We start from the raw sequence: 54,895 nt of genomic DNA, 5'->3' as shown, positions 1-54,895 counted from the left end.
TCAGGCTCATAACCTGAAGGTCAGAGGTTCAAATCCTCTCCCCGCAACCAAATAAAAAGGGATCCGCCTCAAGGCGGGTCCCTTTTTGTTTTGCTTCGGGGATTACGGATATTGAACCCGCAAACAGGCCAAGCCTGTTTGCCAGGTTCTTTGCGAAGGCCAACGGCCGGAGCTGAGCGACCAAAGGGAGCGCTAATCCTCTCCCCGCAACCAAATAAAAAGGGATCCGCCTCAAGGCGGGTCCCTTTTTATTTGATCACGTGAAGCGCCTTGGAACCTCTGATGTTCCTGCGTTCTGAGCCTGTGCTCATAACTTGAAGGCTGAAGCTGTGAAGAAATCGCTCCAGTGGAGCGATTTTACGCTGAAGGTTGAGCACGACCGACAGGTCGCGCGCAGACTGCGGGAGGCCTCAAGATCAATATTATCGGCCTGAAACAATCCTAAGTCAGCATTCGGGTATGTTAACCGCGATGCCGCCTGTCGATGTTTCTTTGTATTTCAGGTTCATGTCCCGTCCGGTTTCCAACATGACCTTTACGCAGTTATCGAGCGGCATGAAATGTGTGCCATCACCGCGCAGTGCCAAGCTGGCGGCGGATACGGCCTTGATCGCCCCCAGAGCATTTCGTTCGATACAGGGAACCTGAACCAAACCGCCCGCAGGATCGCAGGTCAGTCCAAGATGATGTTCAAGGGCGATTTCGGCAGCATTTTCCACTTGTTCGTTGCTGCCGCCCAATGCTGCACAAAGCCCGGCAGCAGCCATGGCCGAGGCAGAGCCGACTTCGCCCTGACAGCCCACTTCTGCGCCGGAAATAGATGCATTGTGCTTGATAATGCCGCCAATGGCAGCGGCAACCAGAAGCATATCGCGTGCGCCTTCTTCATGCGCACCGTAACAATGGTCGCGATAGTAACGAAGGACGGCTGGGACAACACCAGCAGCGCCATTGGTGGGCGATGTGACCACCCGACCACCAGCGGCATTTTCCTCGTTTACCGCCATGGCATAGACACTGAGCCAGTCATTGGACACATGTGGTTGCGCCATGTTGTTCCCGCGTTCATCACACAGTGCTGCATGGATTGCCTTTGCACGCCGGTTGACCTTAAGCCCACCGGGCAGAACACCATCAAGATGCAGACCACGATTGATACAATCATTCATCGCCTGCCAGATGGTGTTGAGTTTTTCATCAAGGGCGTTGCCATGAATAACGCGCTCATTGGCACGTTTCATTTCGGCAATGGTTTTTCTTGAGGCCTGTCCCATGGCCAGCATCTCTTTGGCCGAGCCAAATGGGTAAGGGAAATCATGCGACTGTTTTTTCGCATTTAGCGACTGCGAAGCCCCTTCGCGTTCTGCCAGAAGCTCCGCCTCACTCATGACAAAGCCGCCACCGACCGAATAATAGGTTTCGCGATGGCAAAGCTGTTCGTCGTTATCAAACGCGCTGAAGGTCAATGCATTGGCATGTAGTTCAAGCGGCGGGCCATAGTCAAAAATGAGGTCTTTGGTTGGGTCGAACCTAAGGGTCCCAACGCCTTTTGGTGAGATGGTTTTTGTCTCATGGACCTCGGCTTCAAGCTTTGCGGCCTGATCGGGATCCAGCGTATCGGGCAAAAGGCCAATCAGTCCAAGTACGACAGCACGATCCGTTGCGTGACCTTTGCCCGTAAAGGCCAATGATCCGTGCAGAGAGACAGATACAGATGCCAACCGGGTCGTTCCAGGGGCATACAATGCAGGGTCTCTTAGGTCGTCAAGAAACCGGGAAGCTGCCGTCATCGGCCCCATCGTATGAGACGATGACGGGCCGATGCCGATCTTGAAAATGTCAAAAACTGACAAAAACACCTGAATTACTGACCGTAGATCGGATGGGCAGCACACAATTCGTGGACTTCAGCCAAAACCGCGGCTTCGACTGTGGCATCACCTTCGGGATTGTCTGAAAGAGCTTCGATTACCTTAAGGACCAATTAGCCAACCTTGCGGAATTCGGCTTCGCCAAAGCCACGCGTGGTGCCGGCCGACGTGCCAAGGCGAATGCCCGATGTTACAAACGGTTTTTCCGGATCAAACGGGATGGCGTTCTTGTTACAAGTTAATCCTGCGCGTTCGAGCGCCGCTTCGGCCACCTTGCCGGTCACCCCTTTGGGGCGCAGATCGACCAGCACCATGTGACAATCGGTTCCGCCTGAAACAATACCAAGGCCGCCTTCAATCAGAACATTAGACAGAGAACGGGCGTTTGCGATCACCTGTGCGGCATATTCTTTGAAGCTTGGCTGCAGGGCTTCGCCGAATGCAACCGCCTTGGCGGCAATCACATGCATGAGCGGACCACCCTGGTTGCCCGGGAAGACAGCTGAGTTGAACTTCTTTGCAAGGGCTTCGTCATTGGTGAGAATAATGCCACCGCGCGGGCCACGAAGGGTTTTATGGGTGGTTGAGGTCGTAACATGCGCATGCGGCACCGGGTTCGGGTAATGTCCGGCACAGATCAGACCGGCATAATGGGCCATATCGACCATAAGATATGCGCCAACCTCATCGGCAATTTCGCGGAAAGCTTTGAAATCGATTTCACGGGGATAGGCCGATGCCCCGGCGATGATGAGTTTTGGTTTGGTTTCAAGTGCGACCCGACGCACATCTTCCATATCGATCAGATGGGTGTCTTCGCGCACTTCATAAGAAACAACATCAAACCACTTGCCAGACATCGTGACGTGTGAGCCATGGGTAAGGTGGCCGCCATGTGCGAGTGACATGCCCATGATCCGGTCGCCGGGTTCCAGCAAGGCCAGGAATACAGCCTGATTGGCCTGTGCGCCGGAATGGGGCTGCACATTGGCAAATTCGGCACCGAACAGCTGCTTGATCCGGTCAATGGCGATACGTTCAACCACATCGACATGCTCACATCCGCCATAGTAACGGCGACCCGGATAGCCTTCGGCATATTTGTTGGTCAGAACAGATCCTTGGGCTGCGAGAACGTCCTTGGAGACGATATTCTCCGATGCAATCAATTCGATCTGATTTTGCTGACGCGAGAGTTCATGATTGATGGCATCGGCAATGACGGTATCGGCAATGGTCGAAAGAACGTTTTGATCAGTCATGGATCTGTCCCATTTCAAGGTTCGGCGATGAAGGACGATGCCCGAAAGGGCGCTTATTCTGCGGCGAGTTCGGCGCAGCCCGTTTCAAGAAGCGAAATGACATGCGGTGCAAATGATCGCCAAAGATCAAGGCGATATTCGTCGGAACCATCGCGCCAAAGCACGGCGGATACGCCATCAAAAATGGTGCGGCGGGCTTCGCCGACCGGCAGAAGGTCAAGATCGCGCGGGCAGCCGATTGTCATCAGGTCGGTGGCTTTTGCCCCAGTGATCTGAATGGCGATTTCACGGTCTGAAACTTCCGTCAGGCTGTGTGGTGCTTTGGTGTAGATTGCTTCACAGGCATCAGTGATTTTTACCGCCTGATCTTCAGGGGCCAGAACAGTCCATTCGTCGGGACCCAGGCAGAGCACTTCAATCTTGTTTTTACGTGTGCACTGACCGATTTTAGTCGGAAGGGCAACGCCCAGCGCCTTGGAAAGAGCAGTCTGTTCACCGGTGCCCGCACGCAACGAAAAGCGCGCGACGGAGGGCAGAAGTTCAACGCTGACAGCGGAACTTGTGGCCAGTGTTCGGGCCATATTTAGATCGACATGTGCAGTCATTGCAGTCTTCTCCGTTCATATGACGGTATTCAAAATGACAAGGTTACAGCTTTAGACGTTACAGCTTCAGACGGGCACCTTCGGGGTCGTAAAATGTCGTGCCCGTGATCGTTGCCTTGATCGTTCGGTCGGGCATCGGGATATAGACCGTATCGCCGGTTTTTCCGTGGCCGCCTTCAACCAGGGCAAGTGCGATTGGACGGCCGGCTGCATCGCTGTGATAGGACGATGTCACGTGACCCACCATTTTCATCGGAATGGGCTGGTTTGGATCAAGTACGATCTGCGCCCCTTCTTCGAGTTTGGATGTGCCGTCCTCGGTCAGAAGGCCAACCAGTTGTTTGCGGCCTTCGGCGGTAAGGTCCGGACGGTTGAGCGCACGCATACCGACAAAATCAGGTTTGTTTTTGCCAATCGCCCAGCCGGCACCCGCATCATAGGGCGTTACCGTGCCGTCGGTATCCTGACCAACAATGATGAAGCCCTTTTCTGCACGCAGCACATGCATGGTTTCCGTGCCATAGGTGCAGATGTCATATTTCTGGCCTGCATCGAATAGTTTTTCCCAAAGCGCACGGCCATGACGGGCTGGGACGTTGATTTCAAAGCCAAGTTCGCCGGTAAAGCTGACGCGGAACAGGCGGGCCGGGAAACCGGCAAAGGTGCATTCGGCAATCGACATGTGCGGGAATGCGGCGTCAGAGATATCAAGTCCTTCGACAAAGGGTTCAATCAGGTTGCGCGCATTCGGACCGTTAAGTGCGATGGTCGACCATTGTTCGGTGGTCGAGGTCAGCCAGACTTTAAGGTCTGGCCATTCGGTCTGGAGGTAGTCCTCCATCATATTGAGAACGCGCGCCGCACCACCGGTGGTGGTGGTGATGTGGAAGCGGTCATCGCTGAGCCGTCCAATCACACCGTCATCGCGGATAAAGCCATCATCGCCGAGCAACAGGCCATAGCGGGTCCGACCCGGTGCCAGTTTGGTCCAGGGATTGGTGTACATGCGGTTCATGAATTCAACCGCATCGGGGCCAACAACCTCGATCTTGCCAAGGGTGGATGCGTCAAACATGCCAAGGGATTTGCGCGTTTCGCGGCATTCGCGGTGCACAGCGGTGTCCATGTCTTCGCCGTCTTTGGGGAGGTACCACGCACGACGCCACAAGCTGACGGGTTCAAACACCGCACCGTTTTCTTCGGCCCAGCTATCAATCGGAGTTTTGCGGGTTACTTCGAAATGCTCACCCTTGTGATAGCCGGCAAAGGCGCCAAAACTGGTTGGGGTGTAAGGTGGCCGGAAGGTGGTCAGACCGACTTCGGGCTGCTTTTTGCCAAGGGCATCGGCGGCAATGTTCAGGCCGTTGATGTTTGACATCTTGCCCTGATCGGTTGCCATGCCGTTTGTCGTGTAGCGTTTGACGTGTTCAATTGATCGCATGCCTTCACGGACTGCTAGGCGCAAATCCTTGGCGGTCACGTCGTTCTGATAATCGACAAAGGCCCGCGCCTTACCCGGATCAAGGTCGGTCGGCAATTCGGTGTGGCTTTCGCCCGTGCCGGGACGGTCATTTACGACAGTTACTGTTTGGGCCTTTGACGATTTTCCAAGCGCCTTGGCCGCAGCCGCGCCCATGACAGCACCATCATTAAGCGCAGCCGCAATGCCCCAAAGGCCGCGACCGGCACCTGCAATCTGGCATTCCTCGGTAATGCGGTCCGGAAGGAAGGTCTGACTTTCGTCATCCCATTTCAGCGACCCCTTGGTGTGGGAAAACAGATGGAGTGTCGGCGTCCAGCCACCACAAATCAGCAGGCTGTCGCAACTGATGTTCCGAGCTGAGAGAACCTTGCCATTTTCAACCTTATTTACACGGACCGACTTGATCCGCAGTCGCCCAGATGTTCCTGTCGCAGTATGTCCGGGAAGAACCGTGATTCCGCGCGCTGCGGCTTCTTTGATCAGGTCCGCGTTCGGGGTCGGGCGGGTGTCGACGATGGCTTCGATCTGTGTACCTGCCGATGCAAGATCAAAGGCCGCATACCATGCACTGTCGTGACTGGTCACAATCACGGCCTTATTGCCAACGCGCACGCCATATCGGTTCAGATAGGTCTGTGCGGATCCGGCGAGCATCACGCCCGGACGATCATTGCCATCAAACACCAGCGGTTTTTCAAGCGCACCCTGTGCGAGAATGACCTGCTTGGCCCGCACACGCCACATGCGTTCACGCGGGGCGCCTTCGGCAGGTTTTTCTTGATGATCGGTCAGCTTTTGACACAGGCCGATCATGTTTTGATGGTAATAGCCAATTGCGGTCGTGCGGGTCATGATCTGTACGCCGAGGTCTTTAAGCGCACTGATTTCAGCGTCAAGCCAATCCCATGCCGGTTTGTCCGCAATAGACGCCTGCGGTTCGCTCAGAAGCGTTCCACCCGGTTCGGAATTTTCATCAACCAGTGTGACGCGCAGTCCGGCTGTGGCTGCCGCACGTGCCGATGCAAGGCCAGCCGGACCCGCACCAATGATCAGGACATCGGTATGCAGATAGCGTGACGCATAATTGTCCGGGTCGGGTTCGCTTGGTGAGACGCCAAGACCAGCCGCCGCACGAATGAAAGGTTCGTAATATTTGTCCCAGAAGGAACGCGGCCACATAAAGGTTTTGTAATAGAACCCAGCGGAAAACAGCATATAGGCACGGTCATTGATCGCACCGACATCGAACTTCAGGCTGGGGTATTTGTTCTGGCTGTTGGTTTCAAGACCGTTCCAGATTTCCTGCACGGTAGCGCGCGTGTTCGGCTCGAACCGACCCTTGCCACGGCGGGTGCCGATCAGGGCATTTGGTTCTTCGGAACCTGCTGCCATCGGGCCACGTGGACGGTGATATTTAAACGAACGCCCCATCAGCTGAACGCCATTGGCAATCAGGGCGGAGGCAACAGTATCGCCTTCAAGGCCCTGATAGGTCATGCCGTCAAAAGTAAAAGAAACCGGTCGGTTGTGAAGGACCCGGCCACGGCCCGGAACGCGGAAGGTGGTCATTTTGAAGGCTCCTTCATTGACGCATCTGCAAGCAGGACGGCAAGGTCCGGTCGTGGGGCGTCGGCTTTGTAGGTCGTCAGAAAACGATCCGAGACGGTATCGCGCACTGCGTTAAAGAACCGGCCACAGCCATGGGCATGACGCCAGCGTTCAAAATGCGGGCCTTTGACGTTGGTGCGAATGAACAGGAAGTCGCGCCATTCATCATCGGTTTTATCCGCCGGGTTTTCCGGGCGGGCGATATGGGCCTCACCGCCATAGGTAAATTCCAGTTCCGGCAGTGTTTCATCGCAATAAGGGCAATGTACGAGAAGCATGTTCGTTCTCCTCAGTGTGCGACGGCGGCAGCAGCCGCCTCGTCAATCAGACGGCCAGTCCGGAACCGGTCCAGCGTGAAGGGGGCATTGATGTCATGCGGGGTGCCTTTGGCAATCGTCCATGCAAGGGTATGGGCAGCACCCGGTGTGGCCTTAAAGCCACCCGTGCCCCAGCCGCAGTTGACATACAATCCGGGCACTGGCGTTGTGCCAAGGATCGGGGAACGATCCGGCGTTACGTCAACAATGCCGCCCCATTTGCGCAGCATCCGCATACGGTTAAAGATCGGGAAAATCTCGCAGATCGCTGCAACCGTATGTTCAATCAGCGGCAGGCCACCACGTTGCGAATAACTGGTGTATTGGTCTGTGCCAGACCCAATCACAAGCTCGCCCTTGTCAGATTGACTGATATAGGCATGCACGGTGTTGGACATGACAACGCACGGGAAAATCGGTTTGATCGGTTCGGACACCAGTGCCTGTAGCGGATAGCTTTCAAGCGGCATACGAACACCGGCAGAATCCATCACAACGCTGGTGTGGCCGGCAGCTGATACCGCGACTTTTTTCGCGCGGATAAAGCCCTTGGCGGTTTCAACGCCCTCAACCGAACCATCGGGACCACGGCGGATCGCGGTGACCGGGCAGTTTTGAATGATATCAACACCACGTTGGGATGCACTTCGGGCATAGCCCCAGGCAACCGCATCATGACGTGCGGTTCCGGCACGCATCTGAAGCGCACCGCCCATGACGGGGTAGCGTGCATTCGGCGAAATGTTCAGCGGAGGGCAGAATTCTTTGGCTTCTTGTGGTGTCAGCCAGCGGTTATCAACACCGTTAAGGCGGTTCGAATGAATGTGACGCTGGAACGATTGCACATCATGAACATTGTGCGCCAGCATCAAAACACCACGGCGCGAGAACATAACGTTATAGTTCAGGTCCTGGCTAAGCCCTTCCCACAGATCAACTGCGTGGTCATAAAGCTTTGCACTTTCATCATAGAGATAGTTCGACCGGATGATCGTGGTGTTGCGCCCGGTGTTGCCGCCACCAAGCCAACCCTTGTCGATCACCGCAACATTGGTGATGCCATGTTCCTTGGCCAGATAGTGCGCGGCACCAAGTCCATGGCCGCCAGCACCAACGATGACGACGTCATATTCTGACTTGGGTTGACTGTCGGGCCATTGCGCCTGCCAGTTCTTTTGTCCTGTCAGGGCATTCTTTAGCAGCGACAAAGCAGAAAAATGCGTCATGGTGAGGCGGCTCCACTGGGTGTCATCAATTTTACTAATTAGAAGCTATTTTTCGAAATCGTGATTGGATATTTGCGTCATATCCGTTGTAAGTATTTGCCATCTTTCGCGGAGAAAACAGATGACGCAGCCGAAAGCGCCGAAACTTAGGGTCGGATTTATCTTGGCCCCCCATTTCACCATTTCGGCCTTTGCCAGTTTTCTAGACGTCTTGCGTCTGGCGGCAGACGACGGAGATCAGTCGCGTCAGATCAATTGCGAATGGCATATTCTATCGCATAACGGCCAACCGGTACGATCAAGTTCTGCGGTTGAAGTGCGCCCTGATGCACCTTTGGCCCGTCCACAAGATTATGACTATATCGTTGTTGTCGGCGGGTTGTTGAAAGAACAGGTCAGAATCGGTCCGGAATATATCCGCTTTCTTCGAGATGCAGCCAATCGAGGCGTGCCGCTTGTCGCGCTGTGCACGGCTGTTTTCTTGATGCATGAGGCGGGGCTGCTTGATGGCTATAAATGCTGTGTCAGCTGGTTCCATCATGACGATTTTCTTGAAACGTTTGAAGGCATGGTACCGATTTCCGACCAGATATTTGTCGTTGATCGGGATCGACTGACCTGTTCGGGGGGCACCAGTTCAGCCCATCTTGCGGCATTTTTGGTTGAACGCCATGTCGGGCGTGCTGCGGCCCAAAAAAGCCTGCACATCATGATCATTGATGAACTTCAGGTTGCCGAAAAACCACAGCCGGGTTTGCCACTTGAACTATCGACCCGTGACCCGCTGGTCAGTCGGGCGTTATTGCGTATTCAACAACGCCTTGATGCACCAGAACCCGCCGAGAATCTTGCGAAGGCACTCGGTGTCAGTAAACGCAAACTCGAACGCCATTTTCACAAGGCCCTTAATATTACGCCGTCCATCGCCGCCATGCGCATTCGCATAGCACAGGCAAAAATGATGATTGAACGTACGGACAGAACAATTGTCGATATTGCCAATTCGACAGGGTTTTGTGACGCATCGCATTTCAGTCGCGTGTTTTCAAAGCAAGAAGGGATGGCTCCGGCGGCCTATCGGCAGGCGAGCAGGTTGGGCCCAGCCGACGTTTGATTTTCGTTTCTGAGGATCCCTTTAAGCCAGACCATCATAAGCCAAACTCATCAGCAGACAGAAACACCATAAAAAAGGCGCAGCCTTGAGAACGACTGCGCCTTTTGGGGGATAGGTCTTCCCGCTAGCTGCGCGGTTTGAGGTTTTCCGGATCGTAGAGCGGCGTGTAGCCAATCCCCACGACTTCGACCGGATAGATCTCGTCGAAATAGGAGACGTTCAGTTTGCGACCTTCCTGACAATAGTCCCATGGCAGATAGGCAAGGGCGATGTTTTTGCCAATGCTGGGACCAAAGGCGATGGAGGTCGTGTAGGAACGACGACCAAGTTCATCTATCAGGGTTTCGCCGGTTTCGGGTTCCATGACCGGAAGATTACCCACCGGATAACGTGCTACACCTTGTGCGTCGACATTGTCGGTCATGACAAGGGTACACAGCATTGCTGGTTGATGTTCGCGTTCACGATATTCGACGTGCTTTGCCTTGCCGCAGAAATCGGCTTCCTTGACCTTCGGGCGGGCAAGGGCTGCTTCGAGAAGGTTGTACTGGGTGTGCAGATCGGCGTTTTGCAGGCGAAGTGACTTTTCCAACCGGCGCGAGTTGGCATAGGTTTCAACACCAACTGCCATCACACCGATCCCGCGCAACGCATCCCAGACGGCAAGGCCGTCTTCATAGTGCATATGCAGTTCCCATCCTTGCTCCCCGACATAGGAAATTCGGAAGGCAGTTACGGTTTTACCGGCAATCTGGATTTGACGGATTGCTGCAAACGGGAAGGCGTCGATGTTTAATTCATCCGGGTTTTCAACGACTTTCTGCAAGTTTTCGCGTGCGTTCGGTCCCCAGATACCAATGGTTGTGAATTTCTCGGTGACATCGGTAATGGTGACATCAAGACCCTTATCCATTGCAACACGACGCATATGGATAAGGTCGCGTGGACCGGCATCCGCACCGTTCACCAGACGGCAGCGATCTTCCATACGAAACATGGTAAAGTCCGCACGAACGTTGCCTTCCTCGTCGAGCATATGGGTATAGATACCCTTGCCGATATTGGCATCCCCGCCAACTTTTGCCGCGCAGAGCCATTCCATGAGTTCAACATGGTCGGGGCCTTCGATTTCGGTCATATGGAAATGCGACAGGTTAATGATGCCGCAATCATCACTCATGGCGAGCTGTTCGGCATTGGAAACGCGCCAGAAGTGGCGGGTATCCCACTCGTTTTCACGCACCGGAACACGGTCGGCATATTTTTCAAGCAGATGTTCGTTCGACGCATAACCATGCGCGCGTTCCCAACCGCCAAGCTCCATGAAGTATCCACCCAGCTCGACTTCGCGCTCATAGAACGGGGAGCGACGAATGCCGCGTGCATTGGCAAACGGCTCACGCGGGTGGACTGGCGGGTTGTAGATCTTTTTCGCCGTCTCATAGCAACGGTCATAGATGTATTTTTCGTCGAGCTGGAATTCATTGTAGCGGGCAAAATCAATTGCATGATGATCGACATGGGTGCGGCCATGGGTCATCCAGTCGGCAATGAGTTTGCCCATGCCCGGTCCGTCTTTGATCCAGATCCCAACAGCATACCACAATCCGCGCAGTTTCTGACTTTCCCCCATCGCAGGGCCACCATCGGCCGATGATTGCAACAGGCCGTTAAACGAATGGCTTTCGTTAAAGCCAAGCTCGGTCAGGATTGGGGTAAGTTCCATGGCGCGTTCAAGCGGTTCGATCACATCTTCGAGTTCGAGATCGCGCTGCGACGGAGACAGGCGTGCCTGGTCTTTTTCAAGAATGTCGCGCGGATGCACAAGACGCGGGTTTTCTTCGTAGTAATATCCCCACTCGATCTGACCGCCTTCAGTACTTTTGGGGTCGCCCGTATCGCGCATATAGGCCGAGTTCCCCTGATCACGTAGAAGCGGCATGCCGATTTCAACGCCAGTGTTTTCAAACGCGTTATAAGGCCCAAAGAACGTCAACGGATGATCGACCGGCATCACAGGCAAATCTTCGCCAGCCATTTCCGCAATCAAACGGCCCCAAAGACCAGCACAGACAACAACATGATTGGCATGGATCGTGCCACGTTCGGTCTTAACACCGACGATGCGGCCATTTTCGGTGATTAGATCAAGGGCCGATGTGTTGGCAAACATTTGAAGTTTGCCGGTGGCAGCAGCCTGATCAATAAGTTTGCCCGCAACAGTTTGGGAGCGTGGTGTCACAAGACCAGCATCGGGGTCCCACAACGCACCCTGAATTTGGTCTTCTTCAAGCAGCGGGAATTTTTCCTTGGCCTCGGCAGCACTGATGATTTTGACATTGGTGCCAAACGCCTTGCTGGAATCAACGCGGCGTTTGAGTTCTGCCATGCGTTCGTCATCACCAACACGCGCAACTTCGATGCCGCCGATGCGCGCGTAATGGCCCATCTTTTCATAGAAATCCATGGAGTACATGGTTGTCCAGCACGTCAAAAGATCGTGGCTTGTCGCAAAGCAGAAGTCAGATGCGTGCGCCGTGGAGCCAACGTCAGTTGGTATGCCGGACTTATCGATACCTACAATATCGTCCCACCCGTTCTCGATCAGGTGATGGGTGACCGAAGCCCCCACGATACCGCCGAGGCCGACGATGACGACGTTAGCCTTTTGTGGAAATGCGGCCATTTTTTTCATTCCTTGTTTTCGAGACGATTATCATTGGTCGGCATGGGACAATATGTCGGGACCGATTTGACCCGGCCCCGACACTCATTTGGCCTATAAGGTGAAGACCACAGTGCGATGATTGTTCAGCATCACCCGACCTTCAAGATGATATTTTACAGCACGGGCGAGAACGCGGGCTTCAATGTCGCGACCCGTGGCGACAAAATCATCCGCAGACATCGCGTGGTTTACCCGTTCTGTTTCCTGTTCAATGATCGGGCCTTCATCAAGATCAGGGGTGACATAGTGTGCCGTGGCACCAATCAGTTTCACCCCACGGTCATAGGCCTGATGATAGGGTTTTGCGCCCTTGAACGACGGCAGGAACGAGTGGTGAATATTGATGATCATGCCATAAAACTGGCTTGAAAGCTCGTTGGTCAGAACCTGCATATAGCGGGCAAGGACGACCAGTTCAGAATTGGTCTGTTTGATCAGGTCGGCCAGTTTGGCTTCCTGTTCAGTCTTGTTGTCTTTGTTCACCGGCATGTAGTGGAACGGAATGCCTTCCTGCTCGGCAACTTTGCGGGCGTCTTCGTGGTTGGAGACAATTGCAGCAACTTCCGCATCAAGCCATCCCACCTTGATTTGATAGAGCAGGTGCAGCATGGCATGGTCGAATTTCGACACCATGATGATAATTTTCGGACGCCGCGAAACGACATCGACTTTCAGCTTCATGTTGAAGCGGTCAACCGACGGATTAAGTGTTAGAACAATTGAATCCTTGTCGATTCCTGCCGGTACACTGATCCCCACACGAAGGAAGAACTGGTTCGTATGACGATCCCAGAACTGATTTGATTCGATGATATTTGCACCGCGCGATGCCAGTGCAGACGTTACCGTTGCAACGATGCCCGGCTGGTCGTCACAGGCAATGCGCAGGATGTAAGAATTTTCGCTCACTGGATCAGTTCCGTTTCAATTGGGTTAAGGTGCGTCTCAGAGCTGACCTTCCAGCTCCGGCAGGACATCAAACAGATCTCCGACAATACCGTAATCTGCGACCTGAAAAATCGGTGCATCTTCGTCGGTGTTGATGGCGACGATGACCTTTGAATCTTTCATGCCCGCCAGATGCTGGATCGCACCGGAAATACCACACGCGATATAAAGATCGGGGGCCACAACCTTGCCGGTCTGACCGACCTGCAAGTCGTTTGGAGCATACCCGGCATCAACAGCCGCGCGTGATGCACCAACGGCCGCACCAAGTTTATCTGCCAATGGGGTAATGACGGCCTTGAACTTTTCTTCGGAGCCAAGTGCGCGGCCACCCGAAACGATGATCTTGGCTGATCCCAGTTCAGGGCGATCATTTTGCGACAGGATATTTTCGATGAAGGATGATTTTCCGGCATCCGTCGCACCGACATCAATGCTTTTGATCGGGGCTGTGGTGCTGCCGTCTTGCGTTGCACCAAAGCTTGACGTCCGGATGGTCATGACCTTTGTCGCATCAGTCGTTTGAACGACTTCAACCGCATTTCCCGCATAGATTGGGCGTTTGAACGTATCGGCATCGACGACGTCCATTACCTCGGAAATCTGCATCACATCAAGTAGGGCCGCGACGCGCGGCAGAATGTTTTTGCCGTTTGCGGTTGCGGGCGCAACGATGGTGTCGTAGTCGCCGCTTAGCGAGACAATGAGGGTTGCTGCGTTTTCTGCCAGTTGGTTTTCCAGCGCATCACTCTCAGCAACCAGTACAGTACGCACGCCTGAAAGCTTGGCACTTGCTTCGGCGACCACACGAACATTTTTGCCCGCAACCAGAATATCGATGTCACCACCGATCTTTGCCGCAGCACTCAGCGCCTTTGCGGTCTGCTCGGAGAGTGTGACGTTGTCATGCTCGGCAAAAAGAAGAATAGCCATAATTTCAATCTCCGCTTGGTTCAGATGACGCCAGCTTCGTTCTTAAGTTTTTCGGTCAATTCCGCAACGTTGGCGACCTTGACGCCAGCCTGACGGACAGCGGGTTCTTCAACCCGGATGACGCGCAGACGCGATGCGACGGTAACGCCGAAATCATCGGGCGTCTTCGTATCAAGCGGCTTTTTCTTGGCCTTCATGATGTTTGGAAGCGACGCGTAGCGCGGCTCGTTCAGGCGCAGGTCAGCCGTCACAATCGCGGGCAGACTGATGTTAATGGCCTGAAGCCCACCATCGACCTCGCGGGTGACTTTCGCGCTGCCGCTGTTAAGCTCAAGCTTGGAAGCAAAGGTTGCCTGCGACCAGCCCAGCAGTGCTGAAAGCATCTGACCGGTCTGATTGGCATCATCATCAATGGCCTGTTTGCCAAGGATCACAAGTTCGGGTTGTTCGTCCTTTACGACGCCAGCAAGAATTTTTGCGACGCTAAGCGGTTCGACAGGCCCATCGACGGTAATCAGGATGGCGCGGTCTGCGCCCATGGCAAGGGCGGTGCGCAGGGTTTCCTGCGCTTGTACCGGGCCGATGGAAACGGCAACAACTTCGTCTGCCTGACCATTTTCCTTTAAACGAACTGCCTCCTCGACGGCAATCTCGTCAAACGGGTTCATCGACATTTTGACATTGGCAAGGTCGACGCCGGAACCATCCGCTTTAACGCGAATTTTCACGTTGTAGTCGACAACCCGCTTTACTGGTACGAGTACCTTCATCATTTTCCTCTCTATCGAAGCCCCGGACAGAATATCTGTCTTAGGACGACCAGCGCATCAGCCGCGGTCTTTGGTGCGTATCAAAGATTGGAAGCATTACATGCTGTGACACTTCCGAAGGTAACATCGGTTTTGGGTGTGTTTTCCCGGAAGTAGGGTAAGATCAACACGTTGGAGATCGACTATCAGGGGCGCGAATGTTCTGTGTGCTAGTTTGCACTAAAAAGAACGCCGTCCTTTAGGCTGATATGCCGAGTCCATAGAGTTTCTCTTGGTTCCCCAATCTGGTCGTCGAGATCGCAGTTGATAATCTGGCGACTTTTTGCGCCACAAAATAGAATGTTTGCGTCAAAGTGAGATTATCGCTACGACAAAAGCAGAAACCTTGTCTGTATCGGAGGAGCCGGTGCTTACGAATACGAAATTTGGTAACCAAAACACACCGCGTCTGACTGTCGGATTTATTCTGGCGAACAGGTTCACGCTTTGCGCTTTTGCAAACTTTGTTGATGTGCTGCGACTGGCCGCAGACGAGGGGGATCGTAGTAGACCGATCCTGTGCAACTGGACGGTTCTGTCTGAACGGATGGACCCGATAACGTCCAGCAGCGGTATCACGGTACAGCCCAAAGAGCGCCTCGGCGACCCACGACGGTTTAACTATATCGTTGTCGTTGGGGGCTTGATGGACGAAGCGCCCAACCTTAGTCCTGCCTATCAGAAATTTTTGCATGAAGCGGCCGCTGCCGGTGTGCCACTTGTCGGCGTTTGTACCGGTGCGTTTCTGCTTCACGAAGCGGGGTTGCTTGATGGGTATCGCTGTTGCATAAGCTGGTTCCATCACTCCGAAGTTGTTGATCAATTTGAAGGGCTTGATCCGGTTACAGAACAGATTTTTGTCGTTGACCGGGATCGTCTCACCTGCTCGGGCGGCGTGAGTTCGGCCCATCTGGCAGCTTATCTTGTTGATAAGCATGTCGGGCGTGCACAGGCCAACAAAAGCCTTCACATCATGATCATTGATGATGCGCTTCAGGCTGAAAAACCGCAGCCGGGCATTCCACTTGACCTCAAGACACAAGATACGATTGTGCAGCGTGCCTTGTTGATCATGCAGCAGAACATCGATATGCCGATTTCCGTGCAGGAGATTGCGCGCCGAATGGGCAACAGCAAGCGTCAGGTCGAGCGACATTTTCGCATCAGCCTCGACACATCCCCGCAGGTTGCCTTTCTTAACATCCGCCTTGATCTGGCCCACCACCTGATCGAGAAGAGCCAGAAGTCCGTCGCGCAAATCGCTGTTGATTGCGGGTTCTGCGACTCGTCACACCTTAGTCGGATGTTCCGCCGCCGCTATGGCTGCACGCCGCAAGCATTGCGACGGCCCGTAAGTTTGGATTCGGAATTAGCCGTCGACGAACTGCAGCCAGAAGGCACGGTCAAGGAATAGCTCGCAAATGGGCCGCACCACTGGTGGCGGCTTCTTTATCCTGAACCGTGATGAGCGGCGTATGCGTGTCGGGACTGGATTTTACAGTTCGACCTCAACATCGGAAAGCGGTGTTGAGCAACAGATCAGGATTTTGCCTTGATCGATTTCGCGCTGACGAATGCCGCCGCCATGTTGCATATCGACCTCGCCTGAGTTCAGCTTTGATTTACACGTTCCGCAAATGCCACGCTGACACGATGACAATGGCAACAGTCCCGCTTCACGTGCGGCTGAAAGGATTGTCATACCCGGACTGCATTCGACGACATGACCGGTTTTGCTGAAGCTTACGCGGAAGGTCTGGCCACTGATTTCCGGTGCGACAGAGCTGTGCTCTTCGAACGTACCTGCCGTTTCAGCCCCGAAGTCAAAGCTTTCCTCATAGTACTTTTCCATGTCGAACCCGGCTTCGCGCAACATGTCGCGCACACCATCCATGAAGCGGCCCGGCCCACAGCAGAAAATCTTCCGGTCCTTGAAGTCAGGTGACATCAACGACAGCATCTGCAAGCTCAGGCGTCCGCTAAAGCCCGTCCAGCTGTGGCTGGCCGATGTGCTGTCGCAGGTTAGTGATACTTTCAGTCCCGGGTTCTGCGACGCCAGAAGTGAAAGTTCGTCGCGGAAAATCAGGTCGGATGGCGTACGTGCGGCATGGACGAAATGCAAATCTGTCGGTTCGGACAAATCACATGCCGTTCGGGTCATCGACATCATCGGTGTGATGCCGCTTCCTGCGGAAATGAACAGCAGTTTTTCTTCAGATGTCGCGTCGGTGGTAAATTCACCCCCCGGGCCCGAGACATTTACTTCCTTGCCCGGCACCATGTAATCATGAAGCCAGTTTGAGCCGGGGCCACCTGGAACACGTTTGACCGTGATTTCGAGCCGGTATGGCCGTGCCGCCGATGCAGAGATCGTATAGCAGCGCGTCACCATGCCTTCGACCGGAAGTTCGAACGTCATGAATTGTCCCGGTGAATACCGAAAGTCGCGCGGTTCGCGTCCGGAAAAGACGAACGTTTTGACGTCATGGGTTTCCTGGCGCACCTGTCGACAGACAAGAACGTCGTCATGCTCAGGATCCCAAAGCGGAACGCGGGTTGCTTCGGTCAGCATTTCTTCGCTGGGCTTATCGCCACCTTGTCCGGTCGTGGTCGTTTTGTTCGCGCTCATTCTGCGGCAATCCCGGCTTTTTGGGTGTTGGCAAAGTGGTCATCCAGACGCTTGATATACCAATCACAGAACGCTTCAACGTGTGGTTCTGTGAATGTGGAATAAGGACCCGGTTCGTAGGCAGGCTGTTGACTGCCAATCTGGGCAAGACGCACAAGTTCGGCATCCTGCACGTTGGTCATATTCCAGACATGCGTGAGGTTATCAAGATTGTAGTCTTCGTTCTCATGGGCATTCTTGTGCACAAGCCATGTGGTCCGCACCAGCGTCTTGTCAGGGCCGAGTGGCAAGACGGAGAATGTGACAATGTGGTCGCTCATGAAATGGTGCCACGAGTTCGGGTGTGTCCAGAAACTAAGCCCGCCAAGTTTGGCGTCCGTGAACTGCCCAAGCAGCTTTTTCGATGCAACTTTGGTGTCAAGCGTATGAGATTCCCCGGCGCGCATCAGAGGCAGGCGCATCGTGCGGAAACCGGTAATGTTTGACAAATGATCTGATTCTGCTGATGGCAGGCCACATGCTTCCCAGCGCGTATGATCTGTGTGAACTGCAGAAAGGTACTTGTTCACTTCCTCAGAACGACGCTGATCCATTTCATCGGGCGAGAAACCAAAACCAAATGCTGACAACGGAACGGTGAGCTGCGGGTGATTGCCATCACAGTGATAGCATTCCCGATTGTTCTCCATCGTCAGTTTCCAGTTGCCTTCTTCGATCAGCTCCGATGTATGGGCGACCTTACAGTTAGCAATATCATGTGGTGCGAGGTAGGGCTCCATAATGCGGGCCATTTCCTCAATATCGGCAGGGGCATCTTTCGCAAGGCATATAAAGATCAAACCCGCGATTGAGCGCACATGCACAGTCTTGAGGCCATGGCAGCTTTTGTCAAAGCCAGCCCCCATATGTTCGGCAAGGATCAAGTCGCCATCTTCGTTGTACGTCCAACCGTGATAGCGACAGACAATGTTACCAATTGTTGTGGCTCGTTCGTCAATCAGCTTGGCCCCGCGGTGGCGACACACATTGTGAAAGGCGCGTATTTCCATATCGTCGCCGCGCAGCAGCAAAACCGATGTCTTATCGACCTCAACCGTGACGCAATCGCCTGGCTCGGGGAGCTCAGGCTCGACGGCGACAAAAATCCAGTGCTTGCTGAAAATCTCTTTGATGTCGAGATCAAGAATTTCAGGCGAACTATAGAAAGGCGCTTCGAGGCTTTTGCCTTTTTGGCGACGGGACACAAGTTTTTGAATATCAGATAATGAATGCATGATCGAAACCTCGGCTTCTGTGTGGTGCCCGGATAGAAAACCTGTGCAGGGCGCATGTCTGCAGCAGGGAATTAGCGTCTCACGTGACAAGGCATCGTCGTATCTTTTGTCCGTCCTGATCTTTGATCAGAAGGACATGGACGCGTGATCGCCTGTTTGGCCGAGGTGAATTGCAAACAGATAACGTGATCGCTGACCTTAATGAAGGCGGTGATTGATCATGCCCCGCGCAGTCGAAGATGCGGGGATATGTGGTATTCAGGCGGGACCCTGAACACTTAAGATCAGTCACGTGCCATGCACGGGCTGCGTCACGGGCTGTCAGTTGCACCCAAATTCTCCCTAATCTTCGTCGGCAGGTTACCTGCTCTTTGATCGCCGTCGTTCGAAATTTTGACGGCTTGAAAATCTATTTCGGATTGATCCCGATGTGGCAGAAAGCTTAAGTCAAAAAGGCAGTAGGTTTGCGACGCAACACCGTATTGTGTGATCCAAAGGCACGTTTACACCGGCATTGACGCCTTTTTAGGGTGTTGAGTATGTATTTTATTTGGTCATCAAAGTGCATTTAGACAAGTTCGAAATACACCAGAAACCAAATCGGGGCGGAAGGTGGAAAACCTTCTGCCCCGATGACGATGAAATGATTAGGCGTTCTTGATTCCGGTTACTTTTGGGTTATGAACATCGGGCCGCCCTTATGGCGTGGGAAGCCGTATCCATTGACCATGACGACATCAATGGCGTCAGGGCCCATGGCGATCCCCTCGGCAAGGATTTTATCGCCTTCGCTACGCATGGCATCAAGGATGACGGAAATGATTTCTTTGGCGTCGAAATCGCGACGTGTGATGCCCTTTTTATCCGATTCCGCAATCACCAGTGCATCGACGTCCGGGTCTGGGAGAGCTTTGCCGTTTTCATCATAACGATACCAGCCCAGACCGTTCTTTTTGCCAAACCGGTCCATCTCACACAGGTAATCACCAAGTGCGACGTAGCGTTCAGCCGGATCACGGAACGGGGCGAGACGTTTGCGCGTTGCCCAGGAAATCTCAAGCCCGGCCATGTCCTGCATGGCAAACAAGCCCATCGGGAAGCCAAATTCAACCATGGCAGCATCAATCTGATGGGGGAGCGCACCATCTTCGAGCATGTACTCACAATGCTTGCGATAGGCCGACATAATACGGTTGCCAATAAAGCCATCGCAGACACCACAGGGGACCGCGATTTTGCCAAGTTTGCGGGCAAATGCAAATGCAGTGGCAAGGCTTGTGGCGTTGGCTTGATCAGTACGGACCACTTCAAGCAGCTTCATTATGTGCGCCGGGGAGAAGAAATGAAGCCCGATTACCCGCTGGGGATGAGTGCAATTGGCCGCGATTTCGTTGATGTCGAGGTAAGATGTATTTGAGGCCAAAACAGCATCAGGTTTGCAGTGTTTCGAAAGCTTGCCAAACACATCGTGTTTGACGGCCATATCTTCAAACACGGCTTCGACCACCAGATCGGCAGTACCAAGGTCCGCGTAGTCGGTGCTGGTAGAAAGCGATGCCAGCAGATCGTTAAAACGATCTTGCGTGATTAGGCCGCGCTTGAGGCTGCCACTCAGATGCTTTTTAACGGTTGCGCGACCATGGGTGCAGGCTTCTTCGTTGCGTTCAATAATCGTTGCCTTGAAACCCGCCAAAAGGGATGCGGTTGCAATGCCAGCCCCCATGATGCCGCCACCGATCACGCCGACTTCATTGATTGGGTTTGGTGCAGCACCATCAAGTTCAGGAAGTTTGGCAACGGATCGTTCGGCAAAGAAAATATGACGCAGTGCCTTGGATTGATCACTATCGCGCAGTTCGACGAACTTTTCGCGTTCATGAACAAGGCCCGCCGCAGTGTCCTGTTCGATGCCGATGCGAATGGCCTGGGCGGCGATGACGGGGGCAATCTGTCCGCGGGCTTTTTTACCGACACCCGCGATGATTTCATCCCACTGATGATCATCAGGCGCATCAACTGGCGGGCAGCGACGCAATTCCAAGGGGCGCGGGCGATTAATGATGGTGCGGGCGAAATCCAGTGCAGCGTCGCGAAGAGGGCCATGCGTGATGGCATCAATCAGGCCGATTGCATTGGCCTTATCAGCCGAAACCGGTTTGCCGCCTGTAATCATGGCAATAGCGTCGCGGACTGGAACAAGGCGTGGCAAGCGCACTGTGCCACCAGCGCCGGGAATAAGTCCCAGATTAACTTCTGGCAGGCCAAGCTTCGCACCACTTTCCGCAATCCGGTAATGACAGCCAAGGGCGATTTCCAGCCCACCACCTAACGCATGGCCATGAATGGCGGCAATGACTGGTTTGATGGTGGCCTCCAACCGTTTGATCACATCGGGCAGAATCGGGTCTTTGGGCGGTTGGCCAAATTCACTGACATCGGCACCGGCAATGAACGTTTTGCCCGCACAGATTAGAATGACGACCTTGATACTGCTATCGCCTTCGATCTCATCAAGAGCGTCGACGATGCCTTGACGCACGCTGTGGCTGGTGGCGTTGATCGGCGGATTGTCGATGGTGATAAAGGCGATGTCGTTTTCAGTTGTGAGGTTGACGGTCGACATGTCAAATGTCCTCCGGATTGATCGGGGTCAGCAGACAGGCTGTCAGATCAGAATCCGGTTCGGCCAGATCGGCAATAACATTGAAATGATGCTTGTCCGGGGCGTGCACCGCACGGGTCGATGCCCCAAGTCCGGTCCAGATGTTGGCCAAAAGATCATTCTGGCGGACAAATTCAGGACGTTCATCCGCGCCAACCCAACAGGTAATTGAACAGGGCAGGGCGGGGCGCAGAAGTGCCGCACTTTCCATCACAGCTTCCTGAGCATCCAGCCCCAGAACATCATTCATTGATGTGTTTAAAAGTGGGCGCAGGTCATGCAGTCCAGAAATTGAGATTGTATTTTTAACACGTGACAGGGTGTCCGGCAGCAGTGGGCTGGTTTCACTGACCATGCGACTGACGAGGTGCCCACCGGCAGAGTGGCCGGTCAAATGAATGGGGCCATCGATGTGCGCTGCTGCATGATTTATCGCTGCCGCGATTTGACCGGTGATTTGCGACAAGCGGGTATCGGGGGCCAGCGTATAGCTTGGCATGCATACCGCCCAACCCTTGGCAACCGCACCGTTCGCCAGATGTGACCAACTGGATTTATCAAAGGCCTTCCAATACCCGCCGTGCACAAAAACAACCAAACCCTTTGGCGTGCCGTCAGGAAGAAACAGGTCGTATTTTTCGCGGTCTCCGGTGCCATAGGCGATATCAAGCTCTGCGCGTTGGGTCGCGAGCAGGGTGTCACGGAACCGTGCGGATTGCTCTGCCCACATGCCCGGATATGAGCTGGCATCGGCGATATGGTCGCCATTGGCATATGCGTCGTCCCAGTCGGTAATCATGTGATCTGTCTTCCCTGATCGTCGATATGGTTGGGGCGCCAGCCGTGATTTTCGTGGGGCCATTGTGGGCGCGCCTTCGTTTGTTTTGCAAATTCTAGGCAATTTCACAGATATTTCAAACTCAAAATATTTATGCTTGAAATAAATCAATTCGGGGCGTACCGTTTTGTCAGTTTCCCGAAACAACCAAACAAATCAGGAAGGGAAAAGCTGGTGAGAGTAGCTTGTCTGGGTGGCGGTCCTGCGGGGCTTTATTTTGCAATATCAATGAAATTGCGTGATCCGGCCAACGAGGTCGTGGTGATTGAACGCAACAAAGCCGACGATACGTTCGGCTGGGGCGTTGTGTTGTCGGATGAGACTCTTACGAACCTTGCTGATAATGATCCTAAAAGTGCTAAAGCCATCCGGGCGCATTTTTCTTATTGGGACGATGTTGCGGTCAAATATCGGGGTGCTAAGACAGTCTCGACCGGGCATGGCTTTTGTGGCATTGGTCGAAAACAGCTTTTGATCCTGTTGCAGCAACGTGCGCGTGAACTTGGCGTAGACCAGCGCTTTGAAACAGAAGCCCAGAGTGCGGCGGACTATAACAAGGATTACGACCTTGTGGTTGCCTGCGATGGGTTGAATTCCAAAACCCGCACCGACTATGCCGAACATTTCCAGCCCGATATTGATACGCGCAAATGCAAGTTTGTCTGGCTGGGCACCCATCAGAAATTTGATGATGCCTTTACCTTTATCTTTGAAGAAACCGACAAGGGATGGGTCTGGGCGCACGCCTATCAGTTTGATGATGAAACGGCGACCTTCATTGTCGAATGTTCGCAAGAGACGTGGGACGCCTATGGCTTTGGCGAGATGACCAAGGAAGACTCCATCGCTACCTGCGAGGAAATATTCAAGGATCATCTTGATGGCCATGCCCTGATCAGCAATGCCCATCATGTCCGTGGATCAGCATGGCTGAGCTTCCCACGCGTTCTGTGCAATAGTTGGTCGCATGATAATATTGTTTTGATGGGCGATGCGGCGGCAACCGCGCATTTCTCAATCGGGTCGGGGACCAAGCTGGCACTTGAAAGCGCGATTGCGCTGGCAAATTATCTGCATTCCGAAACCGATCTGAAATCGGCCTTTGGTAAATATGAAGACGAACGCCGTCTTGAAGTTTTGCGCCTGCAGTCGGCGGCGCGCAACTCGATGGAATGGTTCGAAGAAATTGAACGCTACTTCGATTTTGATCCGGTTCAGTTCACCTATTCTCTTTTGACCAGATCCCAACGCATTAGCCATGAAAACCTGCGCCTGCGCGATGCCAAATGGCTGGGTGAGGCAGAAGGCTGGTTCCAGCGTCAGGCCGGTGTTCCGGCCAATGACGGGGTCCGTCATCCTATGTTTGTACCGTTCAAGCTACGCGAGATGGAGCTTAAAAACCGAATCGTTGTGTCCCCGATGGCCCAGTATAAGGCGGTTGATGGCTGCCCGACCGATTGGCATTTGGTGCATTATGCCGAACGGGCCAAGGGTGGTGCAGCAATGGTCTATACCGAGATGACCTGCGTGTCGGCGGATGGCCGAATCACGCCCGGATGTCCGGGCCTTTATGACGACGCACATGAGCAGGCCTGGAAACGGATTGTCGATTTTGTCCATAATGAAACCGATGCAAAACTGTGCATGCAGGTCGGTCATTCCGGGCGCAAGGGATCAACCCAGCTTGGTTGGGAAGAAATGGACGCGCCGCTTGTCGATGGTAACTGGCCGCTTCTATCTGCCTCGGCCATTGCATGGTCGGATCGCAATCAGGCGCCAAAGGCAATGACGTGCGATGACATGGACATGGTCCGTGACCAATTTGTCGCCGGGGCCAAAATGGCGGACCGGGCCGGGTTTGACATGATCGAAGTGCATGCCGCGCACGGTTACCTTTTGTCGTCCTTCATCAGCCCGGTCAGCAATGTCCGCGATGATGAATATGGTGGGTCGCTTGAAAACCGGATGCGTTATCCACTCGAAGTGATCAATGCGGTGCGTGCCGCATGGCCTGCGCATAAGCCGCTTTCGGTGCGTATTTCGGCCAATGACTGGGTCGGGGATGATGGTGTCACGCCCGAAGAAGCGGTCGAGATTGCCCGCATTCTGAAGGCCAATGATGTTGATATCTGCGACGTGTCAGCCGGTCAGACTACCAAGGATGCCCGTCCAGTCTATGGCCGGATGTTCCAGACGCCGTTTTCTGACCGTATTCGCAACGAAGCCAATATCGCGACGATGGCGGTGGGCAACATTTACGAACCCGATCACGTTAATTCGATCCTGATGGCCGGGCGTGCGGACCTTGTCTGTCTGGCGCGGCCGCATCTGGCGAACCCGTATTGGACCTTGCATCAGGCAGCCGCCCTTGGCAATCGGACTGAAAACTGGCCCGCACCGTATTATGCGGGGCGCGATCAGATGGTACGTCTGGCCGAACGGGCCGACGTTATGACCGGAAAGGTTTAAGTGCCATGGCCGATCTTGCCATTCATCGCGCATTGATCACTGGCGGTGGTTCCGGTGTCGGGGCCGTTATGGCCCGCATGTTGGCTGATACCGGGGTGAAGGTTGCCATCGCTGGACGGCGTAGCGACGTTTTGGTCGAGGTTGCCCAGCACCAGAACATCACAGCAATCGTTGCCGATGTGACTGACGAGACTTCGGTGCGCGACATGTATGCGACCATGGTGGCCGAAATCGGCGCACCGGATTTGGTGATTGCCAATGCCGGTATGGCCGAAAGTGCCCCGATTGGCAAAACATCGGTCGATCTGTGGAAGCGCACGATTGATGTTAATCTGACGGGCACGTTCCTGACCTTCCGCGAAGGATTGGCTGTGATGGATAAGTCCAAGCCAGGCCGACTGATTTCGATTGCCTCGACCGCCGGGCTTAAGGGCTATGCCTATGTCACGGCCTATTGCGCGGCAAAACACGGTGTGATCGGTCTGGTCGAAGGCATGGCCGCCGAACTTGCCAGAAGTTCGGTCACTGTAAATGCGGTGTGTCCGGGCTTTATGGAAACGCCGATGCTCGAACAATCGGTTGAAAACATCGTTGCCAAAACCGGCATGAGCACCGACGCCGCACGGGCAAGCCTTGCGAAAATCAATCCGCAGAACCGCTTTATCCAGCCTGATGAAGTGGCCAACACCGTCATGTGGCTTTGCAGTCCACTTGCGGCATCCATTACCGGACAGGCGATTTCGGTATCGGGAGGAGAAGTATGAATATGAACCATTCCGATGACCTGCGCGATCTGATGGATAATGAAACATCTGATCTGTCCAAGGCGCGTTTGCGGGCGTGGCTTCAGATTCTGAAAGTCTCGCGCAAAATCGAAGGCGAGCTGCGCGAAAAAATGCGCATCGAATTTGGCTCAACCCTGCCGCGTTTTGATGTTCTGGCCGCACTTTACCGCGAACGCGATGGCATGCGCATGAGCGAACTTTCAAAATCATTGATGGTGTCGAACGGAAATGTCACCGGTATTGTTGATCGCCTTGTCGGGGAGGGAATGCTCGTACGTGTGCCGGTCGAAAATGACCGCCGCGCATCGATTGTGCGCCTGACCGAAGCGGGCGAAAAGGATTTCGCCGAACGGGCCCTTGTGCATGAAGGCTGGGTTTCCGAGCTGTTTAGCGACCTTTCGGCCAGTGATGCCGATGGCCTGATCCGTATTCTGCGCACCATTTCCCATCATAACGAGGCGCCCCATGACTAAAATGGCGAACATCAAACCAACCCATTTCAACTGGCGCATGGAAGGCGACGTTGCGGTCATTTCACTGGATCGTCCCGACCGCAAAAACCCGTTGACGTTCGATAGCTATGCCGAGCTTCGCGATACCTTTCGCGATCTGGTTTATGCCGATGATGTCAAGGCGGTGGTGTTTGGCTCGAACGGTGGCAACTTCTGTTCTGGCGGGGATGTGCATGACATCATTGGTCCGCTGATCAAAAAGGACATGAAGGGTCTTTTGGAATTCACCCGTATGACCGGCGACTTGGTTAAGTCGATCATCGGCTGTGGCAAGCCGGTGATTGCGGCGGTAGACGGGGTTTGTGTGGGTGCGGGGGCAATCATTGCCATGGCATCCGACCTTCGTCTGGCGACTGCCACCTCCAAAACCGCATTCCTGTTTACCCGTGTCGGGTTGGCGGGCTGTGACATGGGGGCATGTGCGATCCTGCCACGCATCATCGGACAGGGCCGGGCGGCGGAGCTTCTGTATACCGGACGTTCGATGTCGGCCGAGGAAGGCGAACGTTGGGGTTTCTATAACCGTCTGGTCGAGGCCGATGTTCTTGAGGCAGACGCCATCACCCTTGCAACCCGTATTTCACAAGGCCCCAATTTCGGTCACATGATGACCAAGACCATGCTGGCGCAAGAATGGAACATGTCGATCGAACAGGCAATTGAATCTGAAGCACAGGCGCAGGCAATTTGCATGCAGACCGAAGATTTCAATCGTGCTTACACGGCCTTTGTCGCCAAGGAAAAACCGGTGTTTGAGGGCGACTGATGGCAGATACATCCTTCCTTGATTGGCCCTTTTTTGAAGACCGGCACCGTGAACTGGCGGTTAAGCTTGATGCTTGGGCGGCGACCAATCTTGATGGCATTGATCACGGTGATGTCGATGATGCCTGCCGGGATCTGGTTCGCCGACTGGCCGATGGCGGTTGGTTGCGCCATGCGGCAATTGATCCGCAAGATACCGGATCGAAACTGGATGTGCGGTCGCTGTGCCTGATCCGCGAAACATTGGCGCGCTATGACGGGTTGGCCGATTTCGCTTTTGCGATGCAGGGGTTGGGGAGTGGTGCGATCTCTTTGTTCGGAACGGAAGCCCATCGGGGGGATTGGCTTCCAAAAGTACGTTCCGGCAAAGGGATCGCTGCCTTCGCCCTGACCGAACCGCAATCGGGGTCAGATGTTGCCAACATCGCCCTTGATGCCAAACGTGAAGGCGATGACTTTATTCTGAACGGTGAAAAGACCTGGATTTCCAATGGCGGGATCGCGGATTTTTACTGCGTCTTTGCGCGCACCGGCGAAGCACCGGGGGCCAAGGGGCTGTCGGCCTTTGTCGTTCCGGCAAACACGCCCGGGTTTGAAATTGCTGAACGTTTGCATACCATCGCACCCCACCCACTCGCACGCCTGAAATTCACCGATTGCCGCATCCCGGCACGTGCGTTGATTGGCAATGGTGGCGACGGGTTCAAAATTGCGATGTCGGTTCTTGATGTATTTCGATCAACCGTTGCCGCCGCCGCCCTTGGTTTTGCGCGCCGTGCGTTGGATGAAACCATCAAGCGGGTTCAGGAACGCGAACTGTTTGGCGCGCCGCTTTTTGATCTTCAAATGGTTCAGGGGCATGTCGCGGACATGGCGCTTGATATTGATGCGTCGGCCCTTTTGGTCTATCGCGCCGCATGGCTGAAAGACAGCGGTGCCCCGCGCGTAAGCCGCGAAGCGGCGATGGCAAAACTTTATGCAACCGATCATGCACAAACCGTCATTGATAAGGCGGTGCAAATTCATGGCGGCGATGGCGTGCGCAGTGGGCACATCATTGAACTGCTGTACCGGGAAATTCGTGCTCTGCGCATTTATGAAGGCGCATCAGACGTCCAGAAAATAATCATCGCACGGCAAACGCTGGCGCAATAATGGCTGTATCAGGGACTTCACAATGCTCGGACCAACTGCACATACTGATCAATTCACGCGGGACAATTTGCCACCGGTGGCAGACTGGCCAGAGTTTAATTTGGACAAGTTTGAGTATCCCGAATATCTGAATGCCGGGGTCGAGCTGACCGACAAAATGGTCGAACAGGGTTTTGGCGATAACACCGCCCTGATCGGCAATGGGCGTCAGCGCACCTATAAGGAACTGGCAGACTGGACAAACCGTATCGCCCATGCGCTGGTCGAGGATTATGGCGTCAAACCGGGTAATCGCGTCCTGATCCGGTCGGCCAATAATCCGGCGATGGTTGCCTGTTGGTTGGCGGCAACCAAGGCAGGGGCGGTTGTGGTCAATACTATGCCGATGCTGCGGTCCGGCGAACTGGCCCAGATCGTCGATAAGGCCGAGATCGAATTTGCGCTGTGTGACACGCGCCTGATGGATGAGATGGTCGCCTGTGCCAAGGACAGCACATTCCTTAAAAAGGTCATTGGCTTTGACGGGACGGCCAATCATGACGCCGAGCTTGATCGCATTGCCCTGACCAAATCGGTCAAATTTGAGGCGGTTAAAACCGGGCGCGATGATGTGGCCTTGCTTGGGTTTACCTCGGGCACGACCGGCAGCCCCAAGGCGACCATGCATTTCCATCGTGATCTTTTGATCATTGCCGATGGTTATGCCAAGGAAGTGCTGAATGTAACGCCTGATGATGTGTTTGTCGGATCGCCCCCCCTTGCCTTTACCTTTGGTCTGGGCGGGCTTGCCATTTTCCCGCTGCGCTTTGGGGCAACCGCGACCTTGCTTGAAAAAGCGTCCCCACCCAACATGATCGAAATCATCGAAACCTATAAGGCGACGGTGTGCTTTACCGCACCGACCGCCTATCGCGTGATGTTATCGGCGATGGAAGAAGGGGCTGATTTGTCATCCCTGCGTGCTGCTGTTTCGGCGGGCGAAACTCTGCCTGCGCCGGTTTATGATGCCTGGATGGAAAAAACCGGCAAACCGATGCTCGATGGCATTGGCGCGACCGAGATGCTCCATATTTTTATCTCCAACCGGTTTGGTGACAGTCACCCGGCCTGTACGGGGCGCCCGGTTGGCGGATATGAAGCCAAGATCGTTGATCACGATATGAATGAAGTTCCGGTCGGAACGGTTGGCAGGCTTGCGGTGCGCGGACCGACGGGATGTCGTTATCTTGATGATGTGCGTCAGTGCACGTATGTGCGTGATGGCTGGAACCTGACAGGGGATGCGTTCTTTGTTGATGAGGATGGCTACTATCACTTTGCTGCACGCAATGACGATATGATCGTCTCGTCGGGTTACAACATCGCCGGTCCGGAAGTCGAGGCCGCCTTGTTGTCCCACTTAGCTGTTGCCGAATGTGCGGTCATTGGTGCACCGAATGAAGAACGCGGCACCATTGTTCAGGCCCATATCGTTCTGGCAGACGGTTTTCATCCGACACCCGAGATGGCCAAACAGTTGCAAGATCATGTAAAAGCGACGATCGCGCCGTTTAAATATCCGCGCTCCGTCGTCTTTATCGAGACACTGCCAAAAACCGCGACTGGAAAAATTCAGCGCTTCAGACTGAAACAGGAAATGTCTGCATGATCGATTTCGCCGCCACAAAATCCCTGTTCCATATTCCCAAAGGTGTCATTTACCTTGATGGGAACTCGCTTGGCATGATGCCAAAGTCGGCAGCAAACCGTGCCAAGGCGATGATTGAGGATGAATGGGGGGAAATGCTGATCCGGGGCTGGAATGATGCCAAATGGATGGCGCAACCCGAACGTGTCGGCAATCTTGTCGCGCGTTTGATTGGGGCGGCTCCCGGTACTGTAGTTATGGGCGATACTTTGTCGATCAAGGTGTATCAGGCATTGGCAAGTGCGCTGGAACTGCGCCCGGATCGTAAGGTGATTGTATCGGACAACGGGAATTTCCCGACTGACCTTTATATGGCCGATGGCCTGATCAAAAGTCTCGATAAGGGGCACGTGCTTAAAACACCAAACCCCGAAGATGTCGAAAGCCTGATCAACGAAGACCTTGCTGTCTTGATGCTAACCCAGGTCGATTATCGCACCGGGCGCATGCATGACATGAAACGCATTACCGATCTTGCTCATAAGGCGGGTGCAGTTGTGATCTGGGATCTGGCGCATTCGGCGGGGGCGGTTCCGGTTGACCTGACCGGATGTAACGCGGATTTCGCTGTTGGCTGCACCTATAAATATCTTAATGGCGGCCCCGGTGCCCCGGCATTCATTTATGTCCGGCCCGATCACGCCAAAACCATCCGACCGGCATTGTCAGGATGGTTGGGCCATGCTGCCCCATTTGCCTTTGACCGTGATTATACGCCGGCACCGGATGTTTCACGCATGCGGGTTGGCACACCACCGGTTATTCAGATGACGGTGCTTGAAGAAGCCATGAAGGCATGGGACGGCGTTGACATGACCGATATCCGCACACGCAGTATCGAGTTGTGCGAGCAGTTTATTGCAGGTGTCGAGGCATCCTGTTCGATGCTGGAACTGGCAAGCCCGCGTGATCCGCAACACCGTGGTTCACAGGTATCGTTCAAATTTGATCACGGATATGCCGTGATGCAGGCCTTGATCGCGCGCGGCGTGATTGGTGATTTCCGCGCACCTGATATCATTCGTTTCGGGTTTACCCCACTTTATATCGATAATGGTGATGTGGACGGGGCGGTTCAAATTCTCGCCAAGATCATGGAAACCAAATCATGGGATCAGCCGGAATTCCATAAACGCAACGCGGTGACCTGATCATGGCCAAGCAAACCAAACCATATGATCCTAGTACTGAGGGGGCGAAGACGGATTTTTCCGATCAGATGTCTTATGGCGATTACCTGTCGCTTGATGCGATCCTGACCGCCCAGCATCCCAAATCTGATGCCCATGACGAAATGCTGTTTATCATTCAGCATCAAACGTCCGAGCTTTGGATGAAACTTGCGATCCGTGAAATCAGTGCGGCCCGCGCCGTCATGGGCGAGGGTGATTTCCGCCCGGCATTTAAGATGCTGGCGCGTGTGTCGCGGATTTTCGAGCAGCTTAACAACGCATGGGACGTGTTGCGCACCATGACGCCAAGCGACTATACGACGTTTCGCGATGCGCTTGGTCCTTCATCGGGGTTTCAGTCCCATCAGTATCGTCAGATCGAATTCATGCTGGGCAACCGCAATCACGCGATGTTACGCCCGCATGCCCATCGCGAAGATATTCTTGAGTTGCTGACAACCGAGCTTGCAACGCCCAGTCTGTATGACGAGGCGTTGCGCCTGTTGGCACGCGAAGGCATTGATCTTCCCGATCATGTTCTTGGCCGGGATGTCACACAGCCCTATACGCCAGATGACGCCGTGATTGCGGCCTGGCACAAGGTTTACAGCAATCCAACCAAATACTGGTCGCTGTATGAACTGGCTGAAAAGCTGGTGGATTTTGAAGACTACTTCCGTCGCTGGCGCTTTAACCATGTGACAACGGTCGAACGCGTTATTGGTTTTAAACGCGGGACCGGTGGCACGGGTGGCGTCAGTTACCTTAAGAAAATGCTGGAAGTAGAACTGTTTCCGGAACTCTGGCGGGTGCGAACCACGCTTTGAGGATGGACGGGCATGATGCAAATACTGCAAGATCAGGGGCAGGCATCAAGTTCGTTAAAACCACGACGCACAAAGACATAAATGTCGTGGGATCAACGTGTTGCTAAACGAATAAAATGTATAAACACGGAGGCTTAAATGAAGGGTATTAAGACAACCATTGCAGCAGTGGCTGCATTGCTTGTTGCCGGCGCGGCGCAGGCCGATCCGGTAAAGGTAGGGATGATCACCACACTTTCGGGCGGTGGTGCCAGCTTGGGTATTGATGCACGTGACGGCTTTATGCTGGCTGTCAAACAAGCAAACAATCCCGATCTGGAAGTCGTGATCGAAGATGATCAGCGCAAACCGGATGTCGCTGTCCAGCTTGCTGATAAAATGATCCAGCAGGAAAAGGTTGATGTTCTGACCGGTATTATCTGGTCGAACCTTGCCATGGCTGTGGTGCCGTCTGCAGTTGCACAGGACAAATTCTATCTGTCGGTTAATGCGGCACCGTCGCAGTTGGCAGGCAAAGGCTGTAACGCGAACTATTTCAGCGTTTCCTATCAGAATGACAACCTGCACGAAGCAGCCGGTGGCTACGCGTCGAGTGCGGGGTATGAAAACGCCTTCATCCTTGCACCGAACTATCCGGCCGGTAAAGATTCCCTGGCTGGTTTCAAACGCTTCTTCTTTGGCGATATTGCCGGTGAAGTTTACACCAAGCTTGGTCAGACAGATTACGCTGCCGAAATCGCGGAAATCCGTGCGTCGGGTGCTGACAGCGTCTTCTTCTTCCTGCCGGGCGGCATGGGCATTGCGTTCATGAAACAGTATGCTCAGTCGGGTGTGGATATTCCGCTGATCGGTCCGGCATTTTCGATGGATCAGGGCATTCTTGGTGCAGTTGGTGATGCGGCTCTGGGTGTAAAAAACACCTCTAACTGGTCAAAAGACATCGACAACGCGACCAACAAGGCATTCGTTGAAAGCTTCGTTGCTGAATATGACCGTCTGCCGTCGCTCTATGCATCTTATGGTTTTGACACTGCAAACCTGCTGCTTTCAGCAATGGGCAAAGCAAATGTCAATGACAAGGAAGCATTCCGCGATGCGTTGCGGGCGGCTGATTTCAATTCGGTCCGTGGCAAGTTTGTCTTTGGTCCGAACCAGCATCCGATTCAGGACATCTATGTCCGTGAAGTCGTTAAAGAAGGTGACGTTCTGACCAACAAGATCGTTGGCGTTGCCCTTAAAGATCATGCCGATGCCTATGCATCGGAATGCTCGATGTAATCACGGGCTGACAAGTCGGTGGGGGCCGTTGCCCATAATGGTTTACGGCCCCCGACCACCTTGTGACGGAGTTTCCAATAATGTTCACTCTTTTCCTGGAGCAGCTGCTAAACGGCCTTCAGTCCGGTGTGATGCTGTTTTTGATGGCATCTGGGCTGACGCTTGTTTTCGGTGTGATGGGGCTAATTAATCTGGCCCATGGCTCGCTCTATATGGTTGGCGCATTTGCCTGTGCGGCGGTTGCGGCATGGACCGGTTCGTTCTGGCTTGGTCTTGTTGCCAGCCTGATGGCGGCGGCCATTGCCGGTGCGCTGGTTGAGATACTGATTATTCGCCGTCTTTATAACCGTGATCACCTTGATCAGGTTTTGGCGACTTTTGCCCTTATTTTGATTTTTTCCGAAGGCACACGCTGGATTTTCGGATCCTTCCCATTGTTTCTAAGCGTTCCGGAGTTTCTGACGGGCACTGTTGTGATGCCCGGTGATTTCCAATATCCGCTGTTCCGTCTTGCCATCATTATTGCCGGTTTTGCTGTGGCGGCGGGCTTGTTCCTGCTGATTGGTAAAACCCGTCTTGGCATTCGCATTCGTGCGGGTGAAGCTGATCGCGGCATGATTGCCGCCTTGGGGGTGGATATTGATCGCCTTTATACAATTGTGTTTGCCCTTGGCGCGGCTTTGGCCGGGCTTGCCGGTGCCTTTGTCGGCACGACCCAGTCGGTTCAGGTCGGCATGGGCGAACCGGTGCTTATTTTGGCATTCGTTGTGATTGTGATTGGTGGGATTGGCTCGATCAAGGGCGCGCTGGTCGGATCCCTTCTTGTTGGCTTTACCGATACGATGGGGCGGTTTTTGTTGCCCCATGCGTTTGCAACCTTTCTTGATCCGGCAAGTGCGACGGCCATTGGGTCCGCCCTTGCATCGATGTTGATTTATATCGTTATGGCGCTGGTTTTGTTCCTGCGGCCAAGCGGTTTGTTCGGGACGGAAGCCTGATATGACCATGAACCGCGAAACCTTTATCAACTGTATCCTTGGTCTAGCGCTGGTGATTGTCCCATTGATTGCGCTGGGCATGGATGAGCCGTTCATCATTACCCTGGCGACCAAGGTGGCCATTTTTGCCATGGCGGGGGTAGGCCTTAACCTTGTGCTTGGCTATGGAGGACTTGTGTCCTTTGGCCATGCGGCGTTCTTCGGAATTGGGGGCTATGCGGCGGGTATTCTTGCCAGCCATGCGCTTAATTACGAACCGATTATGACATGGCCGTTCGAGATCGAAGGCACGACCCAGATGATCATTATCTGGATCGTTGCGCTGCTGGCATCGGCGATTATTGCCTTGGCTATAGGGGCGATTACGCTGCGGACGAGCGGTGTTTATTTCATCATGATCACGCTGGCGTTTGCGCAGATGATCTATTACTTCGCGATTTCGTGGCCTGCATATGGCGGAGAAGACGGCCTGTCGATCTATGTGCGCAACGGGTTCCCGGGGCTCAATACCCTTGATCCGATCAGTTATTTTGCACTCTGTGCCGTGATGCTGGGTCTTGCGATCGCATTTTCAGCTGTTTTGATCCGCTCGCGGTTTGGTCTTGCCCTACAGGGCGCACGCCAGAACAGCCAGCGTATGACGGCCGTGGGGATTGCACCGTTTCGCATCCGTCTGGTGGCGTTTGTGATTTCAGCTATGATCACGGCATTGGCCGGCGCACTTTATGCGGACCTCAACCGTTTTGTTAGCCCGTCGATGATGTCCTGGCATATGTCAGGTGAAATCATGGTGTTTGTCATTCTTGGTGGAGTGGGGCGCTTGTTCGGCCCGCTGGCCGGGGCGGGGTTGTATATCATTCTTGAACATCTGCTTGGCGGGGTTTGGGAATTCTGGCAATTGCCGCTGGGCGTGTTGCTGCTGATCGTGGTTTTGTTCGCGCGCGGTGGCCTTGTCGGTGTTTTGGCGGGGGAACGCAAGCATGTCTGATGCCATTCTTTCACTGTCAAACATCACCAAGCAATTCGGGTCCCTTCTGGCTAGTGACAGCGTAACGCTTGATCTGCGTGCGGGGGAAATCCACGCACTGATCGGGCCGAACGGGGCGGGAAAATCCACCCTGATCAAACAGATCGCGGGCGAGATCAAATCTGATATCGGTGACATTCATTTTAACGGTCAGCACATCAATGCCTTGGACGCGGTCCAACGGTCGCGCATGGGCCTTGCCAGAACGTTTCAGGTGTCGTCCTTGATGCCGGAGTTCTCGGTTCTGCAGAACGTGATGCTCGCTCGCCAGTCTGTTAGTGGGAAGGTCTTTCGGTTTTTCCGCCCGGTGCTGAGCGACAAGTCGCTTGTAGAACCGGCAATGGCGCAGCTCGAGCGGGTTGGACTTGCGGATCGTGCGGAGATGCGTGCGGCCGATATTTCACATGGAGAACGTCGTCAGTTGGAAATGGCGGTGGCGCTTGCCCTTGAACCACGTGCATTTCTTTTGGATGAACCGATGGCGGGCATGGGACCAGAGGGCTCCAAACGTCTGACCGGTTTCCTTGATGGTTTGCGCGCACAGGCCCCGATCCTTCTGGTCGAACACGACATGGATGCGGTTTTTGCCTTGGCCGACCGGATTTCGGTTCTGGTTTATGGCCGGGTCATTGCGACCGGTACTGTTGATGACATTCGCGGCAATGATGATGTCAAACGTGCCTATCTCGGGGAGGAAGCCTGATATGTCTGCACTTCTCGAACTTAGTGGTGTGACCGCCTTTTACGGCGCATCGCAGGCCTTGTTTGGTATTGATCTATCGCTTAATGAAGGCGAAGCCGTCGCCCTTATGGGGCGTAATGGTATGGGCAAAACGACCACGATCAAGACCATCTGTCGCATGATGGAACATCGCGATGGGTCAATCCGCTTTGCCGGACAGGACTTGGCAAAAATGCCATCGCACAAAGCGGCCCGCTTGGGGCTTGGTCTGGTGCCGGAAGGGCGTCGGTGCTTTGCCCGTTTAACCGTCATGGAAAATCTGATTGCCGCGGCCCGTCCGGGTGAGTGGGATTTCGACCGGGTGGCGGGGTTGTTTCCACGTCTTGCTGAACGGCGGGAGCAAAAGGCGATGACGCTTTCGGGCGGTGAACAGCAGATGTTGGCCATTGGCCGTGCGCTGATGACCAACCCGCGTTTACTGATTTTGGACGAAGCAACCGAGGGGTTGGCGCCGGTGGTCCGTCAGGAAATCTGGGCGGCAATCAATCAGCTTAAGCAATCAGGTCTGACCATTTTGGTGGTGGATAAGTCGCTTAAAGAACTTTCAGGTGTCGCAGATCGCTATGTGATTGTCGAAAAGGGCGTTACCGCCTGGAGCGGCGCGGTCAATGAACTGACCGATGCGCTTGCTGACCGGTATTTGGGGGTCTGATATGGCGGTATTTACCTATCGGCAAAAGGTCCTGTTTCAGCATTGTGATCCAGCCGGGATTGTCTTTTATCCCCGCTATTTCGAGATGGTGAACGCCACGGTCGAAGAATGGTTCGATGTCGTGATTGGTTGTGGTTTTCCGACGATGCATGGGCCGATGCAGGTGGCGGTTCCAACCGCGGGGCTCAGTATTGCCTTTACTGCGCCAAGCATGCTGGGCGATCAGCTTGAGTTTCGTTTGACACCGCTTCGGGTCGGACGGTCTAGCTTGGAGCTGGAAATAACCGCGCATTCGGGCGAGGAGCAACGCCTGAAAACAACGCTCACACTGGTGTTTACGAAAAGAGGCGCCGGAAAGTCAGTGGCATGGCCCGATGATTTGCGTGCCAAAATCGAAAAAGAAATCAATCAAGTGGTAGAAAAAAATGCATAAAATCGTTCAGCCAGATGGATGGAAAGAGCCCAAGGGATATGCAAACGGCGTGTTGGCAGAAGGTGCCACGTTGTATATCGGAGGACAGATTGGCTGGAATGCTGATCAGGTTTTCGTTGCCAAGGATTTCGTCGGTCAGATGGAGCAGGCACTGATCAATATTAGTGACGTGCTGCAAGCTGGCGGTGGGCGTCCGGAACATCTGACGCGTTTGACATGGTATGTCACCGACAAACAGGAATATCTCGCCAAACAGCGCGAAGTCGGTCAGGCCTATCGCCGCGTCCTTGGCAAGAATTTCCCGGCGATGACCATGGTTGTGGTCAGTGCATTGGTCGAAGACGAAGCCATGATCGAGATCGAAGCAACGGCAGTGATCCCGAAGTAAACTGCACGTCGAACGCCATACGATAGATCGCAAAGGGCAGCATTATGCTGCCCTTTTGACGTTTTGCGGACCCCGGATGTTTTTGGTCGGACCCCAATCGTTGCTATCAACGGTTTTGCTTTTCCATCGTTGCTGATCTAAGCTTTTAAAAAACAAAAATAAGTATCAGCGGAGGACCATCATGAGATCGACCGCATTGGATGAGGCCAATGGCGTAAAACCGCCTGTTGGGAATGATGATAGTTTTGGCGGCCCGGGTCCGGAATTTGGCCCGTGGCTGGAAAAGGCATCGATACTGGTTGTCGATGACGAACCGGGCATGCGCAATTTTCTGGTGCGCACCCTTGGCCCACGCGCCAAACGGGTTGAAGAGGCCGCCGATTGCGAAGAAGCAACCAAAAAACTTGATCAGCATCATTTTGATGTGGTGATCCTTGATAACATTATGCCGGGCAAAAGCGGTGTCGAGTGGCTGACCGAGCAGCGCGAAATTGGCTTTTTCTCTGATGCCATCCTGATGACGGCCTATGCTGATCTTGACACTGCGATTAAGGCGTTGCGGGCGGGAGCTGTTGATTTTGTCCTCAAACCATTTCGGTCCAACCAGATTTTAAACGCGGTGGCGCGGTGTCTTGATCGCATGCGGTTGCGCCGTGAAAACCATGTTCTGCGTCATGAATTACGCGCAACGTCCGATCATGTGTTGCTGCGTGATAGGCTGATTGGCTATTCCCCGCAAATTCAGGAAATCCGCGAAACCATTGCCCGTGTTGCACCCTTGCCAACGTCAATCCTGATTTCCGGGCAAAGTGGTACTGGTAAGGAAGTCACCGCGCGCTCCTTGCATGCATTATCGGATCGGGCGGAAAAACCGTTTGTGCCGATTAACTGTGCCGCGATTCCGTCCGAGATGATTGAGGCCGAACTGTTTGGTCATGTCAAAGGCGCTTTTACCGGCGCGCACTCCGCCCGTGACGGGCTTTTCATGCATGCACAGGGCGGGACATTGTTTTTGGACGAAGTCGGTGAACTGTCACTGGCCACCCAAAGCAAACTTTTGCGCGCCATCGAAAGCCGCCGTATCCGCCCCGTGGGGGCGGAACGCGAAGCGCCGGTCGATTTGCGCTTTGTCTTTGCCACCAATGCGGATTTGGAAGAAGAAGTCGAAGCAGGCCGTTTTCGTGCCGATTTGTTTTACCGCATCAATGTCATGCATATCGAGATGCCGCCGCTTCATGATCGCGGCGATGATGTGCTTGAACTTGCCAATCTGTTTATGACCAAGCTGTCCAAGCAGCTTGGTGTGCGTCAGGTGCCCATGGATGGGGCGGTTCGCGCGGGATTGACCCGCTATGGCTGGCCGGGGAACGTGCGTGAATTGCGCAACCTGATTGAACGAACCCTCATCCTCGGCCGGTTCCCCGATGAATTTCGCGATGAACGCGCCGATCAGGGATCACAAGCGGACGGCGACGAGACACTTGATGAAATGGAACGCCGTCACATTCTGGCGATGCTGCATAAAACCGGGGGTAATCGCAACGAAGCGTCGCGGCGTCTTGGTGTGTCGCGCAAGACCATTGATCGTAAATGTGCCAGCTGGGATCTGTGATGAAGCTGTTTGGCCGGTCGGTCTCGCCGCGACCAAAACGCACAAGATCGGTGCGCTTTAAGCTTTTGGCGATCGCACTTTTGCCAACACTGGTCATCTTGCCACTGTTGCTTGGCGTGATGATGGTACGCTGGAATTCAAAGTTTGATGCGCTGCTGACCTCCAAGGTCAGTGGTGATCTGACAATTGCCCATCAGTACTTCTCCCATATTCTCGACAATACCGGCGAACAGATACAGTCGCTGGGGCAATCGGTTGCCTTTCGCACGGTTTTGATGTCGGGTAACCCGGATGCGGTCAATGATTTGCTCGTCAGCCATCAGGAGGACCTTGGGCTTGATTTCCTCTATCTGATTGATGGGGAGAACACAGGGCCTGATACTGACACCGCTATTCACTGGCCGGTGATTGCATCGGCCTTTGCAGGCAGGGCGTCGACCAGTATCGATATTTTCAGCAATGCCGACCTTGCTGCGATCTCGCCGGATTTGGCTGCACGTGCACGGCTTGATCTGGTTGAGACGCCAAATGCCGTGCCGACCACCCGTAATGCCGAAACGCGGGGCATGGTGGTTCACTCGGCAAGTCACGTCAGCTTGCCAAGCGGCAGGGAAGGAGCACTGGTCGGTGGTATTTTGCTCAATCAGAATTTGGGCTTTATCGATACGATCAACGACCTTGTCTATCGCCAAAGCAGCCTGCCCGAAGGCAGCCAAGGCACAGCCACCCTTTTCCTTGATGATGTCCGGGTCAGCACAAATGTTCGCCTGTTTGCCGAGCGCCGTGCGTTGGGGACACGGGTATCGAGTATCGTGCGCAAAACCGTACTTGAAGATGGCAAAGTCTGGCTGGATCGGGCCTTTGTCGTCAATGACTGGTATATTTCGGCCTACGAACCGATCAAAGACAGTTTCGGTAAGCGGGTCGGGATGCTTTATGTCGGTTTTCTTGAAGCCCCCTTTGCCCAGACCAAATATGAAAGCCTTCTGATCATCATCGGGGCGTTTTTGTTTGTTGCGGCCCTGTCTGTTCCGATTTTCCTGCGCTGGGCGCGCGGTATTTTCAAGCCACTTGAACGGATGACCAACACTATTAACCGGGTTGAAAGTGGTGATTTTTCTGCGCGCACCGGTCTTAATCAGGTGCAGGATGAAATTTCACTGGTGGCCGAGCATCTTGATGATTTGCTTGATCAGGTGCAGGAACGTGACAAACGTTTGCGGGCCTGGAATGATCAGCTCAACGCACGGGTCGATGCGCGCACCAGTGAACTTCGCGAAGCCAATCGGCAACTGGAAAGTACGACCAAACAGCTCATTATGTCCGAAAAACTGGCGGCCATTGGCGAAATTACCGCTGGTGTCGCGCATGAAATCAACAATCCGGTCGCGGTTCTTCAAGGTAATCTGGATGTATTGCGCGACCTTTTGGGTGAGCACGCGCGTATCGCCGATACCGAACTGCGATTAATTGACGAGCAGGTCAACCGCATCAACCTGATTGTCACCAAGCTTCTGCAGTTCGCCAAGCCTGAGGAATATGCAGGCTATGTCGAACGACATATCGTCGGAGAGGTGATTGATGATTGCCTGCCCCTTGTTCAACATCTGCTGAGCAAGGCCGATATCGAAGTGGCCCGCCAAAGTACGGCTGCCCGTCTGGTGTTGATGAACCGAACCGAACTGCAACAGGTTCTGGTCAATCTAATGGTCAATGCCCTGCATGCCATGCCTGAGCAGGGGGTGCTTACTCTTATCGATGAAGATGTCGATCATCATGGGAAATCCGGTATCCAGATCACGGTGCGCGATACCGGAACCGGCATGGATGCAGAGGTATTGAACCGGATTTTCGATCCGTTCTATACGACAAAACGTCGCGAAGGGACCGGGCTTGGGTTATCCATTAGCAAGACACTGATTGATCGCCAAGGCGGTCACATGCGCGTTGAAAGTGCACCTGGTACAGGCACCACATTTACCATGTGGCTGCCAGAAGCGGACTAAGGTCACCGGCGGATACCTGACAACAGACCCGGAAAGTATCCGCGAAAAATGCACGGCGATATTCCGGACCTGTTGTCGGATTGCGGCTCTGTTTAAAGGCCAAACGTCACATGGCCGTGTTCATCAATAGTCCACGCCGCATTCCATGCGGTTTCCCATGCGTGACCGTCTGGATCCGCGACATATCCCCTAAAGCCACCATGCACGGGCGTATCTGCCGGTCGCAGCATCTTGCCACCGGCATTGATCAATCGTTGCATCAGGGGCTCTACATCTTCCTTACGGGCTACATTGTGTGCCAATGCATGGGCCGAAGCCAATCCGTCCGAAGGACGGTTCATGTCCTTCATCAGGGCTTTTTCAAGCCAGGTGCCCAGAACAAACCCATTCATTTGGTAGAATATGATTTCTTTGTTCTCAAAAACGGGCGACCAGCCAAACCCGTCGATATAGAAACGACGTGAACGCGTGAGGTCTGCTATGCCAAGGGTTATGACGGAAATCTGTTGTTGCATGTCCAATCCTTTCTGTTGGCATACGCACCTTGCGTACACCTTGAAAGTCTTGGGCCGTTAATTTGCAACGGAAGGACCCGCTGTCGCGGGGGCCGGGCTAACCGCACCGAACCTAACCTGTTTCAGACAATCACATCTATATCAGAGCAGACCCAAGAAGGCAAAACTCCTGACCTCAAAACTTAAGGGGTTTGGCACTTTTCGAAAGGCCGGTTTGTTCTTGTCTTATGTCGCTGATTTATCATGCGAAGAGTCCATTTTTGACCACGACCCCACCGCGCATGTCTTGGGTGGAAATGCTGCAAATGCGAATGGACATTTTGTCCGTTTAAAGTTTTTCCAAGTTCAAATGTTTGGACATTTTGTCCATGTGCGTGCGCTGCAATATGATGGGTTGGTGTCGAAAACTGACAGAAAATCAACCAAAACGGGCAATGGCATGACAATTGCCACGTTGAGAATTCCGGGTCTAATCGCGTTTGCCCTGCACCATCAGGTGAAACTGCATGGTCCGGGCAAGAAAAAGTCATACTACCGGGAGGAAACAACTTCATGTTTGATCGGCTAAAGAAAGAACATATCGTCGCTGGTGACGATTTCAACCGCTGGAAGGTGCCGCCGGCATCTATCGCCATCCATCTGTGCATCGGCTCTGTCTATGCCTGGAGCATCTTTAACCCGGCCCTGATCAAGGAATTTGGTGTGGTCGCGGCAAGCTCCGGTGACTGGGGCCTGCAATCAGTCGTCTGGATTTTCTCTGTTGCGATCGTAAGTCTTGGTCTTGCTGCTGCATTTGGGGGCAAGTGGCTTGAAGAAGTTGGTCCGCGCATGGTTGGCGTTGTCGCCGCATTCTGCTGGGGCGGTGGTTTCATCGTTGGCGGACTTGGGATTGCCTCCCACCAATTGTGGCTGGTTTATCTTGGATATGGTGTGATTGGCGGGGCCGGACTTGGGCTTGGTTATGTTTCGCCGGTTTCAACCCTGATCCGCTGGTTCCCTGATCGGCGTGGCATGGCGACCGGCATGGCGATCATGGGCTTTGGCGGTGGTGCGATGATCGCAACCCCGATCAAGGAAAGCCTGCTGGCTGCTTTCTATCAGGTGCCGCAATATCTTGGTGCTGAAAGTGCTGTTAACCTTGTTACCGAAGGTGGCAAGCGCATGGCAGAAGTCGGCGGCCAGATGGTCGAAGTCGTTGTCGCTGGTGCCGCGCAGGTCGCAGCCGCCCCGGTTCCGATCGAAGAGGGCGTTTATGTCGCTGGCACGGGTAACACTGGTGCTGCAGGAACGTTCTTTACCCTTGGTGTTGCCTACTTCGTCGTCATGTTGATCGCGTCGTTCTCTTACCGCGTTCCACGTGAAGGCTGGTTGCCAGCCGGTTGGACGCCACCGACTGCCGATGCTGCGTCCAAACGCATGATCACGCAGAAAAACGTTCACATTGATCAGGCGCTTAAAACCCCGCAATTCTATCTGATCTGGATTGTGCTGTGCTTTAACGTGACCGCAGGCATCGGGGTGATTGGTGTTGCCAAAACCATGATGTTTGAAATCTTTGGCTCGACTTTGCCCTTGATTGTCAATTCGGCTTTTGCCGCAACATATGTGTTTATGATTTCGGTCTTTAACATGTGTGGTCGGTTCTTCTGGGCGTCTATCTCGGATTATATCGGGCGTAAGAACACCTATTACTGCTTTGTCATTCTTGGGATCATTCTGTATCTGTCGATCCCGTATTCTGCACAGCAGGTCAGCGTCAATCCGGCTGTCACATATCTCGTGATGTTCTATGCCGCGACCATGATCATCTTCACGATGTATGGCGGTGGCTTTGCAACCATTCCGGCGTATCTTGCCGATATCTTTGGCACCAAATATGTCGGTGGCATCCATGGCCGTCTTTTGACTGCCTGGAGTACTGCTGGTGTGCTTGGTCCGCTGGCCATTACCCAGTTGCGTCAAACCTCGGTCACCAATTCGATCAAGGATCTGGCCGCCAAGATTGATCCGGCGGCCTTCCAGGCCAAATTCGGTGCAGGTCTTGAACAGCTTGACCAATTGGTTGCGGCGAAAACCGTTACGATTGGTCGTCTGATGGAAATCGCACCGGCTGGAACGGTCGATCCGACATCAAGCCTGTATAACACTACCATGTATGCCATGGCGGCTCTGTTGGGGATTGCCTTGATCGCCAACAAAATGATCCGTCCGATTGATGACAAGCATTACATGGAAACACAGGAAAGCGGTTCAGGCGCAAAAGCAGCGTCCGAAGCGTAATCAGGCCCCAGGAACCGACCACCGTACCCGTGGTCGGTTCCGTCGGGTTGGCGTTCTGTCTGCCAACCCGCGTCCTGTTGCAGGAATAACCTTTTAGTCTGTAGGGACAATCGGTTATCCTGCAACAAGGGCACTTTGCACGTATGAAGGCTGTCTGATTGGCTGTTCGATAGTGCCAGACAGCAAACTTAAGACAGCACCCAATGTCACAAAGCGCATCGCATCTTTCGATGCCGGATACAAAATGATCGATAAACTCGAAATGTTTATGGTGCTCGCCCGTGAGCAGCATTTTGGCCATGCCGCCGAACACTGCGGCGTGACACAGCCAACGCTGTCCAGTGCGCTGCGTCAGCTTGAAGATCACCTTGGTGTTGTGCTGGTCAAGCGCGGATCACGGTATCAAGGCCTAACTCCCGAAGGTGAACGTGTTCTGGAATGGGCGCGCCATATTGTTGGCAGCACGCGTTCGATGCGCGATGAAATGCGCGCCATGCGGTTTGGCCTGACCGGGCAGGTACAGATTGCCGTTATCCCCACCGCCCTTTCGATGGTTCAGGAACTGACCACCCCGTTTCGTGAAAAGCATCCCGATGTGACCTTTGCGGTTTTGTCGCGGACGTCGACCGAAATTCAGGCATTGCTGGATAATCTGCAAATCGATGTCGGGATTACTTACCTTGATAACGAACCGCTGGGGCGGGTGACGTCGATCCCGCTTTATTACGAACGCTATCATCTGGTGACATCGAATTTCGCCGATATCGGGGACCGTGATAGCATTACCTGGCAAGAAGCTGCGAAGTTTCCGCTTTGTCTGTTGACACCTGATATGCAGAACCGGCGGATCATCAATCAGCATCTCAGCGAGGCCGGGGCAAAGATCAGCCCGACACTTGAAAGTGATTCGATGATTGCCCTGTTTACCCATGTGCATACGGGAAACTGGGCCAGCATCATGCCGGTTAAAATGATCAAGGAATTCAGCATACATGACCGGGTCAAATCGATCCCGATTGTGGAACCCGATGCGGCCCACCTTGTCGGGATGATTGCGGTCAAGCGTGAACCGGCAACGCCAGTGGTTTCGGCTTTGTTGAAAGAAGCCAAGCTGTTGTCGGAACTCGAACGGGCGTGAAAACCGTTTGATAGGTTTACGCTATCGCGTAACGGGACGGCTTTATTGAACACCCGGTGTGTTTGACCGACACTTATAAAAATAACAAACCAAAAGAACAAAGAATTCAATAGACTGCTAAGTGAGAGAGGCTTGCATGTCGACTAATACCGAGGAACACAGCGTCCGCGTTGCGTCAATTTGTGACAGCATGGCTGCACTTGAAGGCCCATTATTGCCAATCCTGCATGAGGTGCAGGAAGAATTCGGCTATATTCCCGAAGGCGCGCTCCAGACCATTTCGAAAAAACTCAATCTCAGCCGGGCGGAAGTCCATGGGGTTGCCAGTTTCTATCATGACTTCCGCGAAGAAAAAGCGGGCAAGCATGTGATTAAGATCTGCCGGGCGGAAGCCTGTCAGGCGATGGGGGCAGATGATCTTGGCGATCATGCCAAAAGTCGCCTTAAAGTCGATTGGTCGCAAACAACCAGCGATCACAAAGTCACGCTTGAACCTGTTTTCTGTCTTGGTCTGTGTGCCTGTGCACCGGCGGCCATGGTTGATGGCAAGGTGGTTGGCCGGGTCAGCAAAGACCGCATGAACCGCATTCTCGATGAGGTGGGGTCATGAGTATCAAGGTTTATGTCCCGCTAGACTCCGGCTCTGTTGCCCTTGGTGCAGATGATGTCGCAACCGCGATCGCCAAAAAGGCCACAACAGCCGGAGCAGATGTTAAAGTCGTGCGCAACGGATCGTTTGGCATGTACTGGCTTGAACCGATGGTTGAGGTCGAAACATCGCACGGTCGTGTGGCCTATGGCCCGGTAACTCCGGAAGATGTCGATACGTTGTTTGCAGCCGACTTCCTGACCGGTGGTGAGCACAAGCTTTACCTTGGTCGCACGGAAAATATCCCGTTTCTTAAAAGTCAGACCCGCCTGACATTCCAGCGTTGTGGCTTTATCGATCCGGTGTCGCTTGAAGATTACCGGGCCTACGACGGACTTACCGGTCTTAAAAACGCACTTGAAATGACGGATGAGCAAATTGTCCAGTCCGTGACCGATAGCGGCCTGCGTGGGCGCGGCGGTGCCGGTTTCCCGACGGGCATAAAATGGAACACCGTGCGCCAAGCCCCGGCGGAGCAGAAATACATTGTCTGTAATGCCGACGAGGGCGACAGCGGCACGTTTGCCGACCGTATGATTATGGAAGGTGAACCGTTTGTCCTGATCGAAGGCATGATCATTGCTGGTTTGGCCACCGGTGCGACCAAGGGATATGTCTACACCCGGTCGGAATATCCTGCTGCCATCCGCATCATGAACGAAGCCATCGAAGTTGCACGTGCCAACGGCGTTTTGGGCGACAATATCCTTGAATCGGGCAAGACGTTCGATATGGAAGTCCGCATGGGTGCGGGTGCCTATGTTTGCGGCGAGGAAACATCGCTTCTTAACAGTATGGAAGGCAAGCGCGGTGTTGTCCGTGCCAAGCCACCACTGCCAGCACTCGAAGGGTTCATGGGCCGTCCAACGGTTGTTAACAATGTTATCTCGCTCTGTTCGGTTCCAGTTATTCTGGAAAAGGGTGCGGATTATTATCGTGATTTCGGCATGGGCCGGTCGCGTGGTACCATTCCGATACAGATCGCCGGGAACGTCAAACATGGCGGGCTTTATGAGGTCGGATTTGGTCTGACCCTTGGCGAGATTGTCGAACAGATCGGCGGTGGGACAGCCACCGGGCGCCCGATTAAGGCTGTTCAGGTTGGCGGTCCTTTGGGCGCGTATTTCCCCAAGGAACTGTTTGATACGCCGTTTGACTACGAAGAATTCGCCAAGCGGGATGGCCTGATCGGGCATGCCGGTGTTGTTGTTTTTGATGACACGGTTGATCTGATGAAGCAGGCCCGTTTTGCCATGGAATTCTGTGCAATTGAATCGTGTGGTAAATGCACGCCATGCCGCATCGGATCAATCCGAGGCACCGAAGTTGTTGATAAACTGGCACGCGGCGAAGACCCCGAATTGCAGATCGAATTGCTGACCGATCTTTGTAACACGATGAAGTTCGGCTCGTTGTGCGCCTTGGGTGGGTTTACGCCTTATCCGGTGATGAGCGCACTGACCCATTTCCCTGATGATTTCAAGCCTCATGCGCTTGACATAGCTGCGGAGTGAAAACGATGTCCTTGATCAAAGAAGTCGACTACGGAACCCCAGCTGCCCACTCGGAAAAAACCGTCACGCTGACCATTGATGGTAACAATGTGACCGTTCCCGAGGGCACATCTGTTATGCGCGCCTCGATGGAAGCGGGTATTCAGGTCCCCAAGCTTTGCGCGACCGATATGGTCGATGCGTTTGGCTCCTGCCGCCTGTGTCTGGTTGAGGTCGAAGGCCGTAACGGCACGCCGTCATCCTGTACCACACCGGCGACAGACGGCATGGTGGTGCGCACCCAAACAGACCGTTTAAAGAAAATCCGCAAAGGCGTGATGGAGCTTTATATCTCCGACCATCCGCTTGATTGCCTGACCTGTGCGGCCAATGGTGATTGCGAACTTCAGGACATGGCCGGTGCGGTTGGCCTGCGCGATGTGCGCTACGGCTATGACGGCGGCAATCATGTGAAGGTCCGCGACAACGGCGAAGAAAATCCGCGCTATATGGCAAAGGATGAAACCAACCCGTACTTCACCTATGACCCGTCGAAATGCATTGTCTGTTCGCGCTGCGTGCGTGCCTGCGAAGAAGTGCAGGGCACCTTTGCGCTGACCATCGAAGGCCGCGGGTTTGAAAGCCGCGTGTCACCGGGTATGCACGAAGATTTTCTTGATTCTGAATGCGTGTCATGTGGTGCCTGTGTTCAGGCCTGCCCAACCGCGACCTTGCAGGAAAAATCGATCATTGAAATTGGTCAGCCGGAACATTCGGTTGTGACCACCTGTGCGTATTGCGGGGTCGGATGTTCGTTCAAGGCGGAAATGCGCGGCGAAGAATTGGTGCGCATGGTCCCCTATAAGGACGGCAAAGCCAACCGTGGGCATTCCTGTGTCAAAGGGCGCTTTGCCTATGGCTATGCCAGTCACAAGGACCGCATCCTTAACCCGATGATCCGTGAAAATACCTCGGACCCTTGGCAGGAAGTTAGCTGGGAAGAGGCCCTTCGCTTTACCGCCGACAAATTCCGATCCATTCAGGCCCAATATGGTAAAGGTGCGATTGGGGGCATCACGTCATCGCGCTGCACGAACGAGGAAACCTTCCTTGTTCAAAAACTGATCCGGGCCGGGTTTGGCAATAATAACGTCGATACCTGTGCACGTGTGTGTCATTCGCCAACTGGCTATGGGTTGAAAACGACCTTTGGCACATCGGCGGGCACGCAGGACTTTGACAGTGTTGAACATACCGATGTTGTCATCCTGATCGGGGCTAACCCGACCGATGGCCACCCGGTGTTTGCATCGCGTTTGAAAAAACGTCTGCGCGAAGGGGCGAAGCTGATCGTCATTGATCCGCGACGCATTGATCTTGTGCGGACCCCCCATGTTGAGGCCGTTGCCCATGTCGCGTTGCGTCCGGGGACCAACGTTGCGGTTCTGACATCCTTGGCGCATGTCATCGTGACCGAGGGCCTGTTTGACGAGGCGTTTGTCCGTGAACGCTGTGACTGGGATGAGTTCCAGGATTGGGCAGCATTTGTTTCCGACCCAAAACACAGCCCCGAAGCCATCGCCGACATGATCGGTGTGGATGCGCAAACCATGCGCACAGCCGCACGGACCTTTGCCACCGGTGGCAATGGTGCGATCTATTACGGGCTGGGTGTTACGGAGCACAGCCAAGGCTCGACAACCGTGATGGCGATTGCCAACCTTGCCATGGCGACCGGCAATCTTGGGCGTCCGGGGGTTGGTGTGAACCCGTTGCGCGGTCAGAATAACGTGCAGGGCGCGTGCGATATGGGCTCCTTCCCGCATGAATTGCCGGGCTATCGCCATATTCAGGACAGTGCCACCCGCGATATTTTCGAAGATATCTGGGGCGTTAAACTGGATGACGAGCCGGGCTTGCGTATTCCTAATATGCTTGATGCGGCTGTCGAAGGCACATTCAAGGGGATTTACATTCAGGGTGAAGACATCCTGCAATCAGATCCCGATACCAAACATGTGGCCGCCGGTTTGGCCGCGATGGAATGCGTTGTGGTCCATGACCTGTTTTTGAATGAAACAGCCAACCATGCCCATGTTTTCCTGCCCGGTTCGACCTTCCTTGAAAAGGACGGCACATTTACCAATGCCGAACGCCGTATCAACCGGGTGCGCAAGGTCATGACGCCGCTCAACGGTTTTGCCGATTGGGAAGTCACCCAGAATTTGGCGCGTGCGATGGGACTTGATTGGCATTACACCCATCCGTCGCAGGTGATGGATGAAATTGCCGCCACCACGCCAAGCTTTGCCAATGTGAATTATGACCTTCTCGAACGTGAAGGATCGGTTCAGTGGCCCTGTAATGACAAGGCGCCCAAAGGCACCCCGGTCATGCATATTGACGGCTTTGTCCGTGGCAAGGGCAAGTTTGTGGTGACGGAATATGTCGCCACTGATGAACGCACCGGGCCGCGCTTCCCGCTGCTTCTGACCACCGGGCGTATTCTCAGCCAGTATAATGTCGGGGCCCAAACCCGCCGGACGGCCAATTCGACCTGGCATAAGGAAGACTTGCTTGAAATTCACCCGCATGACGCCGAGCAACGCGGGGTGCGCGATGGTGACTGGATTCGTCTGGCATCGCGGTCGGGCGAAACGTCGCTTCGGGCGACGATTACCGACCGTGTCGCGCCGGGTGTGGTTTACACAACCTTCCACCATCCGGGCACCCAGGCCAACGTGATCACCACCGATTTTACCGACTGGGCAACCAACTGCCCAGAATATAAGGTGACAGCGGTGCAGGTCTCGTCAAGCAACGGGCCAAGTGACTGGCAGGTCGAATATGATCGTCAGGCAGAACAGTCGCGTCGGATCAAACCGCGCGTCGATGCCGCCGAATAGATAAACTGCCGCGCACTGTGCTATGATCGTTCGAACAGCACAGTGCGCGGTATTTCCGTGTAAAGAAAAGTTTACAAGTAAAGAGTAAGCACCAATGGCACCTGATAAGCTTGTCTATATGGCCAATCAGATCGCGACTTTTTTCAAATCCAAACCCCACGACGAAGGGGTTGCCGGAGTTGCCGGTCATATCAGCGATTTTTGGGATCCACGCATGCGTAAGCAGCTGTTTGACATGATTGCGGATGGGCATGATGGCTTCGAGCCACTGGTTCTCGAAGCCGCTCCGGCGATCCGCAAGGTCAAAGAAACCGCATGAAACCCAAATCATCAGACAATTATATTGTTGATGGTCGAGACCTTGATATGGCGCGCGCGGTATCGCGTGATGACGGCAATGATGATGCGCCCATGATCTTGCAGCCGGAAATCCCGGCTGCATTGACCTTTAACGGGCAATCGCATGCAGTGATGATGGTGTCTCCGCATGATCTCGAAGATTTCATGGTCGGTTTTGCCCTGTCCGAAGGCATTGCCGATAATGTTTCGCAAATCACCTTGCGTGACGTGCGTAAAACTCTTCAGGGCTATGTGATTGAGGCTGATCTGCACGAAGACGTGTTTGACCGTCTTGAAGACCGCCAACGCACCCTTGAAGGGCGGTCTGGCTGCGGATTGTGCGGCGTGCAATCGCTTGATGCGGTCTCGATGGATAAAATCGGCACCGTGACACCGGGTAATATGGCGCAGGATATTGTGCTTCGGGCGATTGACGCACTGCCAGATCATCAAACCCGCAACCGCCAAGGTGGCGGGCTGTTGCATGCCAGCGCCTTTGTCGATGTTAGCGGTAACATCCAACTGGTCCGTGAAGATATCGGACGTCATAACGCGCTTGATAAAGTGTTGGGTGCAGTTGCCCGTCAGGGGATCGATACTGCCGGTGGCTTTATCCTGATGACCAGCCGGTGTTCATACGAAATTGTGACCAAGACTGTGCAATGCGGGGTGGGAGGGCTTGTGACCCTGTCGGGGCCAACACTGACTGCAGTTAATTTGGCGCGGCAGGCGGGGCTTACCATGATATGCCGCGAACGGCGTGGGTTGTTTCGCCGGTTCGCCTGATATCAGGTTGATGCGCGCGCAATGATTTCAAATCCGATATCAATCGAATTGTTTGGCAGGGGCTGATTGTTGATCCGGGCAATCAGGGCTTCTGCAGCCTGTTTTCCCAAATGGGTGCGGTTGACTTCAACCGTACTCAGGGCAGGCAGGGTAAAAGGTGCGAAGTTCTGATTGCCAAAGCCCAGAACGGCAATGTCTTCGGGGACACGAAGGCCGCGTGACTGGGCCTCGATCAAAATACCATGGGCCAAAAGATCAGAGCTGCACATGACAATCCCGTTTTTAAAGCCCTGTTTGAGACCATGGGTAAGGCCGTTGCGCCCGCGTTCAATGGTTGCGCCTGTTTCGTAAAGGACTTCGGTCGGGGCATTGCCGGTTAGTTGAGAAAATTGGGCGGCAAAGCTGTCTTTGCGGCGCAATGCGCGTTCATCCCCGGCTGAGACGATCAAGGCATGCTCATAGCCGTGGGAAACGGCATACTTTGCCATTTCCTCGCCGGCCTTGATGTGGGAAAAGCCAATACAGACATCCAGCGGGTTTTCCGTCATGTCCCAGACTTCAACCACTGGAATGCCTGCCCCCAGCAACATCCGTTTGCATCCGGGCGAATGATGGATGCCGGTCAAAAGAATGCCATCGGGGCGGCGCGACAGCATGGTCGACAGGACAGCCTGTTCCTCGTCCTGTGAAAAGCCGGTTTCCGCCATCAGAACGTGATAACCCGACCCGCGAATGACATCGATGAAGTTTTGCATCAGATCGGAATAGATCACATTGGTGATCGATGGCACGAGGGCGGCAATTAATTGGCTGCGCCGTGATGCGAGCGCCCCGGCAACCATGTTGGGCACATAGCCGGTTAGCTCAATCGCATCCTGAATGCGTTTAAGCGTTGCCGCCGATACCTTTTTAGGGTCATTGAGCGCACGCGATACCGTGACTTGCGATACGCCAGCAATACGTCCGACCGTCTCCATCGTGACGGAGCCGCTTTTAAGGTCGGCGGTGATAACCGGATCGCTGTGTTTTGCTATGCGTGACAAGTTGTTTTGTCTCTTGATCTGAGGCCCTTGCGCCAAAACAACGTAAGGGCAAAAGTGCGAAAGCGAAATGTTCAGAGCCGGTCTTTCGATTGCTCTGAACACTACATCAGCCCAGTAGGGTGGGCAAGAAGCGTGGCTCGGGTAAAAGCCACTCCACAGCACAGGGAGGAGGCTGAAGAGGTTGTTGCTTCTTGCCCAGACTCACTCGTTTTCTGTCTTGTTCTTTTTCCATGCAACGGAAATCGAAAACGCAATCGATATCGCAATCAGAACCCACAGCAGTCCGGCGATCCAGCTTTTGGTAAAGAAGATCGAAAACGTGCCAAAGGATTCCAGACTTTTTACGAAATAGATTTCCGCCGATGGGCCGAGAATAAAGCCGATGATAAACGGCGCAATTTCAAGCCCGATCTTGTGTGCCAGATAGCCAAACAGACCAAAGATCAAAAGCGTCCAGACATCGAACATCACGCCGTAATTAATCGTATAGGCCCCGACAACACACATCATCAGAATGATCGGGAACAGGATGTTTTTGGGTACCGTCACGACCTTGGCCAGGTGCCGGATGGCAAATACCATAACCAGAAACATGACAATGTTGGCTACCAGCATGGCAATGATCATGGCATCCCATGTCACCGGGTTGTTGCCGATAAACAGGGGGCCGACCTGAATGCCTTGCAGGGTAAAGGCGCCGATCAGGATGGCGGTGGTTGAGTCACCGGGAATGCCAAGCGACAATAGCGGTACCAATGCGCCGCCCGTCAGGCCATTATTGGCACTTTCTGATGCAATCACACCGGCTGGCTCACCCTTGCCGAATTTTTCAGGGGTTTTGGAAAAGTTCTTTTCCTGACTATAGGCCAGAATGGATGCGGCACTGCCGCCAACACCGGGCAGAATGCCGACAAAGGTGCCGATGGCCGATGAACGGAACAGATTGACGAACTGACCTTTAAAGATGGAAAGTTTGAACGGCTTTCCACCAATCTTGACCCCCGACAAGCTTTGCCCTTCTTTCATGCCTTGTTCGGCTTCGATCAGGATGGTGGCAAGGCCAAACAGACCGATCAGAACCGGCAGTAACGAAAAGCCGCTTTCGAGATAGTATTCAAGGAACTCAGGCACGAGGCGCAATTCACCATTGCCGCCGCGCGAAATGTCATAGGCACCAATCAGGCTGATGAAAATACCCAGAAAACCGCTGAAAATACCGACCAAAAGGCTGCTTGAAAGAGCGGCCATGACGGTCAAGGCAAAGAAGATGATCAGGAATTTTTCGATATAGGAAAACTTGATGGCAAAATCGGCCAAGGCCGGGGCAAACAGATAAAGGGCGGCAAGACTGAACAACCCGCCGATCAGAGATGATGTAATCCCGATTTTAAGCGCGCGTTCGCCTTCGCCGTTCTGGGTCATCGGATAACCATCAAGCGTCGTAGTGATCGATGACGGCGTGCCCGGAATGTTGAGCAAAATGGCAGGAACCAGCCCGCCGGAAATCCCGCCAACATACAGCCCAAGCAACAGGGCGAGGCCGTTTTCAAGGCCAAGCGAATAGGTCAGCGGCAAACACACGGCAACGGCCATGGTGGCGGTCATGCCCGGAATAGCGCCGAAAATGATGCCGATCACAGTGCCCGCGGTAACCAATGTGAAAAACATCGGCGTCAGAATGGATAGGAGTTCCATGATAAATCTCTTGGCTCAATCCGTGCCGGGGCAGGCCCTTATGGCAGCGAAATGTTGAAAAGTTCGGACAGGATGTACCAGACGATGGTTGGCGCGATCAGGGCGTTTGCGCCTGCGATCAACAATGTCCGTCGGGTGCGCTCGTGCAGGAAAAGGGTGCTTAGCGCAAACAGGTACGGGATCGAACACAGGTAAAACCCAAGTCCTGTATTTGGGAAGAAGTCCCCAACCGATGGCATGGCCGTAAAATAGATGACCGTCAGGACCAGTGTTCCGAAAAAGCGCATATGATCGATGCCAGCAGGCCACCATGGGCCATTGGTAATCGTGGCAAGCATCGTGCGCCCGCGGGTAATCAAAATGGCCGTAAAAAGAATTCCCAGGATTATGGCGATGATCGTTGGGAAAATCATATGCGACGTATCGAAATCGATTGTCACATGAAAAGGGGAGTCAAATGACATGGGACGCCTCCGGGATGTGCCTGTTTTGACCCTACGTTACGCATTTTCATGGAATTAGGAAATCAGGTCAGGCTTATTTTACGGGAAATAGCGGCGGGCGACCACACGCATTGACCCGAGCAGGCAGGAGCGGCCCGGCACATCAATGCCGGGCCATCCAGTATTTTAGTTGGTCGCAATCGCGTCGATGACATGACGATATTCGTCACGTTTTGCCTTCAGGTAAGTCGCAGCTTCGGCCTGCGGCTTGTAGTTCGGGATGAAGAACGATGCTTTTTGCGTTTTCTGGATATCACCAGCGGCATAGATTTCTTTCAGTGCGGTGTCGATGGCCGCAATCTGTTCGGCATCCATGTCCTTGTTGAACAGGAAGAAGAATTCCTTGTCGAAGGTGAAGTCTTTTGAACCATCAAGGGTGACGCTGACATTCGGGGTGGTGAATGCCAGAAGTTCGTCACGGGTGGTGTCGCCCATGCCTTCAGGGTTTGCCTGTTCGATGGTCTCTTCGCGGGCGGTCAACCAGATAAAGCGCATTGCTTTTTGATCATCTGCATCAAGCTGGGTGAACTGTTCGTTGGCCTGAACCGACCCGTTGATGACATCGGCCTGACCATCAAACATCAACTGATTTTTATCTGCCTGCGACCCGGTGTTGACCGGAACAATGTTTTCTTCGGCACCCGGATGGGTCACTTTGACAGCGTTTTTCAGAGCCGAGAACCCGATTTCCGAAACACCACCGGCCTGAATGGCAACGCGAACGCGTTGACCA

General features: G+C 53.9%; 45 protein-coding genes and 1 pseudogene. 27 read left to right on the top strand and 19 right to left on the bottom strand.

Annotation, left to right across the window (positions count from 1 at the left end; translation table 11 throughout):
- Positions 1-446: 446 nt before the first annotated feature.
- The 6 genes and pseudogenes from AMM48_RS00230 to AMM48_RS00205 form a co-directional block, all read right to left on the bottom strand.
- Positions 447-1,859, bottom strand: coding sequence for an L-serine ammonia-lyase (locus AMM48_RS00230; RefSeq protein ID WP_102782457.1), 1,413 nt, complete (start codon positions 1,857-1,859; stop codon positions 447-449).
- Positions 1,860-1,864: 5 nt separating this feature from the next.
- Positions 1,865-3,133: pseudogene (gene glyA / locus AMM48_RS00225) on the bottom strand (serine hydroxymethyltransferase).
- 53 nt (positions 3,134-3,186) lie between these two features.
- Complete coding sequence (locus AMM48_RS00220; RefSeq protein ID WP_102782456.1) at positions 3,187-3,738, bottom strand: sarcosine oxidase subunit gamma family protein; 552 nt, start codon at positions 3,736-3,738, stop codon at positions 3,187-3,189.
- A gap of 58 nt (positions 3,739-3,796) precedes the next feature.
- Positions 3,797-6,790 (bottom strand): sarcosine oxidase subunit alpha, encoded by a 2,994-nt coding sequence (locus tag AMM48_RS00215; RefSeq protein ID WP_102782455.1) that lies wholly within the window; start codon positions 6,788-6,790, stop codon positions 3,797-3,799.
- The gene (locus tag AMM48_RS00210) at positions 6,787-7,107 is read right to left on the bottom strand and encodes a sarcosine oxidase subunit delta (protein ID WP_022733386.1); all 321 of its coding nucleotides are present in this window, start codon (positions 7,105-7,107) and stop codon (positions 6,787-6,789) included. The genes AMM48_RS00215 and AMM48_RS00210 overlap by 4 nt, the downstream gene beginning before the upstream one ends.
- An 11-nt stretch (positions 7,108-7,118) precedes the next feature.
- Positions 7,119-8,372 carry a sarcosine oxidase subunit beta family protein gene (locus AMM48_RS00205; RefSeq protein WP_022733385.1) on the bottom strand — a complete coding sequence of 418 codons (1,254 nt, stop codon included), beginning with the start codon at positions 8,370-8,372 and terminating at the stop codon, positions 7,119-7,121.
- Between the two features lie 121 nt (positions 8,373-8,493).
- Here AMM48_RS00205 and AMM48_RS00200 point away from each other — a divergent pair, with 121 nt between their 5' ends.
- The gene (locus AMM48_RS00200; RefSeq protein WP_102782454.1) at positions 8,494-9,486 is read left to right on the top strand and encodes a GlxA family transcriptional regulator; all 993 of its coding nucleotides are present in this window, start codon (positions 8,494-8,496) and stop codon (positions 9,484-9,486) included.
- 124 nt (positions 9,487-9,610) lie between these two features.
- Here AMM48_RS00200 and AMM48_RS00195 read toward each other — a convergent pair whose 3' ends face one another.
- The 4 genes from AMM48_RS00195 to AMM48_RS00180 all read right to left on the bottom strand — a co-directional run bounded on the left by AMM48_RS00195 (position 9,611) and on the right by AMM48_RS00180 (position 14,865).
- A complete protein-coding gene (locus AMM48_RS00195; RefSeq protein WP_102782453.1) occupies positions 9,611-12,172 on the bottom strand; it encodes an FAD-dependent oxidoreductase in 2,562 nt (853 codons plus the stop codon).
- A gap of 93 nt (positions 12,173-12,265) precedes the next feature.
- A complete protein-coding gene (gene purU / locus AMM48_RS00190; RefSeq protein WP_102782452.1) occupies positions 12,266-13,123 on the bottom strand; it encodes a formyltetrahydrofolate deformylase in 858 nt (285 codons plus the stop codon).
- Positions 13,124-13,159: 36 nt separating this feature from the next.
- On the bottom strand, positions 13,160-14,095 hold the full coding sequence (locus AMM48_RS00185; RefSeq protein WP_102782451.1) for an FAD-binding protein: 936 nt from the start codon (positions 14,093-14,095) through the stop codon (positions 13,160-13,162).
- Between the two features lie 20 nt (positions 14,096-14,115).
- Positions 14,116-14,865: an electron transfer flavoprotein subunit beta/FixA family protein gene (locus AMM48_RS00180; protein ID WP_102782462.1), complete on the bottom strand. Its 750-nt coding sequence runs from the start codon at positions 14,863-14,865 to the stop codon at positions 14,116-14,118.
- A gap of 406 nt (positions 14,866-15,271) precedes the next feature.
- Here AMM48_RS00180 and AMM48_RS00175 point away from each other — a divergent pair, with 406 nt between their 5' ends.
- Positions 15,272-16,318: a GlxA family transcriptional regulator gene (locus AMM48_RS00175; RefSeq protein ID WP_102782450.1), complete on the top strand. Its 1,047-nt coding sequence runs from the start codon at positions 15,272-15,274 to the stop codon at positions 16,316-16,318.
- Positions 16,319-16,399: 81 nt separating this feature from the next.
- Here AMM48_RS00175 and AMM48_RS00170 read toward each other — a convergent pair whose 3' ends face one another.
- The 4 genes from AMM48_RS00170 to AMM48_RS00155 form a co-directional block, all read right to left on the bottom strand.
- On the bottom strand, positions 16,400-17,533 hold the full coding sequence (locus tag AMM48_RS00170; RefSeq protein WP_102782449.1) for a hybrid-cluster NAD(P)-dependent oxidoreductase: 1,134 nt from the start codon (positions 17,531-17,533) through the stop codon (positions 16,400-16,402).
- Positions 17,530-18,807: an aromatic ring-hydroxylating dioxygenase subunit alpha gene (locus tag AMM48_RS00165; protein WP_102782448.1), complete on the bottom strand. Its 1,278-nt coding sequence runs from the start codon at positions 18,805-18,807 to the stop codon at positions 17,530-17,532. Before AMM48_RS00165 ends, AMM48_RS00170 begins: the two co-directional genes overlap by 4 nt.
- A 667-nt stretch (positions 18,808-19,474) precedes the next feature.
- Positions 19,475-21,430, bottom strand: coding sequence for a 3-hydroxyacyl-CoA dehydrogenase NAD-binding domain-containing protein (locus AMM48_RS00160; RefSeq protein WP_102782447.1), 1,956 nt, complete (start codon positions 21,428-21,430; stop codon positions 19,475-19,477).
- Position 21,431: 1 nt separating this feature from the next.
- Positions 21,432-22,268, bottom strand: a complete 837-nt coding sequence (locus AMM48_RS00155) for an alpha/beta hydrolase (RefSeq protein WP_102782446.1) — start codon at positions 22,266-22,268, stop codon at positions 21,432-21,434.
- Between the two features lie 213 nt (positions 22,269-22,481).
- On the opposite strand from AMM48_RS00155, the gene AMM48_RS00150 reads away from it, so the two are divergent.
- From AMM48_RS00150 to AMM48_RS00070, 17 genes are all read left to right on the top strand, one after another.
- On the top strand, positions 22,482-24,776 hold the full coding sequence (locus tag AMM48_RS00150; protein ID WP_102782445.1) for a bifunctional salicylyl-CoA 5-hydroxylase/oxidoreductase: 2,295 nt from the start codon (positions 22,482-22,484) through the stop codon (positions 24,774-24,776).
- Positions 24,777-24,781: 5 nt separating this feature from the next.
- Entirely contained in the window at positions 24,782-25,540 is a 759-nt protein-coding gene (locus tag AMM48_RS00145) for an SDR family NAD(P)-dependent oxidoreductase (RefSeq protein WP_102782444.1), read from the top strand.
- A complete protein-coding gene (locus AMM48_RS00140; RefSeq protein ID WP_102782443.1) occupies positions 25,537-26,034 on the top strand; it encodes a MarR family transcriptional regulator in 498 nt (165 codons plus the stop codon). Before AMM48_RS00145 ends, AMM48_RS00140 begins: the two co-directional genes overlap by 4 nt.
- Positions 26,027-26,839 (top strand): enoyl-CoA hydratase family protein, encoded by an 813-nt coding sequence (locus AMM48_RS00135; protein WP_102782442.1) that lies wholly within the window; start codon positions 26,027-26,029, stop codon positions 26,837-26,839. Before AMM48_RS00140 ends, AMM48_RS00135 begins: the two co-directional genes overlap by 8 nt.
- Positions 26,839-27,993: an acyl-CoA dehydrogenase family protein gene (locus AMM48_RS00130; RefSeq protein ID WP_102782441.1), complete on the top strand. Its 1,155-nt coding sequence runs from the start codon at positions 26,839-26,841 to the stop codon at positions 27,991-27,993. Before AMM48_RS00135 ends, AMM48_RS00130 begins: the two co-directional genes overlap by 1 nt.
- Before the next feature lie 22 nt (positions 27,994-28,015).
- On the top strand, positions 28,016-29,641 hold the full coding sequence (locus AMM48_RS00125) for an AMP-binding protein (protein WP_102782440.1): 1,626 nt from the start codon (positions 28,016-28,018) through the stop codon (positions 29,639-29,641).
- Positions 29,638-30,831 (top strand): kynureninase, encoded by a 1,194-nt coding sequence (kynU, locus tag AMM48_RS00120; RefSeq protein WP_102782439.1) that lies wholly within the window; start codon positions 29,638-29,640, stop codon positions 30,829-30,831. Before AMM48_RS00125 ends, kynU begins: the two co-directional genes overlap by 4 nt.
- A 2-nt stretch (positions 30,832-30,833) precedes the next feature.
- Entirely contained in the window at positions 30,834-31,679 is an 846-nt protein-coding gene (gene kynA, locus AMM48_RS00115; RefSeq protein ID WP_102782438.1) for a tryptophan 2,3-dioxygenase, read from the top strand.
- 138 nt (positions 31,680-31,817) lie between these two features.
- A complete protein-coding gene (locus AMM48_RS00110) occupies positions 31,818-32,957 on the top strand; it encodes an ABC transporter substrate-binding protein (protein ID WP_101304077.1) in 1,140 nt (379 codons plus the stop codon).
- A gap of 80 nt (positions 32,958-33,037) precedes the next feature.
- A complete protein-coding gene (locus AMM48_RS00105; RefSeq protein ID WP_181951533.1) occupies positions 33,038-33,955 on the top strand; it encodes a branched-chain amino acid ABC transporter permease in 918 nt (305 codons plus the stop codon).
- Between the two features lies 1 nt (position 33,956).
- Complete coding sequence (locus AMM48_RS00100; protein WP_022733363.1) at positions 33,957-34,943, top strand: branched-chain amino acid ABC transporter permease; 987 nt, start codon at positions 33,957-33,959, stop codon at positions 34,941-34,943.
- Positions 34,936-35,685, top strand: a complete 750-nt coding sequence (locus tag AMM48_RS00095) for an ABC transporter ATP-binding protein (RefSeq protein WP_102782437.1) — start codon at positions 34,936-34,938, stop codon at positions 35,683-35,685. Before AMM48_RS00100 ends, AMM48_RS00095 begins: the two co-directional genes overlap by 8 nt.
- Position 35,686: 1 nt before the next feature.
- On the top strand, positions 35,687-36,376 hold the full coding sequence (locus AMM48_RS00090) for an ABC transporter ATP-binding protein (protein ID WP_101304081.1): 690 nt from the start codon (positions 35,687-35,689) through the stop codon (positions 36,374-36,376).
- 1 nt (position 36,377) lies between these two features.
- Positions 36,378-36,809, top strand: coding sequence for a thioesterase family protein (locus AMM48_RS00085; protein ID WP_102782461.1), 432 nt, complete (start codon positions 36,378-36,380; stop codon positions 36,807-36,809).
- On the top strand, positions 36,802-37,197 hold the full coding sequence (locus AMM48_RS00080) for a RidA family protein (protein WP_022733359.1): 396 nt from the start codon (positions 36,802-36,804) through the stop codon (positions 37,195-37,197). The genes AMM48_RS00085 and AMM48_RS00080 overlap by 8 nt, the downstream gene beginning before the upstream one ends.
- A gap of 181 nt (positions 37,198-37,378) precedes the next feature.
- Positions 37,379-38,809, top strand: a complete 1,431-nt coding sequence (locus AMM48_RS00075) for a sigma-54 dependent transcriptional regulator (protein ID WP_102782436.1) — start codon at positions 37,379-37,381, stop codon at positions 38,807-38,809.
- Positions 38,809-40,815, top strand: coding sequence for a HAMP domain-containing sensor histidine kinase (locus AMM48_RS00070; protein ID WP_102782435.1), 2,007 nt, complete (start codon positions 38,809-38,811; stop codon positions 40,813-40,815). The genes AMM48_RS00075 and AMM48_RS00070 overlap by 1 nt, the downstream gene beginning before the upstream one ends.
- A 92-nt stretch (positions 40,816-40,907) precedes the next feature.
- Here AMM48_RS00070 and AMM48_RS00065 read toward each other — a convergent pair whose 3' ends face one another.
- The gene (locus tag AMM48_RS00065) at positions 40,908-41,330 is read right to left on the bottom strand and encodes a VOC family protein (RefSeq protein ID WP_102782434.1); all 423 of its coding nucleotides are present in this window, start codon (positions 41,328-41,330) and stop codon (positions 40,908-40,910) included.
- A gap of 220 nt (positions 41,331-41,550) precedes the next feature.
- Here AMM48_RS00065 and AMM48_RS00060 point away from each other — a divergent pair, with 220 nt between their 5' ends.
- From AMM48_RS00060 to fdhD, 8 genes are all read left to right on the top strand, one after another.
- Positions 41,551-41,898, top strand: coding sequence for a hypothetical protein (locus tag AMM48_RS00060; protein WP_146030360.1), 348 nt, complete (start codon positions 41,551-41,553; stop codon positions 41,896-41,898).
- Positions 41,883-43,610 (top strand): OFA family MFS transporter, encoded by a 1,728-nt coding sequence (locus AMM48_RS00055; protein WP_102782432.1) that lies wholly within the window; start codon positions 41,883-41,885, stop codon positions 43,608-43,610. The genes AMM48_RS00060 and AMM48_RS00055 overlap by 16 nt, the downstream gene beginning before the upstream one ends.
- A 244-nt stretch (positions 43,611-43,854) precedes the next feature.
- Positions 43,855-44,748, top strand: a complete 894-nt coding sequence (locus AMM48_RS00050) for a LysR family transcriptional regulator (RefSeq protein WP_102782460.1) — start codon at positions 43,855-43,857, stop codon at positions 44,746-44,748.
- A gap of 136 nt (positions 44,749-44,884) precedes the next feature.
- Positions 44,885-45,358, top strand: coding sequence for a formate dehydrogenase subunit gamma (locus AMM48_RS00045; RefSeq protein ID WP_102782431.1), 474 nt, complete (start codon positions 44,885-44,887; stop codon positions 45,356-45,358).
- Positions 45,355-46,911 carry an NADH-quinone oxidoreductase subunit NuoF gene (locus tag AMM48_RS00040; RefSeq protein ID WP_102782430.1) on the top strand — a complete coding sequence of 519 codons (1,557 nt, stop codon included), beginning with the start codon at positions 45,355-45,357 and terminating at the stop codon, positions 46,909-46,911. Before AMM48_RS00045 ends, AMM48_RS00040 begins: the two co-directional genes overlap by 4 nt.
- 5 nt (positions 46,912-46,916) lie before the next feature.
- On the top strand, positions 46,917-49,796 hold the full coding sequence (gene fdhF / locus AMM48_RS00035; protein ID WP_102782429.1) for a formate dehydrogenase subunit alpha: 2,880 nt from the start codon (positions 46,917-46,919) through the stop codon (positions 49,794-49,796).
- A gap of 94 nt (positions 49,797-49,890) precedes the next feature.
- A complete protein-coding gene (locus tag AMM48_RS00030) occupies positions 49,891-50,115 on the top strand; it encodes a formate dehydrogenase subunit delta (protein ID WP_102782428.1) in 225 nt (74 codons plus the stop codon).
- A complete protein-coding gene (fdhD, locus tag AMM48_RS00025) occupies positions 50,112-50,921 on the top strand; it encodes a formate dehydrogenase accessory sulfurtransferase FdhD (RefSeq protein ID WP_102782427.1) in 810 nt (269 codons plus the stop codon). Before AMM48_RS00030 ends, fdhD begins: the two co-directional genes overlap by 4 nt.
- Positions 50,922-50,923: 2 nt before the next feature.
- On the opposite strand, the gene AMM48_RS00020 is transcribed toward fdhD, so the two are convergent.
- From AMM48_RS00020 to AMM48_RS22120, 4 genes are all read right to left on the bottom strand, one after another.
- Positions 50,924-51,964, bottom strand: coding sequence for a LacI family DNA-binding transcriptional regulator (locus AMM48_RS00020; protein ID WP_244271062.1), 1,041 nt, complete (start codon positions 51,962-51,964; stop codon positions 50,924-50,926).
- 201 nt (positions 51,965-52,165) lie between these two features.
- Positions 52,166-53,659: a tripartite tricarboxylate transporter permease gene (locus AMM48_RS00015; protein WP_102782426.1), complete on the bottom strand. Its 1,494-nt coding sequence runs from the start codon at positions 53,657-53,659 to the stop codon at positions 52,166-52,168.
- A 38-nt stretch (positions 53,660-53,697) separates the two neighbouring features.
- The gene (locus tag AMM48_RS00010; RefSeq protein ID WP_022733344.1) at positions 53,698-54,123 is read right to left on the bottom strand and encodes a tripartite tricarboxylate transporter TctB family protein; all 426 of its coding nucleotides are present in this window, start codon (positions 54,121-54,123) and stop codon (positions 53,698-53,700) included.
- A gap of 165 nt (positions 54,124-54,288) precedes the next feature.
- Positions 54,289-54,895 (bottom strand): hypothetical protein (locus AMM48_RS22120; RefSeq protein WP_198413483.1); only part of this gene is annotated, 607 nt, incomplete at its 5' end.

The organism is Thalassospira sp. GB04J01, assembly GCF_000751115.1.
GTDB lineage: Bacteria > Pseudomonadota > Alphaproteobacteria > Rhodospirillales > Thalassospiraceae > Thalassospira > Thalassospira lucentensis.
The sequence above is the reverse complement of the archived record's forward strand: the minus strand, read 5'-3'. Positions and strand labels throughout refer to the sequence as shown.

Coding starts and splice junctions, on each gene's coding strand:
- AMM48_RS00130 (WP_102782441.1), top strand. CDS start 26,839: ATGGCAGATACATCCTTCCTTGATTGGCCCTTTTTTGAAGACCGGCAC.
- AMM48_RS00085 (WP_102782461.1), top strand. CDS start 36,378: ATGGCGGTATTTACCTATCGGCAAAAGGTCCTGTTTCAGCATTGTGAT.
- fdhD (WP_102782427.1), top strand. CDS start 50,112: ATGAAACCCAAATCATCAGACAATTATATTGTTGATGGTCGAGACCTT.
- AMM48_RS00095 (WP_102782437.1), top strand. CDS start 34,936: ATGTCTGATGCCATTCTTTCACTGTCAAACATCACCAAGCAATTCGGG.
- AMM48_RS00145 (WP_102782444.1), top strand. CDS start 24,782: ATGGCCGATCTTGCCATTCATCGCGCATTGATCACTGGCGGTGGTTCC.
- AMM48_RS00185 (WP_102782451.1), bottom strand. CDS start 14,095: ATGGCTATTCTTCTTTTTGCCGAGCATGACAACGTCACACTCTCCGAG.
- AMM48_RS00050 (WP_102782460.1), top strand. CDS start 43,855: ATGATCGATAAACTCGAAATGTTTATGGTGCTCGCCCGTGAGCAGCAT.
- AMM48_RS00180 (WP_102782462.1), bottom strand. CDS start 14,865: ATGAAGGTACTCGTACCAGTAAAGCGGGTTGTCGACTACAACGTGAAA.
- AMM48_RS00070 (WP_102782435.1), top strand. CDS start 38,809: ATGAAGCTGTTTGGCCGGTCGGTCTCGCCGCGACCAAAACGCACAAGA.
- AMM48_RS00200 (WP_102782454.1), top strand. CDS start 8,494: ATGACGCAGCCGAAAGCGCCGAAACTTAGGGTCGGATTTATCTTGGCC.
- AMM48_RS00160 (WP_102782447.1), bottom strand. CDS start 21,430: ATGTCGACCGTCAACCTCACAACTGAAAACGACATCGCCTTTATCACC.
- kynU (WP_102782439.1), top strand. CDS start 29,638: ATGATCGATTTCGCCGCCACAAAATCCCTGTTCCATATTCCCAAAGGT.
- AMM48_RS00100 (WP_022733363.1), top strand. CDS start 33,957: ATGACCATGAACCGCGAAACCTTTATCAACTGTATCCTTGGTCTAGCG.
- AMM48_RS00105 (WP_181951533.1), top strand. CDS start 33,038: ATGTTCACTCTTTTCCTGGAGCAGCTGCTAAACGGCCTTCAGTCCGGT.
- AMM48_RS00110 (WP_101304077.1), top strand. CDS start 31,818: ATGAAGGGTATTAAGACAACCATTGCAGCAGTGGCTGCATTGCTTGTT.
- AMM48_RS00170 (WP_102782449.1), bottom strand. CDS start 17,533: ATGAGCGCGAACAAAACGACCACGACCGGACAAGGTGGCGATAAGCCC.
- AMM48_RS00090 (WP_101304081.1), top strand. CDS start 35,687: ATGTCTGCACTTCTCGAACTTAGTGGTGTGACCGCCTTTTACGGCGCA.
- AMM48_RS00065 (WP_102782434.1), bottom strand. CDS start 41,330: ATGCAACAACAGATTTCCGTCATAACCCTTGGCATAGCAGACCTCACG.
- AMM48_RS00215 (WP_102782455.1), bottom strand. CDS start 6,790: ATGACCACCTTCCGCGTTCCGGGCCGTGGCCGGGTCCTTCACAACCGA.
- AMM48_RS00015 (WP_102782426.1), bottom strand. CDS start 53,659: ATGGAACTCCTATCCATTCTGACGCCGATGTTTTTCACATTGGTTACC.
- AMM48_RS00040 (WP_102782430.1), top strand. CDS start 45,355: ATGAGTATCAAGGTTTATGTCCCGCTAGACTCCGGCTCTGTTGCCCTT.
- AMM48_RS00205 (WP_022733385.1), bottom strand. CDS start 8,372: ATGACGCATTTTTCTGCTTTGTCGCTGCTAAAGAATGCCCTGACAGGA.
- fdhF (WP_102782429.1), top strand. CDS start 46,917: ATGTCCTTGATCAAAGAAGTCGACTACGGAACCCCAGCTGCCCACTCG.
- AMM48_RS00125 (WP_102782440.1), top strand. CDS start 28,016: ATGCTCGGACCAACTGCACATACTGATCAATTCACGCGGGACAATTTG.
- AMM48_RS00140 (WP_102782443.1), top strand. CDS start 25,537: ATGAATATGAACCATTCCGATGACCTGCGCGATCTGATGGATAATGAA.
- AMM48_RS00055 (WP_102782432.1), top strand. CDS start 41,883: ATGTTTGATCGGCTAAAGAAAGAACATATCGTCGCTGGTGACGATTTC.
- AMM48_RS00135 (WP_102782442.1), top strand. CDS start 26,027: ATGACTAAAATGGCGAACATCAAACCAACCCATTTCAACTGGCGCATG.
- AMM48_RS00045 (WP_102782431.1), top strand. CDS start 44,885: ATGTCGACTAATACCGAGGAACACAGCGTCCGCGTTGCGTCAATTTGT.
- AMM48_RS00030 (WP_102782428.1), top strand. CDS start 49,891: ATGGCACCTGATAAGCTTGTCTATATGGCCAATCAGATCGCGACTTTT.
- AMM48_RS00155 (WP_102782446.1), bottom strand. CDS start 22,268: ATGATTACCGACTGGGACGACGCATATGCCAATGGCGACCATATCGCC.
- AMM48_RS00010 (WP_022733344.1), bottom strand. CDS start 54,123: ATGTCATTTGACTCCCCTTTTCATGTGACAATCGATTTCGATACGTCG.
- AMM48_RS00195 (WP_102782453.1), bottom strand. CDS start 12,172: ATGGCCGCATTTCCACAAAAGGCTAACGTCGTCATCGTCGGCCTCGGC.
- kynA (WP_102782438.1), top strand. CDS start 30,834: ATGGCCAAGCAAACCAAACCATATGATCCTAGTACTGAGGGGGCGAAG.
- AMM48_RS00220 (WP_102782456.1), bottom strand. CDS start 3,738: ATGACTGCACATGTCGATCTAAATATGGCCCGAACACTGGCCACAAGT.
- AMM48_RS00080 (WP_022733359.1), top strand. CDS start 36,802: ATGCATAAAATCGTTCAGCCAGATGGATGGAAAGAGCCCAAGGGATAT.
- AMM48_RS00210 (WP_022733386.1), bottom strand. CDS start 7,107: ATGCTTCTCGTACATTGCCCTTATTGCGATGAAACACTGCCGGAACTG.
- AMM48_RS00075 (WP_102782436.1), top strand. CDS start 37,379: ATGAGATCGACCGCATTGGATGAGGCCAATGGCGTAAAACCGCCTGTT.
- AMM48_RS00165 (WP_102782448.1), bottom strand. CDS start 18,807: ATGCATTCATTATCTGATATTCAAAAACTTGTGTCCCGTCGCCAAAAA.